Annotated in this window: 47 protein-coding genes and 1 tRNA gene (1 of these 48 cut by a window edge); 23 read left to right on the forward strand and 25 right to left on the reverse strand. The window is 47.0% G+C overall.

What is annotated here, in order from left to right; all coding sequences use genetic code 11:
* A protein-coding gene (locus ACYVGR_RS04315) for a hypothetical protein (protein ID WP_460954050.1) crosses the window boundary here: on the reverse strand, positions 1–310 show its 5' portion. 182 nt of this gene lie to the left of the window's left edge; only the first 310 of its 492 coding nucleotides appear in the window; the start codon lies at positions 308–310; its stop codon lies off the left edge, out of view.
* A gap of 116 nt (positions 311–426) precedes the next feature.
* Between ACYVGR_RS04315 and ACYVGR_RS04320 the strand changes: the two genes are divergently transcribed.
* The 3 genes from ACYVGR_RS04320 (at position 427) to ACYVGR_RS04330 (ending at position 1,954) form a co-directional block, all read left to right on the forward strand.
* Positions 427–735 carry a hypothetical protein gene (locus ACYVGR_RS04320; protein WP_460954051.1) on the forward strand — a complete coding sequence of 103 codons (309 nt, stop codon included), beginning with the start codon at positions 427–429 and terminating at the stop codon, positions 733–735.
* Positions 736–977: 242 nt separating this feature from the next.
* Entirely contained in the window at positions 978–1,436 is a 459-nt protein-coding gene (locus ACYVGR_RS04325; protein WP_460954052.1) for a glycerophosphodiester phosphodiesterase family protein, read from the forward strand.
* 134 nt (positions 1,437–1,570) lie between these two features.
* Positions 1,571–1,954 carry a VOC family protein gene (locus ACYVGR_RS04330; RefSeq protein ID WP_460954053.1) on the forward strand — a complete coding sequence of 128 codons (384 nt, stop codon included), beginning with the start codon at positions 1,571–1,573 and terminating at the stop codon, positions 1,952–1,954.
* Between the two features lie 72 nt (positions 1,955–2,026).
* Here the strand turns inward: ACYVGR_RS04330 and ACYVGR_RS04335 are convergent.
* Positions 2,027–2,100: transfer RNA gene (locus tag ACYVGR_RS04335), tRNA-Arg, on the reverse strand.
* A 171-nt stretch (positions 2,101–2,271) separates the two neighbouring features.
* Here ACYVGR_RS04335 and ACYVGR_RS04340 point away from each other — a divergent pair.
* Positions 2,272–2,607 carry a hypothetical protein gene (locus ACYVGR_RS04340; RefSeq protein WP_460954054.1) on the forward strand — a complete coding sequence of 112 codons (336 nt, stop codon included), beginning with the start codon at positions 2,272–2,274 and terminating at the stop codon, positions 2,605–2,607.
* 39 nt (positions 2,608–2,646) lie between these two features.
* Here ACYVGR_RS04340 and ACYVGR_RS04345 read toward each other — a convergent pair whose 3' ends face one another.
* On the reverse strand, positions 2,647–5,535 hold the full coding sequence (locus ACYVGR_RS04345; RefSeq protein WP_460954055.1) for a glycoside hydrolase family 9 protein: 2,889 nt from the start codon (positions 5,533–5,535) through the stop codon (positions 2,647–2,649).
* A 253-nt stretch (positions 5,536–5,788) separates the two neighbouring features.
* Between ACYVGR_RS04345 and ACYVGR_RS04350 the strand changes: the two genes are divergently transcribed.
* The gene (locus tag ACYVGR_RS04350) at positions 5,789–7,822 is read left to right on the forward strand and encodes a beta-L-arabinofuranosidase domain-containing protein (RefSeq protein WP_460954056.1); all 2,034 of its coding nucleotides are present in this window, start codon (positions 5,789–5,791) and stop codon (positions 7,820–7,822) included.
* Between the two features lie 343 nt (positions 7,823–8,165).
* Here the strand turns inward: ACYVGR_RS04350 and ACYVGR_RS04355 are convergent, their stop codons facing one another.
* A complete protein-coding gene (locus tag ACYVGR_RS04355; protein WP_460954057.1) occupies positions 8,166–8,522 on the reverse strand; it encodes a nuclear transport factor 2 family protein in 357 nt (118 codons plus the stop codon).
* 410 nt (positions 8,523–8,932) lie between these two features.
* Here ACYVGR_RS04355 and ACYVGR_RS04360 point away from each other — a divergent pair, with 410 nt between their 5' ends.
* On the forward strand, positions 8,933–11,377 hold the full coding sequence (locus tag ACYVGR_RS04360) for a TonB-dependent receptor (RefSeq protein ID WP_460954058.1): 2,445 nt from the start codon (positions 8,933–8,935) through the stop codon (positions 11,375–11,377).
* 143 nt (positions 11,378–11,520) lie between these two features.
* On the opposite strand, the gene ACYVGR_RS04365 is transcribed toward ACYVGR_RS04360, so the two are convergent.
* On the reverse strand, positions 11,521–12,192 hold the full coding sequence (locus ACYVGR_RS04365) for a TetR/AcrR family transcriptional regulator (RefSeq protein WP_460954059.1): 672 nt from the start codon (positions 12,190–12,192) through the stop codon (positions 11,521–11,523).
* Positions 12,193–12,945: 753 nt separating this feature from the next.
* The gene (locus tag ACYVGR_RS04370) at positions 12,946–13,284 is read right to left on the reverse strand and encodes a hypothetical protein (RefSeq protein ID WP_460954060.1); all 339 of its coding nucleotides are present in this window, start codon (positions 13,282–13,284) and stop codon (positions 12,946–12,948) included.
* A 646-nt stretch (positions 13,285–13,930) separates the two neighbouring features.
* Between ACYVGR_RS04370 and ACYVGR_RS04375 the strand changes: the two genes are divergently transcribed.
* A complete protein-coding gene (locus ACYVGR_RS04375; protein WP_460954061.1) occupies positions 13,931–14,443 on the forward strand; it encodes a hypothetical protein in 513 nt (170 codons plus the stop codon).
* 212 nt (positions 14,444–14,655) lie between these two features.
* Here ACYVGR_RS04375 and ACYVGR_RS04380 read toward each other — a convergent pair whose 3' ends face one another.
* A complete protein-coding gene (locus ACYVGR_RS04380) occupies positions 14,656–15,024 on the reverse strand; it encodes a hypothetical protein (protein ID WP_460954062.1) in 369 nt (122 codons plus the stop codon).
* A gap of 528 nt (positions 15,025–15,552) precedes the next feature.
* On the opposite strand from ACYVGR_RS04380, the gene ACYVGR_RS04385 reads away from it, so the two are divergent.
* Positions 15,553–15,732, forward strand: a complete 180-nt coding sequence (locus tag ACYVGR_RS04385; protein WP_460954063.1) for a hypothetical protein — start codon at positions 15,553–15,555, stop codon at positions 15,730–15,732.
* Between the two features lie 286 nt (positions 15,733–16,018).
* Complete coding sequence (locus ACYVGR_RS04390; RefSeq protein WP_460954064.1) at positions 16,019–16,186, forward strand: hypothetical protein; 168 nt, start codon at positions 16,019–16,021, stop codon at positions 16,184–16,186.
* 487 nt (positions 16,187–16,673) lie between these two features.
* On the opposite strand, the gene ACYVGR_RS04395 is transcribed toward ACYVGR_RS04390, so the two are convergent.
* Complete coding sequence (locus ACYVGR_RS04395) at positions 16,674–17,921, reverse strand: DUF819 family protein (protein ID WP_460954065.1); 1,248 nt, start codon at positions 17,919–17,921, stop codon at positions 16,674–16,676.
* A gap of 171 nt (positions 17,922–18,092) precedes the next feature.
* Here ACYVGR_RS04395 and ACYVGR_RS04400 point away from each other — a divergent pair, with 171 nt between their 5' ends.
* Complete coding sequence (locus ACYVGR_RS04400) at positions 18,093–19,121, forward strand: LacI family DNA-binding transcriptional regulator (protein ID WP_460954066.1); 1,029 nt, start codon at positions 18,093–18,095, stop codon at positions 19,119–19,121.
* Positions 19,122–19,719: 598 nt separating this feature from the next.
* A complete protein-coding gene (locus ACYVGR_RS04405; RefSeq protein ID WP_460954067.1) occupies positions 19,720–20,607 on the forward strand; it encodes an AraC family transcriptional regulator in 888 nt (295 codons plus the stop codon).
* A 72-nt stretch (positions 20,608–20,679) separates the two neighbouring features.
* Here ACYVGR_RS04405 and ACYVGR_RS04410 read toward each other — a convergent pair whose 3' ends face one another.
* From ACYVGR_RS04410 to ACYVGR_RS04420, 3 genes are all read right to left on the reverse strand, one after another.
* A complete protein-coding gene (locus tag ACYVGR_RS04410; RefSeq protein WP_460954068.1) occupies positions 20,680–21,609 on the reverse strand; it encodes a dihydrodipicolinate synthase family protein in 930 nt (309 codons plus the stop codon).
* Between the two features lie 69 nt (positions 21,610–21,678).
* Complete coding sequence (locus ACYVGR_RS04415; protein ID WP_460954069.1) at positions 21,679–23,268, reverse strand: sodium:solute symporter family protein; 1,590 nt, start codon at positions 23,266–23,268, stop codon at positions 21,679–21,681.
* A gap of 329 nt (positions 23,269–23,597) precedes the next feature.
* On the reverse strand, positions 23,598–24,110 hold the full coding sequence (locus ACYVGR_RS04420; RefSeq protein ID WP_460954070.1) for an RICIN domain-containing protein: 513 nt from the start codon (positions 24,108–24,110) through the stop codon (positions 23,598–23,600).
* A gap of 184 nt (positions 24,111–24,294) precedes the next feature.
* Here ACYVGR_RS04420 and ACYVGR_RS04425 point away from each other — a divergent pair, with 184 nt between their 5' ends.
* The 5 genes from ACYVGR_RS04425 (at position 24,295) to ACYVGR_RS04445 (ending at position 32,697) form a co-directional block, all read left to right on the forward strand.
* Entirely contained in the window at positions 24,295–24,687 is a 393-nt protein-coding gene (locus tag ACYVGR_RS04425) for a hypothetical protein (RefSeq protein ID WP_460954071.1), read from the forward strand.
* A gap of 183 nt (positions 24,688–24,870) precedes the next feature.
* Positions 24,871–29,205 (forward strand): CusA/CzcA family heavy metal efflux RND transporter, encoded by a 4,335-nt coding sequence (locus tag ACYVGR_RS04430; RefSeq protein WP_460954072.1) that lies wholly within the window; start codon positions 24,871–24,873, stop codon positions 29,203–29,205.
* Between the two features lie 14 nt (positions 29,206–29,219).
* Positions 29,220–30,395, forward strand: a complete 1,176-nt coding sequence (locus ACYVGR_RS04435) for an efflux RND transporter periplasmic adaptor subunit (RefSeq protein WP_460954073.1) — start codon at positions 29,220–29,222, stop codon at positions 30,393–30,395.
* Positions 30,396–30,506: 111 nt separating this feature from the next.
* Positions 30,507–31,391 (forward strand): cation diffusion facilitator family transporter, encoded by an 885-nt coding sequence (locus ACYVGR_RS04440; protein ID WP_460954074.1) that lies wholly within the window; start codon positions 30,507–30,509, stop codon positions 31,389–31,391.
* Between the two features lie 157 nt (positions 31,392–31,548).
* Complete coding sequence (locus ACYVGR_RS04445) at positions 31,549–32,697, forward strand: aldose epimerase family protein (protein WP_460954075.1); 1,149 nt, start codon at positions 31,549–31,551, stop codon at positions 32,695–32,697.
* Between the two features lie 96 nt (positions 32,698–32,793).
* Here the strand turns inward: ACYVGR_RS04445 and mtgA are convergent, their stop codons facing one another.
* Positions 32,794–33,657 carry a monofunctional biosynthetic peptidoglycan transglycosylase gene (gene mtgA, locus ACYVGR_RS04450; protein ID WP_460954076.1) on the reverse strand — a complete coding sequence of 288 codons (864 nt, stop codon included), beginning with the start codon at positions 33,655–33,657 and terminating at the stop codon, positions 32,794–32,796.
* 106 nt (positions 33,658–33,763) lie between these two features.
* Positions 33,764–34,900, reverse strand: coding sequence for a radical SAM family heme chaperone HemW (gene hemW / locus ACYVGR_RS04455; RefSeq protein ID WP_460954077.1), 1,137 nt, complete (start codon positions 34,898–34,900; stop codon positions 33,764–33,766).
* Positions 34,901–35,037: 137 nt separating this feature from the next.
* Here hemW and ACYVGR_RS04460 point away from each other — a divergent pair, with 137 nt between their 5' ends.
* Complete coding sequence (locus tag ACYVGR_RS04460; RefSeq protein WP_460954078.1) at positions 35,038–36,417, forward strand: hypothetical protein; 1,380 nt, start codon at positions 35,038–35,040, stop codon at positions 36,415–36,417.
* A gap of 337 nt (positions 36,418–36,754) precedes the next feature.
* Here ACYVGR_RS04460 and ACYVGR_RS04465 read toward each other — a convergent pair whose 3' ends face one another.
* Genes ACYVGR_RS04465 through ACYVGR_RS04480 form a run of 4 tightly spaced genes read right to left on the reverse strand, consistent with a single transcriptional unit; the run spans position 36,755 to position 38,862 of the window.
* Positions 36,755–37,585, reverse strand: a complete 831-nt coding sequence (locus ACYVGR_RS04465; RefSeq protein ID WP_460954079.1) for a PhzF family phenazine biosynthesis protein — start codon at positions 37,583–37,585, stop codon at positions 36,755–36,757.
* A gap of 31 nt (positions 37,586–37,616) precedes the next feature.
* Positions 37,617–38,306, reverse strand: coding sequence for a hexitol phosphatase HxpB (hxpB, locus tag ACYVGR_RS04470; RefSeq protein ID WP_460954080.1), 690 nt, complete (start codon positions 38,304–38,306; stop codon positions 37,617–37,619).
* Between the two features lie 27 nt (positions 38,307–38,333).
* Positions 38,334–38,546 (reverse strand): hypothetical protein, encoded by a 213-nt coding sequence (locus ACYVGR_RS04475; RefSeq protein ID WP_460954081.1) that lies wholly within the window; start codon positions 38,544–38,546, stop codon positions 38,334–38,336.
* Between the two features lie 28 nt (positions 38,547–38,574).
* Positions 38,575–38,862, reverse strand: a complete 288-nt coding sequence (locus tag ACYVGR_RS04480) for a YciI family protein (RefSeq protein ID WP_460954082.1) — start codon at positions 38,860–38,862, stop codon at positions 38,575–38,577.
* A gap of 235 nt (positions 38,863–39,097) precedes the next feature.
* On the opposite strand from ACYVGR_RS04480, the gene ACYVGR_RS04485 reads away from it, so the two are divergent.
* Complete coding sequence (locus ACYVGR_RS04485; protein ID WP_460954083.1) at positions 39,098–41,599, forward strand: alpha/beta fold hydrolase; 2,502 nt, start codon at positions 39,098–39,100, stop codon at positions 41,597–41,599.
* A 70-nt stretch (positions 41,600–41,669) separates the two neighbouring features.
* On the opposite strand, the gene ACYVGR_RS04490 is transcribed toward ACYVGR_RS04485, so the two are convergent.
* Together ACYVGR_RS04490 and ACYVGR_RS04495 are read right to left on the reverse strand one after the other, a co-directional pair.
* Complete coding sequence (locus ACYVGR_RS04490; protein WP_460954084.1) at positions 41,670–43,973, reverse strand: T9SS type A sorting domain-containing protein; 2,304 nt, start codon at positions 43,971–43,973, stop codon at positions 41,670–41,672.
* Positions 43,974–44,138: 165 nt separating this feature from the next.
* Positions 44,139–44,633: a hypothetical protein gene (locus tag ACYVGR_RS04495; RefSeq protein WP_182464247.1), complete on the reverse strand. Its 495-nt coding sequence runs from the start codon at positions 44,631–44,633 to the stop codon at positions 44,139–44,141.
* Between the two features lie 433 nt (positions 44,634–45,066).
* Here ACYVGR_RS04495 and ACYVGR_RS04500 point away from each other — a divergent pair, with 433 nt between their 5' ends.
* The 3 genes from ACYVGR_RS04500 to ACYVGR_RS04510 all read left to right on the forward strand — a co-directional run bounded on the left by ACYVGR_RS04500 (position 45,067) and on the right by ACYVGR_RS04510 (position 48,071).
* A complete protein-coding gene (locus tag ACYVGR_RS04500; RefSeq protein ID WP_182461774.1) occupies positions 45,067–45,807 on the forward strand; it encodes a peptidase in 741 nt (246 codons plus the stop codon).
* 234 nt (positions 45,808–46,041) lie between these two features.
* On the forward strand, positions 46,042–47,454 hold the full coding sequence (gene glmM / locus ACYVGR_RS04505; RefSeq protein WP_182461772.1) for a phosphoglucosamine mutase: 1,413 nt from the start codon (positions 46,042–46,044) through the stop codon (positions 47,452–47,454).
* 254 nt (positions 47,455–47,708) lie between these two features.
* The gene (locus ACYVGR_RS04510) at positions 47,709–48,071 is read left to right on the forward strand and encodes a YtxH domain-containing protein (protein ID WP_460954085.1); all 363 of its coding nucleotides are present in this window, start codon (positions 47,709–47,711) and stop codon (positions 48,069–48,071) included.
* Between the two features lie 127 nt (positions 48,072–48,198).
* On the opposite strand, the gene ACYVGR_RS04515 is transcribed toward ACYVGR_RS04510, so the two are convergent.
* The 3 genes from ACYVGR_RS04515 to ACYVGR_RS04525 all read right to left on the reverse strand — a co-directional run bounded on the left by ACYVGR_RS04515 (position 48,199) and on the right by ACYVGR_RS04525 (position 52,781).
* The gene (locus ACYVGR_RS04515; protein ID WP_460954086.1) at positions 48,199–48,747 is read right to left on the reverse strand and encodes a DUF2911 domain-containing protein; all 549 of its coding nucleotides are present in this window, start codon (positions 48,745–48,747) and stop codon (positions 48,199–48,201) included.
* Between the two features lie 184 nt (positions 48,748–48,931).
* Positions 48,932–50,464: a glutamine-hydrolyzing GMP synthase gene (guaA, locus tag ACYVGR_RS04520; protein WP_460954087.1), complete on the reverse strand. Its 1,533-nt coding sequence runs from the start codon at positions 50,462–50,464 to the stop codon at positions 48,932–48,934.
* Positions 50,465–50,564: 100 nt separating this feature from the next.
* Complete coding sequence (locus tag ACYVGR_RS04525) at positions 50,565–52,781, reverse strand: ATP-binding protein (RefSeq protein WP_460954088.1); 2,217 nt, start codon at positions 52,779–52,781, stop codon at positions 50,565–50,567.
* A gap of 129 nt (positions 52,782–52,910) precedes the next feature.
* Between ACYVGR_RS04525 and ACYVGR_RS04530 the strand changes: the two genes are divergently transcribed.
* The gene (locus tag ACYVGR_RS04530) at positions 52,911–54,137 is read left to right on the forward strand and encodes an ABC transporter permease (protein ID WP_460954089.1); all 1,227 of its coding nucleotides are present in this window, start codon (positions 52,911–52,913) and stop codon (positions 54,135–54,137) included.
* Between the two features lie 23 nt (positions 54,138–54,160).
* On the opposite strand, the gene bla is transcribed toward ACYVGR_RS04530, so the two are convergent.
* Together bla and ACYVGR_RS04540 are read right to left on the reverse strand one after the other, a co-directional pair.
* On the reverse strand, positions 54,161–55,057 hold the full coding sequence (gene bla / locus ACYVGR_RS04535; RefSeq protein WP_460954090.1) for a class A beta-lactamase, subclass A2: 897 nt from the start codon (positions 55,055–55,057) through the stop codon (positions 54,161–54,163).
* Positions 55,058–55,141: 84 nt separating this feature from the next.
* On the reverse strand, positions 55,142–55,975 hold the full coding sequence (locus tag ACYVGR_RS04540; RefSeq protein WP_460954091.1) for an SdiA-regulated domain-containing protein: 834 nt from the start codon (positions 55,973–55,975) through the stop codon (positions 55,142–55,144).
* A gap of 226 nt (positions 55,976–56,201) precedes the next feature.
* Here ACYVGR_RS04540 and ACYVGR_RS04545 point away from each other — a divergent pair, with 226 nt between their 5' ends.
* Complete coding sequence (locus ACYVGR_RS04545) at positions 56,202–56,963, forward strand: TssN family type VI secretion system protein (RefSeq protein WP_460954092.1); 762 nt, start codon at positions 56,202–56,204, stop codon at positions 56,961–56,963.
* Positions 56,964–57,027: 64 nt separating this feature from the next.
* Here ACYVGR_RS04545 and tnpA read toward each other — a convergent pair whose 3' ends face one another.
* Positions 57,028–57,489, reverse strand: a complete 462-nt coding sequence (gene tnpA, locus ACYVGR_RS04550) for an IS200/IS605 family transposase (RefSeq protein ID WP_460954093.1) — start codon at positions 57,487–57,489, stop codon at positions 57,028–57,030.
* Between the last annotated feature and the right edge of the window lie 182 nt (positions 57,490–57,671).

Here is a 57,671-nt window from a genome sequence, read left to right on the forward strand (position 1 = left end):
AAAAACTAAACGACAACAAGAAGGTTTCAGCATAACGAGCTCTGTTGTTTTCTCTAAGTCTAATAGAAAGAAAATAAGCCACTCCGACTAAAATCAAAATAAATAGGGAGAAAATATGCCCAGGATTAAAACCACCATTCTTAGAAATTCCTAATGCCGTTAATGAAGTAATGACTGTGCCGTAAAAATATAATTTACCGCTTAACTGTGTCAACTTAATTTTGCCATATCGCACAAATGATACAAGTGCAGCTACGATGGCAATAACACCAATGGCTGTATGAAAAATGCCTAAATTAGAGAGTCCCATAGTTTTTGTTTTTTGCAAACTTCTGAAGGAATACCCTACTAAAAATTCACTTAAGTTAATTTGGGTAAATCTTTTTTTAGCAGGGTGGTTATGTCGTATCAGTCAGTGGACCGAAAATGTACGACATTGGCTTACAGGATTGGATGGATCGGGCAGCCTCAAACACGCAACTCTACCAAACTGTAACCATTGATGGCGACAAGTTGACTTATCAATCCTATACGGTAACGGGGGAGAAATACGATTCATTTGAACTGCTCAAAGCCAGTAACGGCCAGAACACGTTGAACGATCAGGCACCTGTCTTATCAATCGAAAAACTGGAGTTGCCTGTGGATTATCAGAAGAAATACACGCCAGAACAGCTAAACGAGTACCAGAATCGTTTTCAGGAATTCAAAGCCCGTAAACAGGCGAAGAAGTAATATGGACCTCTAAGCCAGGAACAATCCACATATGAAACCAAGTCAACTTTCGGAACAACAGGTTCTGAAGAAGATTCAGAAAAGACTAAAGTAAGTCATTAAATCGTATGAGAAAGTGATTCTTCAATTGGAGGGGCAATTGGACAAAGAAGTTTGATGTAGGCAGCAAACCACATCCTCAATTTGCTCAGCAGCAGAAATTCAAGGCGTACAAACCACTCCTTTCCGAACTGATCGACTCGGTGGAAACCTATGCAAAAGCGAAGGGGTTGCCTCTGCCGATATATAATATTGAGATCAAATCAGCACCAAATGGGGACGGAATTTCTCATCCCGAACCAAAAGAATTTGTCGATCTGGTAGTAGCGGTATGCCAACAGAAGCAGTTAGGTAAGCGTCTGACTATCCAGTCGTTTGACGTTAGACCGTTGCAATTGATTCATCAGCAATTTCCGAACATCGCCCTTTCCTATCTGACAGCCAACGCCAAAACACTGGACGAAAACTTAGCTGCTCTTGGTTTTAAACCGCACACGTACAGTCCCTACTACAAAACAGTAACGCCCGATATGGTGAAAACCTGCCACCAGCAAGGCATGCTAATAATCCCCTGGACGGTCAACACTAAAGGTGAGATAGAAAGTCTTCAACAACTAGGTGTTGATGGTATCATTTCAGATTACCCTAATCTGTTCAAATAAGCTAAGAATCAACTGCGAAAAGTGCCCGATCAATGCTGAATCGGGCTTTTTTGTGTTCATCAAATGACTACTGACATAAGGCTGTCAGTGGAGCGTATTTGTTTTGCGACGATAAATAAACACGCTCCTACAACATGAATTTTTCTTCGATCCGGATTATTACCGCCGATATCAAGCGTCTGATTGATTTTTACCAACAAATTACGGGTAAATCCCTAACCCAATACACAGCTGATTTCGCCGAGTTGCGTACAGATTCGGTAACTTTGGCCATTGGAAGTACAAATACATTAGCCCTTTTTGGGGGTGACAACATTGCCAAAGCTGCCCAAAATCATTCCATTATTATTGAGTTCCGCGTTGATGACGTTGACGCCGAATATGACCGTCTAGCTACATTTATTGGTGACAGCATAGTTCAGCCACCAACAACTATGCCCTGGGGAAACCGTTCACTCCTCTTCCGGGACCCTGATGGGAATCTGGTTAATTTCTTTACACCAGGCGTAGTAATATGAGCATCTAAAATTTGTTGTCCCTAAAACAAAATCAGCTAGTTAGCTTTATTGCTGACTAGCTGATTTTTAGCGTGATCCCGATTGGATTCGAACCAATGACCGCCTTCTTAGAAGGAAGATGCTCTATCCAGCTGAGCTACGGGACCGTCTTTGAAGCCGCAAAACTACGCCGATTACGACTGTTTTGCAAAAAACAGTACATCAATGTTTGTCATATACCCCGATTTCTGCCACAAGAGTGTGATTACAGGCCAATAACATTTACTCTATTTTGACGGTTAGGTACACGTTAGCTCCCTTGATCTCACTGCATACACATGGCCAATCAATCCGAAAATCTGAAGATTATCTTTTTTGAATCCGCATCTGAAAGTAAACCGGGTAAGGTGGTAGCCGATGGCTATTTCAGCTTTGTTCCTACGTTTAAAGAAGGCGATACAATCAACATGACCTTGGCCCGACGGGAAGCCAGCAACACGACGGTCCATAATCCAATTGGCCATAAAACACACCGGGTCGATAAAATGGACTGGGTGATGATGGTTGACGAACGGTCGAAAAATGCACTGGCAACGCTCGTTGTGTCCATTTCGAAAATTGATCTTGTCGACAAAGTTGCCGATACGCCTGCCCTCACGGCTACGCACGGCTAATCGCCATCTGCTGCCTGTCCGTTAATTCAGCTGTGTTTGTCAGTTGCCGAAATTGAGTTTGCCTCCATTTATGTAGGTAAGCTGCCCCTTTAAATCCAGCATTTTGGCGTTTACGGTCGCATTGATCGTAACGGTGTGATTTTGTTGAATAACCACACGATCTGTACTCGACGGAATTCTCCCGCAGGTCCAAGTAAAGGGATCATTCCAGTTGCCGGATTTAACACTGGTGACCATATCGGTATAGCACATTGTTTGTGCAAGTAGTCGCAAATAGGCGCCCTGTGAGTAGATGGCTGGTTCATTCAGTTGCCAGGAATTTTCAGGATAACTGGTATTCCAGGCTTTGTACGATTTCTGAACCGGCTGATTTTGTGGGGGGCTGATGACTCCTCCAGTATAAGCGGCATCGGGCGCGTAGGTCGGATTGGCGCCCCCCATCAGGTAGGCAGGTGGCGGGTTAAAATCAAATACGGTTCCATCACCAAACCAGGAATGATACATTGTTGGTGCCGAAAATTCACCTCCGTAGGCGCTCATATTAGTAAGGTAACAATAGGCTGTTGGATTCACACCATGCAGGTAATGAATAAAACCCATACCTGCGTCCCGGTAATTAGTTTTGTTGACGGCATCCTGATTGTAGGTATTCATCGAGAAAAACATATTGCCCTGATGCGCTTTTGTTTCATTACTCCCCCAGGTGTAATTATCATTTTTCAGAAACGCCCTATACGCATCGGATTGATTCAGATAACTGGGCAAGTTATCACTGTTATTGGTTTTCAAACTAGCTGTGTAAGCCGACAAAATCGCGTTTTTGACACTAGTAGTGGCTTCCGGCGCACGAGCGTAATACAGCAACGCATCCTGATAGGTAGCTTCGAATGGATACGCAAACCCCCACTGTATTAAGTGAACCTGGTTGTAGTTCGCATCGAAAAAGGTCTTGTACGCATTATCGCTGGTGAGTACGTACAGGAAAGCGGCTGCCGCTACTCGTCGTGCCAGACGGTCATCATCGGTATAGGTAGCTGCTACACTTTCAAAACCTGTATTGTTAAAGAGAACAGCCGGGTTACTGTTCGCCCAGTTGAACGCATTGATCGCTGCCGTTTGTAGGGTACTACCATACGTTTGCATCTGTGGGCTGCTAAGCGACTTAAACTGAATGGCCGCCAGTGCAAATACAGCGGCCCCGGTAGCCGTGGCATCGGTACTGGCCGCTCCATACCGTCGAACGTTCGTATCGGCACTAGGCGGTGACGTTGCATTGAAGTTCGTTACCGAGACTTTATGCAGCAACGAACCATTCGGTTGTTGCATACGGCGCAGCCAGTCTAACTCCCATTTCACTTCGTCTAACAAATCAGGAATTCCGTTCCCCGATTCGGGTATATTAAAATCATCCGTCCAGGCAACAGGATTTTCCTGATAAGCTAGCAACATATCGACCAGCGGGCCGTAGGTAAAGGGCACATATTTGTTGTAATCACCCGCATCAAACCAGCCGCCCTGTAAATCCAGCGAGGTAGATGCAGCGGTGTTGGTCACCAGCCGACAATCCGTATCCTGTTGAGGCCCCAGAAAAGCAGCGCCATCCGTCCAGGGAGCCTGCGCATAAGGTGTTTGCTTCGCGAAACCACTCCGTTGATAAAAAAATACACGGGTTGCCTGTTTCAATATAGGCTGATAGACCGTGTTACTAATCTCAAAATCGTAGGAGCGCTTACGCTGAAGCGAATCGTACACGTAATACTGACCTGCCTCCTGAACCGCCGAGAAATCGAACCACCATGCTTTGTCGCCCGATTGTGTGTGGGTTGCTCCCCCACCCCAGGCCGTTGGCGCTCCCCGTAAAACAACCGCATTCGTACTTGATTTTCGGATTTGATAATAGCTCGATGGAGTAAAGGTTTCAGATGCATTGTACCCCGTTTGAGGGCCACTGATAACGGCAACTTTCTTAGCAAGAGGCAAATAGCCGAACTGATCGACTTTCAGGTGATTATCAAACTCAGGATAGCTGGTTAATTGGTATCCCTTTACGAAATTCCAGATCGTTTGGGCCACATTGAACAGTGAACTCCAGCCATGCGTAGCATCTTTCGTCATGAGCAAAACAACCTTCTTTCCCGACCCACAAAAAGTCAGCGAATCGACATTAGGGTTAAAGGCTGCCGTTGTATACGAACTCCAGTTGTTACAATTCAGACCCGAATAGTTCGACAGCGGCCAGACATAGGCGGGTGTCTTCGGATAGGGAACAATCGGCGGCTCGACCGTAGGGTCACCTTTGCTGTGGATATGCAGAATGGGAACAGGTGTATAGGTATTCGCCGAAAAATACGTGTTCAAATAGGCATCATTTCCCCACAAACTAGCAGCAACAGGCGCAAAGGCCGCGATTTTGGTAGGCAATGTCATACTCAAAAAGTAGCACATATAGCCGCCCCCTGAATGCCCGGTCACATACACCCGATTCCGGTTGATGCGATACTTTTGCGCGAAATAGTCGATCAGGTCGGAGGTAAACAGCACATCGTCGGGCGCAGTGGGGTCAGGTGGGTTGGGGCCGTTTGGATCGCCCGCTTTCCCAAATCCGGGAGCGGTATCGGCATATTTATTGAATTGAATACTGCCACCTACGGTTACGGCGTCGGGGTAGACAACAATAAAATTCTGGGTATTGGCCACGGCATCCAGCCCTGCATAGGCCTGAAAACCAGCGCCTGTTCCGCCATCGCCATGATACCCAATCACGAGGGCGAGGTTGTCTTTAGGAATATTGGTTGGTAAGTGGAACGAAAAGGTTCGGGTTCTACCACCTGAAGTAAGACTACCGGTACCATTAACCGGCGCTTGCGCCCATCCTGCATGAACAACTAAAACACTTATTACGCAAACGAGTATCCTGATCCCCCTCATACCTATAACTTATTTACATAAAAACAAAATCACAAACACTGATCATCTTTAAATAAGCAAATTGAAAAATCAGTCAACTTATTCAATTATTTTTCTTGTGAACGGTTATTAAAACGATCATGGATTACGAGTGCTCGTCCCATTAGGCATGCCCAATTTTCGGGTTCATTCAGTAGTATCGTCTGCTTATATCGCTTTACTGATTCTTGGTATACCTCTTAGTAGAAACAATTAACTCTGGTTTTACCCGCTTATGCGCCTATCTCTAATGTGTCTGACTGGCCTGATGATTGTCACCCACGTGAGTACTCAAGCTCAGCAGGTCAGTAAGGTAACTCCTTCTCGAACGTATCTTAACAACCGAAATCCGCTTCGCCCGAACCCATATATTGAACTACCCCTAGGGACCATTAAAGCGCAGGGCTGGCTGCACGAAATGCTTCTTCGGCAAAAAGAGGGTGCTTCGGGTCGTCTCGATGAGCTGTATCCGTCGGTTATGGGTAAGCGTAATGGCTGGCTCGGTGGCGATGGCGACCAATGGGAGCGCGGACCCTATTGGATTGACGGCCTGTTGCCTCTGGCCTATCTGCTGGACGACAAAGCGTTGATTGCCAAGACGAAACCCTGGGTAGAGTGGGCCATCAATAGCCAGCAGCCCAATGGCTACTTCGGTCCGTTAAAAGATTACCCGCACGAAGCCGGTTTACAACGCGATAATTGCCAGGACTGGTGGCCCAAAATGGTAATGCTCAAAATTCTGAAGCAGTACCACTCAGCTACCGGCGATCCTCGAGTTATAAAACTGATGACCAACTACTTCAAGTATCAGTTAGAGCAACTACCCAAGTTCCCACTCGATCACTGGACGTTTTGGGCACGTTACCGGGCTGGCGACAACCTGATGGTTGTTTACTGGCTCTACAACCAAACTGGCGATGCGTTCCTGCTCAAACTGGCGGATCTGCTTCACAAACAAACCTTCGATTATACGAATGGGTTTCTGCACACCGACATGCTCTCGCAGCCCGGAAGCATTCACTGTGTCAATCTGGCTCAGGGGATTAAGGAACCTTTGATTTATTACCAGCAACATACCGAGCCTAAATATGTAGAGGCCGTTACGAAAGGGCTAGCCGACATCCGTCATTACAACGGCATGGCGCATGGCTTGTACGGAGGAGACGAAGCACTTCATGGCAATAACCCCACACAAGGATCGGAGTTGTGTACGGCGGTGGAAATGATGTTTAGTCTGGAAAGCATGATAGGCATTACGGGTAATGTTTCGTTTGCCGATCAGTTAGAGAAAATTGCCTTCAATGCGTTACCGGCTCAGGTTAGCGACGATTTCATGGGGCGTCAGTATTTCCAGCAGGCGAATCAGGTGATGCTTACCCGGCATACCCGCAATTTCGATCAGAATCACGGCGGCACCGATGCCTGTATCGGTTTGCTGACGGGTTATCCCTGCTGCACGTCCAACATGCATCAGGGCTGGCCAAAGTTTACGCAGAGCCTTTGGTACGCTACCGCCGACCAGGGTCTAGCGGCTTTGGTTTATTCGCCCAGCCAGGTGAAAGCCTATGTTGCGGGAGGTAACGAAGTGACGTTCACCGAAGAAACAACCTACCCTTTCGATGAACGCATTCGGTTTATACTCACGACAGGAAAGGCCGTAAATCCGATCAAATTTCCTTTCCACTTGCGAATTCCGGCCTGGTGCAAACAGGCAACCATTTCGGTGAACGGCCAACTGTTTAAAACATCAGCTGGAAATCAGATTGTGGTTATCAATCGTACCTGGAAGTCAGGTGACGTGGTTGAATTACGTTTACCCATGCACGTTTTCAAAAATCAGTGGCACGAGAATTCGATTTCGGTGGAGCGTGGCCCGTTGACCTACGCGCTAAAAATGGGCGAGGAATGGAAAACGGTACAGAACGATAAAGACCCAATTGCCTATGGAAATCAGTATACCGAGGTGCGCCCGACTACGCCCTGGAACTATGGGTTGATCGATGTATCGGATACGAAACTGCCCCAAACGGCGAAGGTGACTAAGAAGGAATCCGTAGCGAGTTATCCCTGGAATCTTGACAATGCCCCCTCTGAAATTCGGCTGACAGCCAAGCGTATCCCATTCTGGCAGCTTTACAGCGAGATGACCGGCCCAATTCCCTTTAGTCCTATTTATACCCTGAAAACCGAACCGCAAGAGGAGATTATTTTAGTACCCTACGGTTGCACAACCCTCCGAATCGCTCAATTTCCAGTCATTCAAAACTAAACGAAAGGCAATAGTAGGCTCGGTATGGTCGCCATAGCAGCAAACGAGTGGTTCCATAACTTAGCATACAGTATAGACCTATTTTTTGAGCCTATTTGAAACTCCGTTAGGAGTGACCTGTTAATAGAAAACACAGGATTGGGCATAGCTGAAGCGCCGTAGGTGCGACCTAATTCTTGGTATATCGGTCGCACCTACGGCGCTAAGGGTTCCCAATAAGCAATATTAACTATTGACAGGACGCCCTTACAGGGCTGGTTAGACCATGTCAAAATCTGTATACACCGTAGATAACTTAGCCTGACGGCTCACCGAAGTGATACTTCGGTGTACAATCTCATTTTCAGACCTTCCGAATATCCATCCGGCGGATCAACCCATCGTCAAATTGGTAGATGTGTTGTATCATTTCATCGCCCAAAAGCGTTCCCGATAAATCTTTAATAACCTGATGGACATCAACGACAACCTGCCCTGTTGAATTGGTTTCGCAGTGAACCGGTTCGACCCGCGGGTTTATTTCTGCCCATTGACGGGTCCAGTAATCGCGCACAGCCTCGTGGCCAATTACGCGGCCTCCCTCCCAGCCATTTGGCCAATCTACATCGGGATGCATATTGGCCAGAACTTCATCAATAGCGCGCGCATTAAAAGCGGCATAGGTCGTCACTAATAGAATACGGGGATCAAATTGAGACATAAAAAAGGGGGTTATTTCGCCTGTAAAGGTCTTCGTCTCACTCGTTTATGCTTGTCAGTTTAAGTTGAGAATAAATCGGAATTAGGATACGGAACGACCTGTTCAACAGTCCTGAATAAAATTTACAAGAATTCTGTAACGCCGGGCGAGTTCAGTCGTCTTTGTCATAGAAGTACACTTAGGGAGCATGCTAGTCGTTACGATCGAGCCATCGTCTCAACAAAAAATAGAGAGGTTGGCAACTTATTTTAACGAAGGATGCAACATACGTAGGCGAACTTCCATCTTTAATTCAAAATTAACGGGACGGCGCAAAACCGGATTACGCTCTCCGTTACTTACCCCAATTTAACCTCTGCTTCTATAGCTGCTCAATTCTAACACGTTCCTCCTACTGACTTTACTTTTCAATGAAACATATTTTCACGCTGCTTCTGCTTGGCGTTGGGATGACTAGTGCCCTTGCTCAAGCGCTTAATTCCGGAAAGCTCACTGGCTCATTAACCGATTCAACAACAACAAAAGCCGTTCCTTTCGCCACAGTGGCCCTTATGGATGGCACTAAACTGATTACAGGTACTACCTCCGATGGTGCAGGAACTTTCCTATTATCTAATTTACCCTTGGGCAGTTACCGGGTTGTTGTATCGTTTGTAGGGTACCGAACCAAAAGCCTTCCGATTTCACTCACGACGGAGAACCCATCTGTACAACTGGGTTCTATCCTGATCGCTGCCGAGGGAAAAACATTGGGCGAAGTCACTGTAGCGGGTCAAAAAGCTATTGTTGAAGACAAAGGTGACCGATTGGTTTACAATGCCGAAAAAGACATTTCGAATGCAGGAGGCACAGCCGCCGATGTTCTCCGAAAAGTGCCAACCCTGAGCGTTGATTTAGACGGGAATGTTCAGATGCGCGGCAATGGCAATATTAAGGTGCTTATTAACGGAAAACCATCAGCAATGATGGCGAGAAATCTGGCCGACGCACTACGCCAGATGCCTGCGAATGTCATTAAATCCATTGAAGTGATTACCAGCCCAGGCGCTAAATATGATGCCGAAGGTTCGGCTGGTGTGATCAACATTATTACGAAGAAAGCGCTTCAGGGCTTCAATGGATCGGCATCGGTAACGGCTGGTAATTTAAACCGGGGCGTGGGGACCAATCTAAATTTGAGGAAAAAGAAATTCGGGCTGACGCTCTCGGCCAATGGCTATCAATTTCGCAATCAACGCGAAAGCCAATCTGTCCGAACAACGTTAATGCCCAGTAGCGACGGACCAAGCCAACCGCTGAGTATCCTCACCCAAAACAGTACAGCCGACAATACAGGAACAGGTGGTTACGGCGAAATGAGCGTTGATTACGACCCAGACTCCACTAATCACATCAACTTTGCCGCCAATGTATGGGGAGGCCGTTATCCGAATAACAGTAGCGTACAGAATCGGCTCACGAGCCCGACGGGGGTTGAACTGCAAGCGTTTCGGAACGACATCAAATTTGTGAATCCCTATGGCAATGGTCAGCTTGACCTGGGCTATACCAAATCGTTTAAAAAACCGGGACAGGAGTTTTCGCTGCTTACCCAATTCAGCCTGATGCCCGACAACTATTTTTACGACACCGATCGGTATTCAACTTCGGAGTCGCTGATTTATCGCCAGCATAGCAGCAATTATAGTCACAACAAAGAATACACGTTCCAAACTGATTATACCCATCCGTTTACGCTAAATGGGCGAAAGGATACCACCTCTATCAAGCTTGAAATCGGGGCTAAGAGCATCCTGCGCGACATTAGCAGTGAATATCGGCTTACACAGTCGATGGATGGGATAAGCCCGTTAGTTGTCGATTCCACCCAATCGAACGATTTTAATTATACGCAACGGATCTATTCAGGCTATACTGCCTTACGGATCGATACCAAGCGGAAGTGGAATCTGAATGCCGGAGCCCGTTTTGAACACACGGATATCAAGGGTGATTTTCTAACGACTCAAACCAAACTGGCCAGTCAATACACAAACCTGATTCCGAGCATTACGTTATCCAAAAGCATCAAGACGCACACCTTGAAGATCAGTTATACCCAACGGATACAGCGGCCGATGGTCTGGTATTTGAATCCCTGGCTCAATCAAAGTGATCCTAAAAATATCCAGACAGGTAACCCCTACCTTAATCCCGAACTAAGTCACGCCACCGAACTGTCGTACAATGTTAGTACCAAGCAGGGGCTTTCCCTGAATTCGGCGCTGTACTGGCGGCAAACCAACAACGCGATCGATTATATTTCAACGGTAGATGCCGCCGGAATTTCGACCAGTAAACCGCAAAACATTGCCCAACGTAAAGCCATGGGGCTAAATGTCAATCTAAGCAGTCAGCCAGTTAAAAACTGGAACCTGAATGGTGGTGGCGATATTCGCTACGTGGATCTGTTTAGTCCAGCCTTAAATCAGGGCAACAATGGTGTGGTCTGGAGTATCAATATGAATACTAGTTACAAGCTCGGTCAAAGTTACACCCTACAGGCAAATGGCAATTATAGCTCAGGCTGGATTAGCTTACAGGGCACCAATACTGGTTTTTACTGGCACAGTATATCTGCCAAACGGGAATTTATGAACAAGCAGGCTAGTCTGACATTAGGCCTCAATAATCCCTTCATTCGGGGCATAAGTCAAACCAGCCGACAATCAGCGCCAACCTTTGAATCGGAATCTAATTTTTACATGATTCGCCGTTCGGTGCGGCTCACCTTCGAATGGCGATTTGGGCAGATGAGTGCGAATGGCGGCAAGAAAGGCAAGAAAATCAGTAACGATGATAAAGATGGACGGTAGGCTTTTAATGCTTCATCCATTCTTAAATTGGCCTCAGGCGGCTCAACTCGACTGACAACAAGGGCGCTAACTTATCTAAAGTTAGCGCCCTTGTTGTCATATACCAATTGCGGTAAAAATCGGAAATTATCTCTTGATAAACCTTAGGCCCACTGATCTTCAACGGCATTCAGCATCTTGCTATCAAGCGTTATTTTATCCGAATCCATCGATAACTTGTTAATCGCGGTATAAAGCAGCTTAACAGCCTCTTCGATTCGATTCCAATCCTGTTCATTTCGTAGATCAAGGCCAATTACTGAGCTATTATTTTGAGCCATGATGGTTAAATAAGACATGCCAGCGAGCATGACTGCTGATATAGCCTGACTATCGGCTCCCTGCACAAAAGAAAGTTGGTCCACTAATCGCGTGAGTTCTTCATCCACCGTTTGGCTAATGACATCAGCCGTTGGGTTAGAGTCTGAAAGCGTAGCTTTGAGTAACTCCCGCGCTGGTCCAGAGGCCCGTAAAGAGCGATAAGTTTGAATGACCTGTCGATACCAAATCCGGGCTAGTTCTGATTTTTGACGCGGACGAATATGGTCAAGAACCTGGGGCGTAAATGTCGGAAAGAATTGATCCGTTTTCAGATAATGCACTATAAGGCCTTCTACGCTGCCAAAATAACGGTAAATGAGTGTTTTACTAACACCAGCTCGTTGAGCAATTCGATTCAGGACTACGCCTTGCCAGCCAAAGTCATTAATTTCATCTTCCAAAGCAATTACAATTCGTTGAATTGTTTGGGTACGGTTCTTGGGAGGGGTTTCCATACTTACTGAGTGAGTGTTTATGTGATTGGGAGGGGTAAATACATCTGAGATTCTGGTAAAGCATCGGCCAAACCGAACGTTGCGTGCACACTATGTTCCTCTGGCTTCCAGCGCTTCTTCTGTCAGTTCAGGCAATGAACACCGCTAGCCATTACTGATTAAAACAAACCTTGCCAGTGAAGAGATAGGTATCTTGCATTTGCCATTTGCTCCAGAACGTTTCTGAAGTTGAAGCGAATTGACTGATCAAGTAAATCACATTGATTGAATTGATCTGCTAATACAGCGAACTTAAGACAAAGAGAAGCCACTAGATGATAGGCAAGGTCCATAGTGGTACTTGGGGGATGAGAGCCACAAAAATCTACCGCTCACACTTGGTCTACCACGGGAAAAATACCCTTTTTTTAGGGGAAATTTCCCGTATTACAAGTTGAGCAACACGGAATGGCTCCTAAACGTAAGAGAAGATATATTCAGCGTGCGTAAAAAGAAATTGAGATAGCAAACCACTACAGTGATTTTGTCTGAATAGAGCATTTGTAAAAACGGCAAAAGCCTCTTCCTTACGGTCGAAGCTTTTGAGTAACAAAGAGGAAGGTCGTTTGAACTTTTTCAAAGCTACGAACCGATTCATAGCCTGCTGTTCAAATGTTGTGAATTCCCCTAATTGGATGGTGAGTAGCGTAAGTTTGTGTGTTAAGGCAACTGATGAACCCTAAGAAATGGGGAGCTTTTGCCGACAAGCGAGTATCAATTTAACGCATACTGAAGCGATGCTTTTCGAATAGGTGTATGCAATGGGCCTTTTACCAATAATGGCACAATGGTTTCCCAATGCCGATATAAGAACCAGTGTAGCTGCAAATCAGTTTTTTCAAATTGTTCTAATGCATCAACCAGTGCTATTGTGTTTTGCCGAATAAATCCAGTTTGAAGTACAAATTTTACGGTATACTGGATTGTCTGCAATTCAGGTCTGGTGAATTCATCCCCCCACTCGCGCGGTAAGGTTCCGGGTAGTACTACCTGAGGAGACATGAGTGTTCTAATGTACTCTTTCAGTAGATCAATGTTGATATGCCGTTCCATGTATAGTAGTAAATGGGTTAATCAACAAATGACCATAACCTTGCCAAAATCGTAGTTTGGTAGCTCAAAATCTATTATTCGGTCATATGAAATAAAAAGTCAGCTAAATAGTCAATATTTTCTTGTGAATAGAGTATTTTTACTCACGGAGTAGCGAGTTTTATTTACAAAGAATAAGATTGAAGTTAATATCCTCCAAGAAAAACTTGCCAGACACGTCATTTCCAGCAGCTGTGATTGTCATGAAAACATGCCTGATGATCGTTAGCAATACTTAATACAGTATTTTTCTGCAAATAGGCTATCACGATCAGTTATCGTACAATAACAGGATTAGGCCACTCACTGAAGCTTATAAAGCAAAATCAACCGGCGAAACCTGGTTTTCAAGCAATCGTGGATAAAATGAGGCCCTCTCCTTTCGGATCAATACCATTTTTTGTAAAGGATCTTAGGGGGAGTCCATAACTGAGTTAGGCAGGGAAAGATCGTGAACGACCGTTTAATTTAAACGATGAATAATCAGGCGGTTATGCCGTTTATTCGCTTATTTTTAGCAGGTATTTATCGTTCACTTTTTTAACGTTTCCTGTATCCATGAAAGCCTTCTTCTGGATCAAATAGCCGAGTAGCTGCCAGCAATGCGTTGATTCTGGGAAATCAAGTTAATGTGGGTATCGGCACTTCAGCGCCTACCGCCCGATTAGAAGTCGTTAGTGAAGCTATCGATGCCCGTGGGCTGCGATTAACCCACCTTACCAGTCAAAGTAAGCCTGTTCAGGCAACTGATCAGTTCCTAACGGTTAATGAGCAGGGTGATGTAATTAAAGCGCGTTATCAACTCCGGATTACTAACGTAAATGAATGGAGCGATAAGGTGTTTACGCCAAGTTATCAACTCCGTCCATTACCCTCAGTTGCGGATTACATCAGACTAAATGGCCATTTACCTGGTATTCCTTCGGCTGAGCAGGTAGTCAAGGCAGGTGTCGATTTAGCGAAAATGCATGCAATCCTGCTGGAGAAGGTCGAGGAGTTAACTCTCTATAGCATTCAACTAGAAAAGACGACCCAACAGCAAAACCAGGAATTACAAGCCATAAAGCAAGAACAGGCTCAGTTGAAGCAGTTGTTACAACAGCTATTGAAGCGTAACTGATCAGACGAGACCAGCGTTTGCTATTGCTACAGATCAAGTAACGTTTTCTCCCCTGAGAGTGCGTACCTTATAGCAGCGTCATTAGAAGATGACGACAAGGAAACTCAAAAGAAAAAGCCGCAACGGATGGAAGAAGCTTTTTCTTTTGAGTTTGTGTCAAACTTCGGGTACCGTAAGGCGAGTTCTTCAACCTTTCTGGCGCTCTGCAATTATTAGGCAGGCTGATACCAATGCCAACCCTGATAGGGTAGTTTAGTACTATAAGTAGTTAGATAACTGTCGCCTAAATCAGGATAGAGGTCCAGAATGAAAACTACTTCGCGCCAATAATCATACAAAAACCAGTGTAAATCCATTGGGACCGACTCATGGATTTCTTCGAAGGCTGAAATCATAGCTCTATCCTGAAGGGGATGAGCCTTTCGAATCACAAATTTTAGTCCCGAGTAAATAGCATTCAACTCGGATCGACTGAACTCAACACCCCATTTTCGGGGTGGAGTACCGGGAAAGACTACGTCCGTTGCAATGAACGTTTTGATGTATTCTTTCACTAAGTGTACATTTTTGGGAGAGGACATATTGAGAATTAGTTGGATTGTGCGAAATCGTACCAAAACCCTGCCAAAACCCCATTTTTCAGCACGAATGATCAAAAAAACACCATGAATTTATTTTACAACAAAATACTGTATATCTGATATTTACTCCTTTTAATCAATGATAAACAAAGGCTTATCATATATATTAGATCGACCACATATTATCATCTAAAGTAATGATTCTCGTTAGCGATTAAAGTCTGTCTATAAGCCGATTAATACCTTAAAAGATAACAGGACATTGTGACTGCCCATTGACATTAGGTTAAAAAATCAGGCTTATCTACATATGAATCCCGCTGAATTCCGGCTCAAAACCGTGTTACGATTCACCATGATGCCTTCTGTAACCGTGGTATGGCATTGAACCAGCGTTGAGCCAAAGTCCTACTAAAAGATTTTGAATTGCTTCAGTTGGTGTTTAGTCTGGATGTCGTTACTTTAACGCAATCGAGTACGACAAATGAACTCAGTAATCCATTTCAGAAAACCTTAAACTGCTGTTTTATGGACATCAACCAGGTCGAATTAACACTGAAATTTACCATTGAAGTTGATCAGGCTATATTGAGTAAACTGACCCAAGGTCTAGCCGAACAATATGCTCGGGTGATAGCTGAAGAGTTGATTAAGGACGGTGCTGACGTTGATCGTACCTCTTATAGAATCAGCTTTGGGAAAGGTTAAGAATAAACCCATGCTCTATGCTGCAGCTACCTTCCATAAGCAGCGAATAAGGCTTCAGCTAATAGTCATGTAGCCTCCGAACGATCTGTTTAGAGGCTACGCGACTATTAGCCCTCAATGGCCTTAAGCAGATTTAGTTGACGTTAACAGGCCAAGTGCTGTGCAGCTGAGCGAAGCGACAAAACTGCCACCACTAAAAAGAGGACTCTTATGCGTATAGAGCGAATAGACGCAAAAAATAATTAATGCGAGAGCGACAAGCAGAAAAAGCCCGCTCAAGATTCGAATGAATAGTTTCATGAAACGAGCGTTAGGTTTTTATCGGATCCGATGTGGTAAAAGCGCTTTCCGCAAGCAGTACAGTGATAAGCTCGATAAGGAAGGCGTCGGAGTATTTGGGGGCGCCGAGCACGATCAGGATGCGGATTGCCACATTTGGGACAATCACTTTTAAAACGAAATGTTTGGATGAGGTATTTACCTAAAAGCACGAAGCCGCCGATAGCCAGCAAGGCTAGTATTTTAAGTTTCATAAAGTAGGAGTTACGATGACAAAAAGTGCCTCTCCGCAATGGAAAAGCCATTTTCAGATCGCAAGTTAATATTAATAAAATTTAGTAAACATACTAAGCGTAATTTTAATAGGATAGTAACTAATCGGTAGGTAAACATAAAAAATCCCGGCTAGAGTCATAGCCGGGATTTGGCATCAAGAAGAATCTATTGCGTGGGCGTCGGATACGGAATGCTAGTGCAGGCCAATTTAGTCCTAGAGATTCTTCTGATTCTACTTGATGCTTAACTATTGATTATCAGTAGACTATCCGAAATAGAATCCGATAGAATCCGATAGAATCAACCGCGCGGGCGGCCCCGAGAATCTATTTTGGTAAAGTATTAGGAATCCACGGACAAACAAGCTACTGAATTAAATACATAGGCTACATCATCAAACGCATCAGCCAGCCCGTAATCAGCCCACCATATACGCCTAATACGTGGCTCAAAACGGCAAGCAATACGCCTACAGGGGCCAGTGCCGGATGGAAAACCGAGGCTACCGCTGGCGCGGTTGACACTCCACCAATATTGGCTTGACTTCCAACGGCCACAAAGAAATAAGGGGCTTTAATGATGCGGGCCGTCACTAACATAAACAGAACGTGAATAAGCATCCAGATGACTGCCACCAGGAACAAGCCCATATTCCCGCCCAGATTGGAAAGATCTAATCGCATGCCTATGGTCATAATCAGGAAATAGACAAATAACGTAGCCAGATCGGTGGTGCCGAGCTTTTCCAGTTTGCGAAGTGAAGTGAACGAAAGAATGATGCCAAGCGACGTTGATAGAATAACAACCCAAAGAAAATTGGATGTGAATGGGTCTAAACCGTAGACTGTTAACAAGGTTTTGTAGGGTTGAAGAGTAGTCGATATTCCATAGGCCAGCGCGTGCGCCAGTGCAGCCCCACCAAAGCCTAAAGCCAGAATCGTACTTAAATCCAGTAAGTTAGCAGGTCGGTCAGGTTCTTCTTTGTAGGCCATAATCCGCTGTTTTACTTCCTCAATGGAGCTGTTATCGGCGTGAAGCCATTCATCAATTGTGTCCCGATAAGCAGCTCCCCAAATCAGGCAGGCGGTCCAACTCGTCGATACAACTGCATCGACGACCAGAATGATGGCAAACAGTGCTTCGCTGCACCCATAAATCTCCTTCAAGGCCAGCTGACTGCTACTGCCGCCAATCCAACTCCCCGAAATTGTTACCAGGCCCTTCCAGTATTCGTTGGCAATGGCCTGCTCCCGAAATCCGGGTATCAGCCACATAACTATAACGAAAGCAATGGGGGCTCCTACGATGATTCCTACCGTGCCCGATAAAAACGTGATCAACGCTTTTTTGCCCAGCCGCATGATCGAGCGTAAATCGGCAGTGGAAGTGAGCAATACCAAAGCGGCAGGCAACAGGTAGTTTGTTGACACTTTATAAAGACTTGATTGATCGCCCGAAATAATGCCTAAGCTATTCATCGTGGCTGGAAAAATATAGCATAGGAGTAAGGCCGGAACATAGGTGTAGGCCCGAACCCAGAAGGGGTGTGCCGACTGCGATGTTTTGAAAATCAGTGTCAGTACAACCAGAAAAATGCCTAAAATAATTGCGTCGTTGGTGATGAGTGGCTGCATCAATATATTCGTAGCGATTAACTCAAAGGGTTGAATATAAATTATTTATAAACCCTTAACGACAGCTACTGATTTTTCCTGGCCGAAATAGTAGTATGGGTAGCCAGGTTGGCGCTTTGAAAATGTAGCCATTACGCTGTAATCGCTTGGGTAGGGATAATTATTGGGCGAATGAAAACCACAACCATAAAAGATATCGCACTAGCGTTAAATATCTCGACATCAACGGTATCGAGGGCGTTGCGAGACAGTTCGGAGATTGGTATTGAGACGAAAAGAAAAGTGTTAGAACTGGCTCATCAGCTGGATTATAACCCTAATCCGGTGGCCCTGAGCTTACTTAACAGCCAGAGTCACGATATTGGCGTGATTGTGCCAGAAATCTCCAATCCCTTCTTTGCTATCGCTATTGCAGGTATTGAAGATGTTGCCTTTGCGCAGGGCTATCACGTTGTGATTTACCAAAGTCATGAAGATTACGAGCGGGAGGTGTTGAATGTAAAACACATTGCCAATCGAAAAAAGGATGGACTTTTAGTATCAATTGCCACAGAAACGAAAGATTATTCACATTTCAAAAGCTTGCATGAGCGCGGGTTTCCTATCGTCTTTTTTGACCGGATCTGCGAAGAAATTGATACGCACAAAGTCTTGGTCGATGATTTTGAGGGCGCTTACATGGCTACCGAACACCTGATAAAACAGGGTTGTGAGCGTATTGCTCATTTATCGGGACCGGAACATCTGCTAATCAGCCGACGGCGATTGCATGGCTATCGGGCTGCTTTGCTGGATTATGGGAAACCTATTCACGATGACTGGGTAATTGCGTCGTCCTATAATGCCAATAATTCACTGGAAGTCGCCCGTACATTGTTGGCTAAACCGGACCGGCCTGATGGGATTTTTGCCTCCAGCGACAACATTGCCATTGGCTGTCATGCCGCTATTGTGGAAGCAGGCTTATCGATGCCCGACGAAATCGCCTTGATTGGGTTTTCGGATTTACCGATCTCAGCTCTGTTGAATCCACCCCTCAGTTCGGTCTCGCAGCCTGCGTTCGACATGGGCCGTTCTGCCGCCGAACTATTGATTAACCTGATCAAAAATCCGGGCAAATACACAACGCCAATCAGTAACGTCTTGAAGACGAGTCTGATGGCTCGAAAATCATCATTGCGCAAAGGAGCTGTAAAATAAAAGCAGCATTTACCCCGTCCGTTGCTACGAGGAAAACCGCCACTGGCATAATTCGGATTATCGGGTGTCCAGTGATCCGCCCAGAATACAGGCCGATTGGCTGTTGGTGTAGCCTGCGAACGAGCATCGCCTTCTACCATTGCCTACCCGCCAAATAATCCACCAATAACAGCAGCCACAGAGAACGTGCGGTCGGCTCCCCTTTTCTCCGTAAACTTCTTCGGTGATTCTCCCCAGCAGCAATGCACAGGCCAGTTTTACAGCACCGGTGATTTGTCAATTTATTACAAGAAATTATCGATAATAAATATGACTTATCTAATATAGTTAATTTAGGTTTGTGTAGTCATGGCTCAAATGCCTCTACAGGCCTAAATAGAAGATATTGGCCTGCTTGGAGTCAAAAGTATAGTCAGTAGGCAAAGCACTGGTTATACTTATATACTACACAAATCAAGTACGTACAACAAAACGACGGCAACTAGTTGAATCGATTATCCGACCGGATACGCTGCACTTGGCAGGTAGCAGACGTCCAGTCTGGTATTCGGCTACAACAATAAGCCGTTACCCTTCTTGAATTGATTAGCTCTTTGTCATGAAACCATTATTCCGAAAAGTCACGGCCAATCCGGAGAGTTCCTATACAGTGCGGCACAACATCTTGCCCCATCTTAAAAATATATGGCATTATCATCCGGAACTGGAGTTGCACTATATTCTAAAAGGGAAAGGTGTCCGGTTTATTGGCGATAAAATCAGCAACTTTTCGCCCGGTGAGATCGTGTTGGTTGGCGAGAATCTGCCCCATACCTGGCGCAGTAATGAAGAATATTTCCACAACGACCCCGACCTCAATATTGAGGTGATCGTCATTCAGTTTTTACCCGACTGCCTGGGCGATCATCTGCTGAAACTACCCGAAGCTTATCTGATTCCCAAGCTCTACGAAAAGGCCAAAAGTGGTATGGTTATCAATGGACAAACCAATACCAAACTGGCCGAATTAATGCGCAAAGCGATCGACGCCACAAACCTTGATAAATTAATCATCCTGCTATCTATTCTGAAGCTGCTCTCCGAAACAGATGAATTCGACATAATTGTGAATGGACGAGCGGTATTTTATCAGTCTAACGAAACGGATACCCTACGCCTGAACAATGTGTGCAGCTATACACTAGAGAATTACAAAAAGGAAATTACGCTGGAGGAGATCTCGGCCATCAGCAATCTGAGTGTTACGTCCTTTTGCCGATATTTCAAATTAATGACGAACAAGACGTACTATGATTTCCTGATTGAGATACGGATTAGTCACGCTTGTCGGGCGTTGATTGAAGATAAAACGCCCACCGAGATCATCTGCTTCGATTGTGGGTTCAACAACGTTTCCAATTTCTACCGCCACTTCAAGAAAGTGACGGGCCTCACTCCGCTGGAATACAAACGGTACTATTTGAAAAAAGGAAAAGTAGCTGCGTAATTTTAAAACACAGAGGCACAGAGCACACAGAGACTATAATTCAATAACTCTGGATGCTCTGTGCCTTAAAATCTACACGACACTCAATTCCAGTTCATTCTGCAATTGGGTATATTCGGCATAAAAACCCTCGACCTGCTTGGCAATTTCGGGAGTGAACGTACCAACATTGCGACGAGTAAAGGTGGTCATGTCGAAGCCGCGCAACTGTAAGAAGTATTTCGACACCGTCGGGTAGACGTTGTGAATAACATCCATCTTGTCAATCAGGAATTGCTGTACTTTCGCTACCTCTTCCTGCAAATCAGCGTTGTCATAATTCCGGCAAAGCCACACAATTAACTCCGGGAAAAAGTTACCCTGAATACAGGACAGGCCCGCCGAACCCGCTTTCAACGAATCCACCGCGTGAACCATGTAGGCATCATACAAACCAAAACCAGGACGCGATGCCAGTCGGATTTTTTCCTTAATCTGTCGCAAATCCAGCGATGTATCTTTATGATAAATCACCCGACCTGTGTTCACGAATAACTGAAGCTGCTCGGGCGAAATCAGGCGTTTGTAGGGAACGGGGCACTCGTAAAAACCAACCGGCACCGATTCGGTCTGGTCTAGCAACTGAAAAACTCGCTCATTGAAAACAGCATCAGACTCTGCTTCGTCGGCAAGCAAACCCGTAATCAGGATAACGGCCTGCGTACCTATGTTATGTACGCGTTTAACAAAATCGGCCTGTTGCGCAATCGGGCCACCAAATGTACCCGTAGCCACAACGGGAACGGCACCATTGACCACCTTGATTACGTGTTCGATAATTTGAATACGCTCAGACTCGCTCAATTCGAACATTTCACTCGACAGACAATTGGCAAACAAGCCAGCTGCTCCGGCTTGCAGGTAAAGTTCGGTCAGGCGGGTCAGGGCGTCGAAATCAATCGCGCCAGTGCTGGTAAAGGGGGTGAGCATCACGGGGATGAACCCCTTTTCAACTGTTTTCATACTATTCAACTTCAAGAGTTAACGGGTAATGAATAATGGCTTTTCAGTCAGCCTTTGCTTCATTATGCATTATTCATTTATAAATACTTCTTTTTTGATTTGTTCCGAGGATCGGCCTTTGCTTTTTGTGACGAGCAGGCCAACCAGAAAAATGGTGAGCGTACCAATCACAATAATCATGTTGCTGTGAAGCGGATTGCGCAGGTAGCTAAACTGATCGGGCAGGCTACCGGAAAATGTCATCCAGATAATAACCAATACGCCAATACACGTGGCCGTCAACGCTTCATGGCTATTCGTGCGCCGACTAATGAGGCCTAATAAGAACAGCCCAAGCATACCAGCTGCAAAAATACCCGAAAGTGTCCACCAGGTATCCAGAATACTTTTCACACCAATCATGGCCAAACCCGTTCCTAAACCTAGTAACCCAACAATTACAGTGGTCACGTGGAGCAGTCGCAGGAGTTTCTTATCTGATATGTCAGCGTTGATGTATCGTTTGTAAATGTCTTCCGTAAAAACCGTCGCCGATGCGTTCATCCCTGAACTGATCGTGCTCATAGCAGCTGATAGAATCGCTGAAATGATCAACCCCATCAGGCCAGCGGGTACTTTGGTCACCATAAAATGAGGCATTACTTTATCGCCATAATCGACAGGCTTCAATGTTGCCATAAGTTGAGAAACCTCCGCTGCCGAAGCCGTAGCTGGTAGTCGATCCATCGCCACTTTTTGCTTGATGGCTTCAATAAATTCGGGGTGGACCTGATAATAAGCAAACAGGCAGGAGCCAATCACAAAAAACAGCAACGACGCAGGTACATATAGCCAGACACACAACCAAAGGGAATTTGAGGCTTCTTTAGCCGAAGAAGTAGTGTGGTATCGTTGAATGTAGTTCTGGTCCATCCCGAAGTTATTCAGGTTTATAAAGAAGCCATACAGCAGCACGACCCAAAAGGATGATTGCACGAAATCAGGGGAGAAAGTACCCAGGCTGAATTTGTCGTGAGCAGCCCCAATGTCCACAATTTTCGAAACGCCCCCCGGCACCGAATCAACGATCAGGTATAGAATCAGCAAAGCTCCAAACGTTTTAATAAAAGCCTGCACTACTTCTGTCCAGATAACAGCCTCCATACCGCCCATAACGGTATAAATAATGATACAAATGCCCATGACGATCATGATCATTTGCATCGAATAACCCGTAAGTGCCTGTAAACTAATGGCAATTCCCAGAAAGATAGACCCCATCCGGGCCAGCTGCGTCAATAAAAAACAGGCCACTGCGTAGGTTCTGGCCCAGGGGCCAAAGCGATGTTCGAGGTGTGTGTACGCTGATATTTCGCCGGTTTGCCGATAGAATGGCACAAAAAAACGAGAGGCAACATAGGCTGCCAATGGCATGGACAGACTGAATACAAATGAGTTCCAGTTTCCCCCAAATGCTTTGCCTGGAACGCCTAGAAATGTATTACTGCTCAGGAACGTAGCATAGATAGACATTCCCAACGCCCAACCGGGAATCTTCCCAGATGCTTTGGTAAACTGGTCAGTATCATTATTTTTTCGGGCAAAGTAAACGCCTACCAACACCATTGCCACCAGGTAGGCAGCAATTACGGCAAGGTCAAACAAGGGTAGGTTTTTCATGGAATAGGAATAGGGTAAACAATAAGCGTTCTATCTAGCTGTACTCAACATGACCGGACAGTCAATGGAGCCAGCGTCTTATTCTGTATTACTCTCTTTCCATCAGAAAAGACTATGAAGCCCTTGCCTTTACCGTAATGTTTTCCGGTTTTATCATACAAAATGGTCAGCATTTTTCCATGATACAGCTACAGAATATGCTATTTTCACAAGCTATTGTAGGATGTCAGCTTGTTAAGGGAAACTGGGTAGAAAAGGTTTTGGACAGGATTTACAGGATGAACAGGATTAAAAATCAGAAGAAAAATCCTGTTTATCCTGTCGGAAAATTAAATCTCTGGGTCCTGCTCATAAATCGTCCACAATTGCGTCTGAGCGTCTGATTTCTTCGCCAGCGTTATGCGAGAGTTTACAGAACCTTTGCTATCGGCGGGTGTGATGTACAGGTTCGTCCCTTTCAACTTAATTCGATACGTCGCTTTCCCGGCGGGAATAAATTCATATTCCTGATTGGCTTGCGACGCCACTAATGGCTGTTGCTCCAGATTGATGCCGTCTGCGATTGTTCCGGCTTCTGGCTGTAAGGTTTTGCTCGTGAATAAATTCTGAAGTTGGTAGGTATCCCCTTCTATATGCTTAAAATCCCAGGTAACGCATTTCCAGTTGACGGGCGAATAGGCAACTATGGGCGTCCCATTCGTTTTCCGGGCATCCTGAACGCGTAAAAGCATACCTGTCTGGATATTTTTAATCGCATAATGGCCGCGAATGGTCTGGGCAAAACTCCCGGTTTGTACCAACCCCAAAACGATTAGTAAAGAAAATACGAGTCTGGTTTTCATCGCTATAGCGTTTTTCATACAAGGTAGTATCTGTTTCTACGCATTGCAAGACCTCAATAGAACGCAGATTTTTAGGATAGTTATGATTAACAAAGCATCTTCTATCCGATAAATCATAATCTAAACCATATAGATCCTAAAAATCTGCGTTCTATTGTCGACTAGTAAGCCCTATCTTTGCGACATGAAATCCGTCACAGCTCTCTTTTTAGGCATACTGCTCTTTGTGGGTAGTCTGTTTCCGCAGACAGATGTGGAGGAAGTCTATAAAATACCGGGGTTAATTGCCCATTATCAACTTCACAAGAAGGCAGCTGGAAGCGGCTTCGATATATGGCAGTTTCTGGAACTTCATTACAATGCGTCGTCGAAGCACGCGAAAACCCCACACAAGGGCGTCAAAATTCCCCTTTACAATCACCTCTCAACGGGTTTTGTGTTTGTACTGACCCAACCGCATCGGCTCCCTGCCGAACTAGCGGTACTGATTCCCTGGCCACAGGTTCATTTCTCCTACGAGAACCTGTATTCGTTTCTCACCGCTACCCTACTGTTTCAGCCTCCCCAAATCGGGTAACTCTGCTGTATGTATTGGCTAACTGACTGACCGTGTGCTTGTGGCACATAGGCAGGTCATTTGCTATTTATTCTCAACGAGTTATCAACAATAGAACGCAGATTCTATATGATTATCATGATCCACAATGATCATAACTAATCCTATAGATCATAAAAATCTGCGGGCTATTTTATCCATTTTATGATCGATAAAATCATTCAGTTCAGCATCCGCCAAAAGCTGATGGTGGGGCTGGGCGTGGTAGCATTGATTGCCTGGGGAACCTATGCACTCCGGCAATTACCCATCGACGCTATCCCCGATATTACCAATAATCAGGTTCAGGTGATTACGCAAGCGCCTTCGCTGGCGGCTCAGGAAACCGAACAGTTCATTACATTTCCGCTCGAAACGACCCTGCGTAATGTACCGGGCGTTACCGAAATCCGGTCGATTTCCCGCTTTGGGCTGTCGGTCATTACGGTTGTTTTCGAAGAATCGACCCCGACCTTTCTGGCCCGCCAGTTGGTGACCGAACAACTCAAAGCTGCCGAGGGCTCACTAACGGCGGGTTCGCCCCAACTGGCTCCCATTACAACGGGATTGGGCGAAATCTATCAGTACGTTATTCGACCCAAAGAGGGGTTTGAGCATCGGTATTCCGCTACAGATCTCCGCACCGTACAGGACTGGCTCGTGAAACGACAGCTGGCCGGAGTCCCAGGTGTGGTCGACATCAGCAGTCTGGGTGGATACCTGAAAGAGTATGAAGTTCGCATCAACCCAGAACGGTTGCACGGCATGAATACCACGTTGACCGAGGTGGTTCAGGCGCTGGCCGATAACAACGCCAACACAGGCGGGAGCTATATCGAAAAAGGGCCCGAAGCTTTCTTTATCCGGGGCGAAGGCATGGTAAAAACACCCGACGAGATTGGGCAGATTGTCGTAAAAAACGTTGGCCCTACCCCTATTCTCGTTCGCGATGTGGCGCAGGTGGGATTAGGACACGCTGTCCGGTATGGCGCGATGACCCGCAATGGTCGGGGCGAAGTTGTCGGCGGTATTGTTCTGATGCTCAAGGGAGCCAGTTCCGAAAAAACTATTGATGGCATAAAGGAACGAATTACCGAAGTCCAGAAAAGCCTTCCCCCCGGCCTGATTATCGAGCCATTTCAGGACCGTAAAGTCCTCATCGACAAAGCCATTCACACCGTCGCCAAAAACTTACTGGAGGGTGGCGTCATTGTGATGAGCGTACTGCTGATTTTACTAGGCAACTGGCGGGCTGGTCTTGTCGTCGCATCGGTGATTCCGCTCTGTATGCTGTTTGCGCTGGGGATGATGCACGTGTTTGGCGTATCGGCCAACCTGATGAGTTTGGGAGCCATTGACTTCGGACTGTTGGTTGATGGAGCGGTCATCATTGTTGAAAGCATGATTTTCAGTATCGTCCACACACAGGCCACCCGCTCGCAGTCGATGGATGAGATTGCGCTGGATTCGGCTAGTCGATTGATGCGGTCGGCTCTGTTTGGGCAATTGATTATCCTGATCGTTTACGTACCGATTCTGTCACTGACGGGCATTGAAGGGAAGATGTTTCGCCCGATGGCGCTAACCGTAGGCTTTGCCATCATAGGTGCTATGTTACTGTGTGTGACCTATGTACCAATGATGGCGGCCACTCTCCTGCGCAAAGACATCAAGGAAGAAGGTACATTGGCCGACCGCATCATGAAAGCACTCTATCGCGTCTACGCTCCCCTACTAAACGGCGCGTTACGTTGGCGAAAAACGGTTTTAGCAACCTCCGTTCTCCTGCTCGTTGGCGCGGTTGGTTTGTTTGGAACAATGGGTGGCGAATTTATTCCCAATCTCGACGAGGGCGACATTGCCATCAGTCTGACATTGAAACCAGGCTCGTCGTTGCGGCAAACCATCGAAACGACCGGGCGAATGGAAACGATTCTGAAAAATGGATTTCCAGAAGTAAAAGACGTGATTTCCAAGATCGGAACGGCCGAAATTCCGACCGATCCGATGCCCATCGAAGCGGCCGATGTGATCGTTGTGTTGAAGGAGCCGAGCGAATGGACATCCGCAAAAACGAAGGATGATCTAGTTCAGAAAATGGAACGGGCGCTGAGTGTGCTCCCCGGTTTAACGTACGAGTTTACGCAACCCATTCAACTGAGATTCAATGAGTTAATGACGGGCGTCAAGTCCGACATTGCCGTCAAGATTTACGGTGAAGACCTGAAAACGTTGTTCAGTAAGGCCAATCAGGCAGCGGCTAAGCTCAAAACCATTCCCGGCGTAGCAGACCTGAAAGTCGAACAAATCAGCGGTCTTCCTCAGATGCTGGTCACCTATAACCGCCCACGGTTGGCTCAATATGGCGTTTCGGTAGCGGGGTTGAACCGGATTCTGAAAGCCGCCTTTGCCGGTGAGACAGCGGGTGTGGTCTTTGAAGGCGAAAAGCGCTTTGATCTGGTTGTGCGGCTCGACAGTATGTATCGTCAGGACATCGACAACATTCGGCAACTCTACGTCGATTTGCCGAATGGACAGCAGGTTCCGCTCGACCAACTAGCGTCGATCCGTTACGAAAACGCACCCATGCAGATTTCCCGGGACAACGCCCGACGACGAATTACAATCGGCATCAATGTGCGGGGACGCGATGTAGAAAGTCTGGTGGGCGAAATGAAAGCCGTTCTGGAAAAAGACGTTCCGCTTCCGGCCGGATACAGTTATACCTACGGTGGCCAGTTTGAAAATCTGGTCAAAGCCAAAGAGCGATTGGCGGTGGCTGTTCCACTCGCGTTGGTACTGATTGGGTTGCTGCTATTTTTCACCTTTGGTTCCTTTGGACAAGCGATCCTGATTTTCACCGCTATTCCCCTGTCGGCCATCGGAGGTGTCTTGGCGTTGTGGCTCCGGGGTATGCCATTCAGCATATCGGCGGGCGTAGGTTTCATTGCGCTATTCGGGATTGCGGTGCTCAACGGCATTGTCCTCATTAGTTATTTTAACCAGCTTGAAGAGGAAGGCGTAACCAATGTGGTTCAACGCGTTAAAGAAGGAACGGCGGTTCGGTTCAGGCCAGTCATCATGACGGCAGCCGTAGCGTCGCTGGGCTTTTTGCCGATGGCCTTATCAAGCTCTGCCGGGGCTGAAGTGCAGAAACCGCTGGCCACAGTCGTTATCGGTGGGCTGGTTTCGGCAACGTTACTAACACTAATCGTTTTGCCGGTTCTCTATAGTTTGGTACCCTCTCGCAGAAAAGGAGCGATACAACCGACTGACGAAGAACGCCATAACCCCACAGTTGCTCATTGCATCGGAGGAATCTTCGTGTTGGCGTTCGGTACCTTATCTGTTTCTCAAGCGCAACCGCTTACCATAGACAAAGCCATCGAGCAAGGGTTGCGTCTGAACGGTGGATTGCAGGCTACGGCGATGGAAGTAAACGTCGGTCAGCGATTGCAGAAAACGGCCTGGGATATTCCCCGCACCACAGTCGATTATCAGCGCGGACAAATTCAATCGTACCCCATCGATCACAGCCTGACCATTATGCAGTCAATGGCGATGCCCTCTGTATATGGCGCTCAAAAACGGCTCTATCAGGCACAGCAGGGCATTGCCGAACGACAGGTGGCCGTTAGCCGAACAGAGCTGGTTCGCCAGATCAGGCTGGCCTTTTATCAGCTCCGAATTGATTACGAGCGAATTAAGTTGCTTCAGGCACAGGATAGCCTATATCGTCGGGCGGCTCATGCGGCAGCGGTACGGTATCGAACGGGGGCCACGAATCAACTGGAAAGCGTTACCGCCGAAACCCGGCAGCGCGACATCCAGAATCGACTGGCTGTTTTGCAAACCGACATTTCGGTAGGTCGTCAAACGTTGGCCATTCTGCTCCAGCAAACCGACCTGGTGAGCATCGATACAACCGGCAGTTTAAAAGCAGGTTCACCGCAAACTCCCCCAACGCTGGAGGCCAATCCACAACTGGCCGTATTGCGTCAGCAGGTCGAAACGACCCGTCGGCAAGTCGATCTGGAAAAGCAGCGATTCTGGCCCGATTTCCGGGTGGGCTATCTCTCCCAATCCATCGAACGGCAGGGCGGATTTGGCGTCTATCAAGTTGGTTTATCGCTACCGCTCATCATGGCTCCGTTGCGGGCCAGACTGGACATCGCTCGTATGCAGGGGCAGATTGCCGATCGCCAGCTAAACTATCAGCACCACCGGCTACAGGGCGAACTATCCATTCGAGGACAACAGTATGCTCAGTCGCTCAACACGCTGGCGTATTACGAAAACTCAGCGCTCCCGCAGGCCAATCTCATTCTTCGAACGGCGGAGCGCAGTTATCTAAGTGGCGACATCGAATACCTCGAATTTGTGCAGAGTACTACACAAGCCTGGCAGATTCGGGAGCAGTATTTAGATGCCATCAGCCAGTACAATCAATCGCTCATTGAACAGGAAGCGCTCGCTGGATTTACGCCCGTAGCCCCCTAACACATACGATACTTATGAAAAAACGACAAAATAGAAGCTGGCGAATCGTTGCCATTTGGCTAGGAATCAACAGCTTATTTAGCTGCTCTCATTCTGAAAACAAATCGATTGATCAGCCCAAAACAGATAAACCTGCCGGTGCACGCACAGTAACGATTACGGAGGCTCAGTTCCGGGAAACCGGGATTCAATTGGGCGGCCCCGATACGTTGACCTTAGGCGAAACGATTCAGGCGACGGGCAAACTGGAAGCGCCCCCTGATCATTGGGCCAGTGTACATGCACCCATGGGCGGCTTTGTCCGATCGACCCGATTGGTAGAGGGCGATTTTGTCAAAAAAGGGCAGATTCTGGCCGTTCTGGAACACCCCGATTATATCCGACTCCAGCAGGAATACTTGCAGGCCATCGCCAAAAGTCGGTTTGAACGACAGGAGTTGGACCGACAAACCGAACTCAATCGGGAAGAAGTCGGTGCCCGTCGGAAGCTTGAGCAATCGACTGCCGATTACGAAACAACCCGTGCGTTGTTAACGTCATTGGAAGCGCAGTTATCGCAACTGCACATTCCACTCGAAGCCCTGCGAAAAGGCCATATCAGCCGCACCATTCCGCTGCTGGCCCCTATAAACGGGTATGTCGATAAGGTAAATTTACGGCTAGGCCAATACGTGGGGACTACCGACGAACTGGTTGAGATCGTCAACAAAGAGCATCTATATCTCGAATTGCGCGTGTTTGAAAACGACATCCGACAGGTTCAGGAAGGGCAACAAGTCCGGTTTACGATCGCCCAGCAATCGGGTGAGTTACAGGCGAAGGTGTATCGAGTAGGGCAATCGTTTGATCCACAGACCAAAACCGTACCGGTGCACGCCAACCTGCTTACGAAAGATGTCGGACGATTGTTTGCCGGTTCCTACGTACGGGCCACCATTCTGGCTGATCCGCATCAGGTAATTGCCCTCCCCGAAGATGCGCTGATAAAAGAAGGCAATCAATCCTTTGTGTATGTTCGTCAGCCAACTGACAGCTCCAAGGCCTATCGATTTGAGTTAGTCGCAGTCAAGACAGGCATTACCCAAAACCATCGGACCGAAGTCGTGTTACCCAAAGGACTGAATCAATCAGCCATTGTTCGTCAAGGCGCGTATTTTATTAGCGCCGAACGCGCTAAACTGGCTGGTTAGTTATAATCTTTTTTTTGTCATCCCGACGCAGGAGGGATCTTCGGAATAGTATGCTTTAGGATCCCTCCTGCGTCGGGATGACAAAATTCACTCAATTTTGAATTTTCCTACATGGAACAACCAATAAAACCTCACCAGGCCGAACGGGGCCAACAAACAACGCTGGTTGGTATCGCTGTTAACATCGGGCTGGTACTAGTTAAAGGGCTAGCCGGATGGCTGGGTCACTCCTACGCGCTGATTGCCGATGCGATGGAATCGGGCACCGACATTGTAACCTCAATTTTCGTCTGGTTTGGCCTCCGTACAGCCTCGAAAGCCCCCGACCAGAATCACCCATTCGGACACGGTAAAGCCGAACCCTTGGCCGCTATTCTGGTAGCAATGGCTCTGGTTGGCGCGGCAATTCTGATTGCCGTGCAAAGTATCCACAATATTCAGGTACCGCACGAAATTCCGGCCCCATTTACGCTGGCCGTATTAGCCGGTGTCGTGATCGTAAAGGAGGTGCTGTTTCGGCGCATTGCGAAGGTTGGCGACGAAACGGAAAGCAGTGCCGTAAAAGCTGATGCCTGGCACCATCGCAGCGATGCCATTACATCGCTAACTGCGTTTGTGGGCATCAGTATTGCCCTGATTGGTGGCCCCGGCTACGAAAGTGCTGACGACTGGGCCGCACTGCTGGCTTCAGTCGTTATTGTGTACAATGCCTACCACATTTTCCGACCATCGTTCGGTGAAATCATGGACGAAACGCCCGCTGGCGACTGGCAAAATGAGCTTCGAGCGATTGCTTTAAGTGTACCTCAAGTGAAAGGAATTGATAAATTTCGGGTTCGAAAAACTGGCTTCGAGTACTTCATTGATTTACACGTGCTGGTGCCGGGGGAACTAACAGTCGCACAAGGACATGCTATTGCCCATGCCGTTAAAGCCGCCATTCTCAAAGAGAAACCGGCCGTATATGACGTGCTGGTACATATTGAGCCAGTTTAGATTAATTTCTTTATAACTCTGTGTTCATTAAACAACTATAGCTATGATTATGAGCGATTTGCTGATGCCTGATTGAAAATTGGGGTAAAATAGGGTCTTTTTCAGCTTACTGGTATGGATAAAGTACCTTTACTCCGTGCCTAAATCGGTTCATAGCATGAAACTTCTTACTCTTTCCCTATTCGGGTTGCTTTTATTGACTAGCATGACACACGCATCGATCAACGACCAACCAACCGCTGACGCTAAAGCAGGCATTACCAAAACAAAGTTTGGCGACTTTCCAGATGGCCGCGTGGCAGACTTATTCACGCTCCGAAATGCGAAAGGGATGGTGGTTCAGATTACAAACTACGGAGGTTACATCGTCTCATGGACTGCCGCCGACAAAACAGGCAAACAGGAAGAAATCATCCTTGGCGTCCCCACCTTTGCTGATTATCTGAAAGGTACACCCAGCTTAGGGCCAATCATCGGACGTTTTGGGAACCGGATTGCAAAAGGGAAATTTACCATTGATGGGCAGGAATATACATTAGCCCAGAATACCAACGGAAACCACATTCATGGTGGACCCATCGGCTTCGATAAGCAACTTTGGGAAGCCACCACTAAAGATGGTAACGAACCTGCTCTAGTCTTAAAATACCTCTCAAAGGATGGAGATCAGGGCTTTCCCGGCAATTTATCCGTCGAGGTGACATACACGCTTCAGAAAGATAACGCGCTCCGCATCGACTACAAAGCCACAACCGACAAGCCAACCATCATTAACCTGACTAACCACACGTACTTCAATCTGAGTGGCTTGAAGCAAGACGTTCTGAATCAGGAATTAATGGTGGCTGCGAGCCAGTTCTTACCAACCGATCCGAAACAAATTCCAACGGGCGAATTGAAACCTGTAGTGGGTACTCCTTTCGACTTCACGAAGCCAACGGTCATCGGCAAGAACATTAATGACACCACCGATACCCAAATCAAATACGGCAAAGGATACGACCACTGCTGGGTATTCACGAATCCAGCCAAAACATTGAAGTTAGGTGCTACGGTCTATGAACCAACGAGCGGGCGTTTTATGGAAATGTTCACGACCGAGCCTGCGGTACAGGTGTACACAGCCAATAATCTAAACGGTAGCTTCAAAAGTAAGGATGGGGTGGCGTTCACGAAACGTTTTGGACTTTGCCTGGAAACCGAGCACTTCCCCGATTCGCCTAATCACCCCAACTTTCCCACAACCGTTTTACGCCCGAACGAAACGTACAAAAGCACAACGGTTTATAAGCTTTCGGTGAAGTAGGAAATTAGTATACGGTTTGTGGTTTACGGTGGGCTGGCGTCTCCAAGAGCTTTGCGTCAGCCCACCGTAAACCACAAACCGTATACTGTAAACCTTTTATAAATTCCGTATATACTTCTGCCCACCTAAGTACCGCATTTGACGGGAGATTTGGGTCGTACGTCGTTGAATGTAATTCGAAGGATTTTTGATAGAAAACTGGCGCGGATTAGGTAGTACAGCCGCTATCCGAGCCGCTTCACTACGAGAGAGCGTAGCCGCCGAGTGACCGTAATAGCGTTCCGATGCAGCTTCCACACCGAATGTCATCGGTCCCGTTTCGGCCACGTTCAGGTAGACTTCCAGAATACGCTTTTTTCCCCAGATCAATTCGATCAACATTGTAAAGTAGGCTTCCAGACCTTTTCGAATGTAGCTACGTCCATTCCAGAGAAAGACGTTCTTAGCAACCTGTTGCGAAATCGTACTGGCGCCACGAGGGCGTTTACGCGTCTGGTTCTCTTTCATGGCGTCTTTAATCTCATCGAAATCAAAGCCCCAGTGCGTTGGGAAATTCTGATCTTCCGACGAAACAACTGCCAGGGCAGCCTCCTTGCTAACATCATCGTAGGAGATCCATTTTTTATAGACATGACTGCTCTCGTCGGTGCCGAACGTATCCATCCAACGGGAAATAATTAGCGGAGTAACGGGCACAGGTACGTATTTCAGCACAATCACATAGCCCAGTGAGCCGAAAAACAGCCACAGAAAAACGCGTACGCAGAACCCATACACGGTTTCCAGCAAGGGCTGCTCTCGCATAAACTGCCGGATTTGCTGCCAGCGCGTTGAACGTGGCCGATAGCCCGAATTACGTTCCGACGCCCGGCCTCGCTGTGGAGCAGGCTGCGTTATTTTCGGACGTGGTTGCTGAGGAGGAGCCGTACGAAATGTATTGACTGGTCGTTGCGGATTCATAGGTGTAGGGGCATTCCGCGAAAATAATAGGATGGTCGATGTAAACCCGTTTTTTTACTAAAATCCCCGAAAAAAGCGGGGCCCTACGGCAGCGCAAACTAATCCCCTACTCGACAAACAACGTTGCCGCGACACGATCCGCAAACAGTTTTCCCGCATTTGTTAACCGCAGCCTGTCACCTTCTTGTGTAAGCCAACCCGATGCGTACATGGCCTTGAGGTCAGAAGCTTGATGCTGCGTAAAATCAGCACCTAACAACGCACTCAATTCGGGGAGCGAACACCCCCACTGCGTTCGTAATCCGGTCAGTAAATAGTCATTTACCTGATCGGCAACCGTTAGTTCTTCTATTTCTGACGGTATTGTATTCTTCTGAATGTCTGCGATATAACGTGCATTGTTCGCAATATTGTATTGTCGCGAATGACCATTATACGAATGGGCGCTTGGGCCAATACCCAGGTACGATTTGCGTTGCCAATAGGCTGTATTGTGCCGGGCATACTGGACTAAACCCGTGTGATTTTTTTTGGCAAAATTCGAGATTTCGTAATGTTCATAACCAGCCTGACTTAACGCTTGCGTTAGTTCCTCAAACTGGTCAGCCGCCAACGATTCATCAGCGGGTGGTAGTTTCCCTTTCTGCTGCCATCGTCCAAAAGCGGTGTCGGGTTCAATGGTTAGTGCATATGCCGAGAGATGCGGCACGTCAAGTGTTAACACCTTCTGCAAATCAAGTTGCCAGAGCGCTGGATCACGATTCGGAATCCCATAAATCAAATCGACACTCATATTCTCAAATCCAGCTTCGCGGGCTAACCAGACACAGGTCTCGGCTTCGGTAGCTGTGTGAGCGCGATTCATCCAACGGAGCGTGGCTTCGTCGAACGTTTGAATCCCGATGCTTAAGCGATTCACGTATTGGCGCAACATCCGAAGCTTTTCCGCACTCAGATCATCCGGGTTGGCTTCAAGGGTAATTTCAGCCGTCGGAGCAACGGTAAAATGGGTATGAATCGTCTCAAAAATCTGTCCTAGCTCACGTTCAGTCAATATCGAAGGTGTTCCTCCTCCAAAATAAACAGTCTCTAACGTTGAGGTAGACAAGTAATCTTTCTGCAAACGAATTTCGGTACAGAGCGCATCAACCAACGCTGCCTTCTGTCCCAAACTGGTACTGAAGTGAAAGTCGCAGTAATGACAGGCCTGCTTACAGAACGGTATGTGTAAATAAAGATGCATTCGACCTATTGACAACAAAATAGACGGATAGGTTTAACACTCGAAAAAAGAAAAGTGGAAAGGCTAAAAATGAACTAAACCAATGCCGTATACGAACAGAAAACCTTATTTTGCGACTATTCTCCAATGCAAGTAACATGTATCCACCAGAATTAGAGCCTGAAGAAACGCCTACACCCGCTACTACAGAAGCTCAGGATAAACTTATTGAGCTAACCAGCCAGAGCTGGAATCTGGAATTGGTTATTTCGGGAGCCGCTTTATTTGCTACCCTCAGTCTGCCCGAGTTTCTGGATAGTGCACTCAACTACTACCGGTATAACCTGATGGCGGATATTGATTATATCCACGATACCGGCCCAACACAGGTTATAGGCTTACTAAAGGGCGTGTCGTATTCGTTGTTTGGCGCTTTTCTTGCCCATTTTATCATGCGGGCCTTCTGGGTAGGGCTGCTCGGGCTGCTGGCCGTTTATCCAAGCGGAATTAAATATGATCAAATTTATAACCTAAGCCAATATGCTCGTCAGCAATTTGCCCAGCGAATGGGTTCATTACCCGATTACATCATTCGATTGGATAAACGCTGCAATGTAGTGTTTGCGCTGGCATTCAGTCTGGCCTTGCTTCTCTTCGGTGTAGCAATGACGTTTGGCCTGTTTAGCCTTATAGAAACGATTCTCCAACTGCTTATTCCTGACCATCTATACAAAATTGTCCGCGAAACAATAAATTCAGTACTGTTGATTGGTGTTGGTGGACTATGGCTTATTTATGTTGTTCTGAACCTGACCAAATTTCGCGATAACCCCCGGTTCGCCCCGATAGCTTTCCAACTGAGTCAGGTCTTTTCAGTCTTATTTATGGGACTTTATAAGCCGGGACTTTATATTCTCTATACGTTCTACAGCCAGATACCTAAAGAGGTGCTGAAAAAGCGGTTAGTGTGGGCCTTTGCTGTCTTTATTCTAGTCGAGCTGGTATTTATGTCTGGGCAGTTAGTACAAACGATGGGAGCGTCGGATGCTTTAGATAGTCGGTCATATATCACCCTGCGGGCTCCTAATCAGCTAGTGGACGCCAATTCATTTGATAATTTACGTAAGCCAGATGACCTGATCAGTAAAGCGAGTATTCAAAGCGATGTGATTCGGGAACCATATATACGGTTGTTTGTGAGTTATCCGAAATCATTGGATGCAGAATTGGCAAAGCGATTTAAAGAGCCTACATGGCCCGATAGCCTTTCGCGGAAAGATCGGCGGGAACGAAAAGCCACCTGGTATCTGAAATCGTTTGAAAGCTATTTTGGCGTTTACCTGAACGACTCACTCTACCAGTCGCCGGGATTTTTGTTTACTCAACGCGCCGAAACGGGTCAGCGGGGCCTAACAACGGTGTTATTAACTGCCAATCTTAAACTAGGCAAGAATCTGCTAAAACTGACCATACCCGATTCGACCAATAAGCCAGAGCCTTATTGCCAGATTCCGTTCTGGTATGTACCTGAAAATTAGCGAATCAATCGGGACACTTCTTACAGCGTTTGCCTTTTTTATACTTCTTGCAGCACTTTTTCAGGACACACTCATGACCCATAAATGGGTTAGACTGAATGAGTTGCTTATCCTCGCTCGAAGGAACAGAAAAATCAGAAGTGAAAAATTCGGTAGTCATCAATACCTTTTATTTACTTCTGCAAAGTTATTTCTTGTTTAGATTAATTACAAACTAATACAATGAAATAATTTTCATTTGTATTAACCTAAACAGCTAACTTTAAGTCGTACAAACAGAAAAAGTAGTCAGGAAGGCGTTTATACGCCTTCCTGACTACTTAACTACTTAAAAAGCTTACAACTTAACGTCGCCAGTCAGATAGAGTTGTACTTGGCCTGAAATATCGACACGGGCCGGATTTACGCCATCGTCGTTCAATTTGCACTTGAGGAAGCCTCCCCGTTTCGACAGTTGGCGGGCGGTGAGTTCCGTTTTGCCAAGCTTCTCGGCCCAATAAGGCACCAATGTTGTGTGGGCCGATCCTGTTACAGGGTCTTCATCAATACCGGCCTGGGGTCCAAAAAAACGGGATACAAAATCAACCGAACCGTCGCCTGCATTACCTGGTGCGGTTACGATAACGCCCCGAGCCGGTACCGTATTCATTTCCCGAAAATCCGGCGCTAATGCTTCGATTTGTGCCTGTGTTTCATACACCAGCATATAATCCGTTTTCCCTTTAAAAATGGCGGAAGGTTTTTCGCCGACACTTGCCAACAAAGCCGGGGGCTGTAGATTGGACTTGTTTACGATATCGGCCGGAAAATCGAGGGTTAGCCAGCCATTTTCGCCCCGACAAACTTTTAATAAACCACTACGAGAATTGAAGAAAATCTCGTCGGGAATGGTCTCTTCAGTCTGGTCCGATTCCAGGAAAAATACCACATAACCAGTGGCTAAGGTTGCGTGACCGCACAAATCCACCTCAATCGTAGGTGTAAACCAACGAATATGATAGGTATTCTCTCCGTCGGTCTTTGTATAAAATGCCGTTTCGGCCAGGTTATTTTCGGACGCGATCTGTTGCATTTGTTCGTCTGACAGCCATTCCGTTAATGGAATTACTGCCGCCGGATTACCCGCAAATAATCGATCCGTAAACGCATCGAGTTGATAAATACGCATGAGGTTTAGGGTGCGCAGAGCGCTTAAGTTATTAGGAATAGTGTTCTGTTATCTGCAATGTATCGAATGTATCCGATGAAAATTCAGTCAGCGAAGGCAAAATAACATCAGCAATAGCAAATTTTGGATCGTTGTACTCAAAAGCACCCGGTACGGCCACCGTTTGCATGCCCGCATCATGGGCCGATCGTAGACCGCTCCCCGAATCTTCAAACGCCACGCAATTAGCGGGCAAAACGCCTAGTTTACGAGCTGTGCCCCAGTAAACATCCGGAGCGGGTTTATTTCGAGCCTCCAAAGTAGCTGAATGCCAAAGCGTTAATGAATCACGAATACCGATCCGATCAATAACAACTTCAATCAAACTCATCGGCGAAGCCGACGCAATAGCCGTTGGAATGCCTCTCGAAACAAAAAAGGCAATGGTATCGAGTGCGCCGGGCATCGGTTCGGCCAGGTGAGCAATGCGCTCGTGAACACCATGTGTAATAGCATCGGCAAGATCTTCCAGCGTACGACCTTGTGCTGCCTGATCCGTCCAGGGAGCCCGGGCAAACCAATACCGTACCACTTCCAGAATTGGCATACCTGTCGTTTGTTTACATTCTTCGTCAGTTAAGTGTAAGCCCACTGTGTCAAATACTTCTCGTTCCATTGCCCGCCAGTGGGGTTCTGAGTCCACGAGAAGACCATCCATATCAAATATTGCTGCGTGTATCAAGGTGTATTCTATTGATTTTGAATTGAGTCAACGAGCATGTTCCGTTTCAACGGCACGCTCAGTCTTTTTTAGTTTGGCGGCATTACCAACCTCAAGCGTATCATCGTCGAAAACAGTCGTATCAACGGGAACAGTGGCCGTTTTTGTCTTTGTACTTGGCCCACAGGCCGAGAGCAAACCCAGAAAAATCAGTAAACAAGCCCCAATAAACCTCCTGAAATGGGCTAAATGTGTACTCATCTTAAGCTGGCTTACTACCACGTTAAGGTCAAACATTGGCCTGGCGAAATGGTTTAACGTCAATTTTTTCCCAAACGCCCTGTACAATATACGGATCGGTTTCCAGATACGTACTTAGCTCGTCTTCAGTTTCCATCTCCAGCATGAGCATCGAACCAATCATTTTCCCGTCGGGGTCTAGCAAGGCTCCGCCTAGCAGAAATTGGCCTTTTTCTTTTAACTGACTAACATAGGCAAAGTGAGCAGGCCGGGCTGCCATTCGCCGGCCGAGAGCATCGGGACCGGTATGATCATACGCATGAACAACGTATTGCATGAATCTGGGGTAGAGGATTTTTTCTATTCCGAAAAGTAAGCGTTTCAGCCTTTTCTTCCTAATTTCAGATTTTTACCTCTTTCAAACACGTAAATAGAACGCTGATTTTTATGATCGTACTGATTTTAAAATGATTTAAAGAAAAAACATTGTTTTTAACTTATGATCAGGCTGTTAGCTAAAAGCCATAATCAGTCTTAAAGAAATGCGCTTCTTATTGTCACTTCATTCCTCTATGAACTACATTTCCTGTTGGCCGCTTGCTCTGATTACAGCATCGGTTCTCGCCCAGCCTGTGCCCAAACCTGCTGGCTCCGTGGCTCGCCCACAACTCACTGTTGAGACCATTATGCAGGACCCTAAAGTATGGGTTGGCACATCGCCCTCTAACCCATTCTGGTCCGACGATTCGCAAACGCTTTATTTTAGCTGGAATCCAGAGCGGGCACTGGGCGATTCGCTCTATAAAGTAACCTTCACCCGTCCGGCAAAAGGGAAATTGCTCACCGCTTCTCAGCCGGTAAAAGTAAGTCCGGTTGAGCGTCGGGCACTGGCTACGCCCCCCGTTGCCGCTTACAACCGGGCCTATACACAACGACTCTTCGATCGGCAGGGTGATCTATTTCTGCTGGATGTAAAGTCGGGCAAAGTCCGACAACTCACCAATACGGTGGACGTTGAGGCAGATCCTGTTTTTTCGGGAGATGAAAAGAAGGTCGTATTTCGGCGGACGGGTGCCGGTGCCAATTTATTTAGCATTGATCTTCAGTCTGGCGAACTCACTCAACTCACCGATTTCAAGACCGGCTCAAAAAAGCCCGATCCTAAGCTAACGGATGCCGAAAAGTTTCTGAAACAGGATCAATTACGCTTGTCGTCGGTGCTGAAAGAGCGTAAAGAGAAAAAAGACGAAAGCGAACGCATCACCAAAGCCGACAAGCCCAAACGACCGAAAGAGATTTACCTCGATGACAAGCAATTACTTGCTCCGCAACTTAGCCCCGATGGCCGCTATGTGACCTATCGGTTGAGCAAAAGCGCCACCAATGCCAAAACAGCGCAAGTACCCAATTATGTAACAGAATCGGGTTACACCGAAGAACTAGCGGCCCGCACCAAAGTAGGCTCGCCGACGGCTACGCAGGAGTTTTTTGTGTATGACAAACTTAAGGATACCGTTCGGGCCGTCAGTACGAAAAGCATTCCGGGTATTACTGATCAACCGGCTTACCTGAAATCGACGGCCAGCACAAAACCCGATACAGCAAAAAAAACGCGTCCTGTTGTCATCAATGGCCCTGTCTGGTCTGACGATGGCAAGTTGTGTGTTGTAGTAGTTCGGTCGCTCGATAACAAAGACCGCTGGATTATGCGGCTCGACCCGGAAACACTGAAACTATCGCTTCTCGACCGTCAGCATGACGATGCCTGGATTGCCGGACCTGGCATCAACTGGCAGGGTATGGGGTCATCGTCGGGCAACATGAACTTCCTGACTGATAATCAAACACTTTGGTTTCAGTCAGAGGCCGATGGGTATTCGCATATTTACACGGTGAATGTCTTAACTGGCGAGAAAAAGCAATTGACTTCAGGCAAGTTCGAAGTGCAACAGGTGCAACTATCGAAGGATAAAAAATTCTTCTTTCTGCAAACGAATGAGGTCCACCCTGGCGAACAGCATTTTTATCGGATGGCCGTTACAGGCGGTGAACGTGTTCGGCTAACCAATATGACAGGTGCCAACGACGTAACCCTCTCTCCCGACGAAACCCGGATGGCGATCCGCTATTCGTCCAGTAATCAGCCCTGGGAGATGTATGTAGCCGATGTTAGTCCACAGTCGACAGTTGCCAGTAAAGCTGGGGCACCTCCTCGGTCTGTATCCTCACAGACCGCTGGCACCGCTCCCCTTAAACTCACGGAATCACAGACCGATAACTTCAAAAGTTACCCCTGGCGCGAACCAACGATGGTTACGATTCCTGCCCGCGATGGACAAACGATTTACGCGCGCCTATATAAACCAGCCAAGTCGGACGCGACCCCGGCCACGGGAAAAGCGGTTGTTTTCGTTCACGGGGCTGGTTATTTACAGAATGCCCACAAGTGGTGGAGTTCGTATTTCCGTGAATACATGTTCAATAACCTCCTGGTCGACAAAGGCTACACAGTACTCGACATCGACTACCGGGCCAGCGCGGGCTACGGTCGCGATTGGCGCACGGGTATTTATCGGCACATGGGTGGCAAAGATTTAGAGGACCATGTCGATGCCGCAAAGTGGCTGGTGCAAACGCAGGGTGTAGACGAAAAACGGATCGGTATTTACGGCGGGTCTTACGGTGGATTTATTACACTGATGGCTCTTTTTACAACCCCCGATGTGTTCAAAGCTGGGGCGGCTCTACGGCCCGTAACCGACTGGGCGGCCTACAATCATCCGTACACGGCCAATATCCTGAACGAACCTCAATCCGATTCACTAGCTTACCGTCGTTCATCGCCAATTTACTTTGCCGAAGGCCTCAAGAATTATTTGCTCATCTGCCACGGTATGGTCGACGTGAATGTCCATTATCAGGACACGGTACGGTTGATGCAACGACTGATCGAACTCAAGAAAGACAACTGGGAAGTGGCGGCCTACCCAATGGAAGACCACGGTTTTGTTGAGCCATCCAGCTGGACCGACGAATACAAACGGATTTTGAAGCTGTTTGAAGAAAGGCTTTAGGATGTATGATATAGGGTGTATGATGTATAGCGTTTATACATCATACACCCTATATCATACATCATTTATCTTATTCCACCGCCACCCGTAACACCGATTGCCGTGAGTCGGCGGCTACTTTTAGTAAATAAGCTCCCGTCGAAATCCCTTCTACTGGCCATTCGACTTGTTTTTTCCCTGTGAAGATTGGTATCTGATAAGACTTAATCAATCGGCCCGATACGTCCAGCAAATGTACTTGCACCGCCGATCGCTCGGGTTGCTCGATCTCCAACCGTAGTCGGTCTATAACTGGATTGGGTACTACACGCACCGACAAAGGAGACACTGGTTCATTCAATGCGGTGAGGACAAAATTTATCGCATCCGAAGGCGCCGAAGGACACCCATTAACTGTCACAACCACATAATACAATCCGCTGGCGAAGGGTACCAACGCAGGCCCTGTTGCATTCGGCACCGCTGTACCGGCTGCATTACCCGTACTAAGATACCATTGTATACCTGCTGTTTGGTTGACAGTTAGAGTGCTGTTAGCTATCTGTGTAACGGTTGGTTTTGCTGGAGTAGGGTTTACCGCCGTTAGAGACACGAATACGGTACTCGTAGTGCAGCGATTACTATCCCGAACACTCACCGTATACGTTCCTTCGGGTAGTGCAGTTTGCGTAGCGGTGTACGTTTTGAGAGTATCCTTTTGCGCAGTTTGCCAGTAAACCGTAAATGGTTTGGCTCCCCCGGCAATTTGAACCGTCGCTTCGCCATCTTTCCCACCCGAACAGGAAACATTTTTAACAGTCCCTTGTGAGAGCGTCAGCGCATTCATGTTCGTTATAACCGCTACGGTCGAGTCAGTACACCCTCCATTATCTACCACACGCAGACGATAGGTATTGGGAGGCAGTTTACTAATCTGACTTGCAGCCTGATAGGCCTGCCCAATAATCTGGTATTGCAACCCTGTTCCTGTTCCTCCTGTACTTGTTAACGTAACGGAACCCGTGGGGCAATTACAACAGGTTGCGGGAAGAGCTGTGGCCTGAACTTTGAGCGGAGCTGCCTGATTAACAACTACTGACGCAAGGCCCGTGCACCCATTGGCATCTGTTCCAACAACGGTGTAATTACCAACTGGAATTCCACCAATTACGCTGCTACTTTGCGGAGCTGTACCAGCAGAAACCTGATAGGTAATGGCTCCTGTACCTCCTGTAGAGGTGACCAGGATGGAACCACTATTCGGATTAACACAACCAACAGGTTTCGACACCGCCGTTAGCGAAAGGGGGGCGGGTTGCACAACGGTTGCGCTTTGTGTCCCTAAGCAACCATACCCATCCTGAACGGTAATCTGGTAAGTCGTTGCGGCTAAGCCTGTAAACTGTGTTCCTGTCTGATAAGAGCCATTACCCAATTTGTATTGGTAAGAACCCGTTCCGCCCGACGCCTGAACGGTTATACTACCATCTGCCGTACCAACACAACGAGTTGGCGCGGACGTCAGTTTAATAACCAGTGGTGTGGCCTGTCCTATCGTTACAGGAGTATAGACCACACAACTATTCTTGTCAGAAACAATCAGGGTATAAGTCGTATTGGCAACCAGATTATTGAATATACCTACTGTTCGCGGCTCTGTAAGGTCCTGGATAAAATAGCGAAAATCACCAACTCCTCCTGTAGCAGAAGCTACTAACGCGCCATCCCCCCCGCCTACACACTTGGTGTTGTAGATCGTAGTGCTGACAATAATTGCTGGAGGCTGTTTTACCTCAACCGAGGTTTGCGCGATACAACCTTTCGTATCTTTTACTGTAATGGGATAGGTACCTGCCTTTAAATTACCAAAAATGTTGATGACCTTAAATGGTTCGTTGTTAATTTGGTATTGTAAAACCCCTTCTCCCCCAGTGCTGTTAATATAGATTACCCCATCGTTCCCGCCATTACATAATAGCGTTTGCGTATCAGAGGTTAGCACAATAGGCGAATACACCTGAACAGTAGCCGTAGCAGTTGTTGTCGTTACCGTTGTTGTCACAACAGTCGAGCTGGTTGCGGTTGTGCTTGTCGTCACGTCACAGAAAGCGGTGTAGCTTGTTGGCTGCTTCGGAGTAACGGCAATCACGCTCCCAGTTTGTGCCGTAGACCAGCGAACAACACCAGTAGCAGGACACCCCGCAGCCGTTAGGCTAGCACTGGCACCCGCGCAAACAGTTGCCGAACTTACAGTAAGCGTTAGAGCTGTTGGTGCGGTAGGGCTAATACCTTGAGTTGCCCAGGCAGGACTTAAAAAGCCCATAAAGCCTAGCAGAAGAAAACCAAAGCCTAGGCGTCCTAAAAACCAGAAATTCATTTGTATATACTTTTGCATATCCAGGTGATTATAGCCGACAAACAAATATAGTTTTATAAGCTACGAAATCTATCCCGCTGGCAAAGTATAATAGGTAAGCGAAGTACAATTTATCCTATGGATAAGTACAACTGTCGGCCGGGCAACCCAATAGTTGGGCAGAATGATGCCTATTGGGCTTACTTAATAAAACAGGCCCCAATCGTCTGGAGCATCGTTATCTTTATCAAATCCATTTACCCACTCAACAAATAAGACTCTAAACTGCTCGATCTCTTCACGAAGTACATTTAGATAGGCCGTAGCCGCTAGTTTTTCGGCTTTGCAGTAGGACGTCTGGGCCAACAGTTCGCGGGCGTGCATTTTAATAATCACGGCATTTTCCATACGCAGGGTGTATAAATCTCCCCCTTCGGCCCCAACAATTTTGGGAGCCAGCATCATGGCATTGGCCAACATTTGTTCGTGCATCATCAGCACGTCTTCTTCTTTATTGATGGTTTCGACAATGGCCTGTGTCAGCTCCATCAATTCATTCGCTTTCCGCAGGATGGGCAGATTCTTAATACGGCGATTTTCTGCCTCCATTTCGGCACGCGCTTCTTCAGGATCGTAGTCTTCATCAAAGCCATCCCAGTCCAGGAAGCTATCGTCGTCGTCTTCGTCGTCAAAATTCATCGCAAAACGGGCAAAGGGCATGATCACCTTCTACATGCCAAAGTAACATAAACCTTTCCCAAAAACAAACCTTTCGTATCCAAAAAGCTGCGCATTGTTTCCAGATTAGTCCGGGAAGACGCTTCATTTTCCACCCCCACACAATCGACTTTCCTCGCCCAATTTATCCGATGAATTCGGGGTACTCCCATCCAGCAAAAGCGAGAAAATGGTATCGCCAACCTACTTGAGAGCTAGTTTATATTTAATCTAAAAATGCCTTTCTAGCGTTAATTAAGGCCATTTTAGTATGGAAATTTGTTAACACCCCACAGCATTTTTTTAAGAAAAGGCTCCTTTTAATCGAACAAAAAACGGGGGCAACCTGTATATTTGTCTGGTTTAGTACCCAGACGTATCCCGACTTGGATGCCCTGATTTCCCACTGTATCGAATGACATATTGTTTAGGCGTAAAAGTTGCATCAGGCTTAGTGGCCATCGCCGACAGACGGTTGACTTCCGGCTCAGAAGTATCATCGAACCGAAAAATTTCGGTTCATGAAGTTGAGAATCACTCGTTGTTTATCATGACCTCGGGCCTGCGCTCCGTTCGCGATAAAGCCATCACTTATTTTAGTGAGGTGCTTACCGATCAGGATCGCTCGTTCAACAAGCTCTATAAAGCGGTCAATGCGTTTGGCGAGCAAGTAAAGCGAGTGGCACAGGAAGATAAAGCCTCGATTATTGCCAATGGCCTTAACTTTAACCTGAACGCAATTGTGGGCGGTCAACTAGAAGACGACGCCGAACACAAACTCTATATGCTCTACCCTGAAGGCAACTGGGTTGAAGTTGATCAGGGATCTCCATTCAAGATTATTGGCAACTCGGGTTATGGTAAGCCGCTCCTATTCCGCAACTTATCATATGAATCCAGTTTGCAGGATGCCCTCAAAATCGGCTTTCTGGCGTTCGATGCTACTCGTGTCAGCGCCAACGATGTGGATTATCCGTTAGATGTGGTCATCTATCCGAAAAACAGTTTCCACATGACGGAATATCGGCTTGAAAAAGAAGATATGGACGAAGTATCGCACCAATGGAGTGCCTTACTAAGTAACTCCGTTCGGAAACTTCCCTCCTATTGGATGGACCCCATTTTTGAAAAGGTTCGGGCTACAAAAAATGTATGATGTGTTATGTATGATATAGAATGTATGCTTACGGCACAAATACATCACACATCTTATATCATACATACTCCTCCCCCTCTATCCAACGGCCAGAATTGTGATTGGTGCAAACTAGTTGCCAGTCAATAAACGTTAGTTGATTATATAGCCCCACTAACCCTGACGGCAACGACAGAGTGCTGTCTATTGACTATCTTTACAACCCTAACCAAAAACATTTATCCAACCCATCAAGTGGCATTAATTAAGTCTATTTCCGGTATTCGAGGAACGATTGGGGGGCGCAGTGGAGACGGACTCACCCCTTTAGATGTAGTCAAATTTACCGCTGCCTTTGGGCAATGGCTTCGGAAACGGAGTCCCGAACGGCAAACCGTTGTTATTGGACGTGATGGCCGGTTGTCGGGCGAAATGGTTTCCAAATTAGTATCCGCTACGTTGCAGGGCCTCGGCCTGAATGTACTCGATCTTGGTCTGTCAACTACGCCTACTGTCGAAATGGCGGTCCCAGCAGAGCAAGCGGCAGGCGGAATTATTCTGACAGCCAGTCATAACCCTATCCAGTGGAATGCCCTTAAACTTCTGAACGAAACAGGCGAGTTTATTTCGGGGCAGGATGGTGCCGAGGTACTAGCCATTGCCGAAGCCGAATCGTTTGATTTTGCGGAAGTCCGTAAATTAGGTCAATACCAGGCAGATACTACCTGGCTTCAAAAGCACATCGACCAGATTCTGGCGTTACCGTTAGTTGATCGGGATGCCATTGCCAACCGAAACTTCCGGCTCGTTGTTGACGCGGTCAATTCGACGGGGGGACTTGCTGTACCTATGTTGCTTGAAGCGCTTGGCGTTGAGCAAATTACCAAGCTTCACTGCGAACCAACGGGCAATTTTGCCCATAATCCAGAGCCCCTGCCTGAAAATCTCCGCGACATTATCAAAGAGATGAATAAAGGCAAGGCTGATCTTGGTATTGTTGTTGACCCTGATGTCGATCGATTGGCGTTGATTTGCGAAGATGGTTCTCCCTTTGGCGAAGAATACACCCTGGTGGCAGTAGCCGACTACGTTCTAAAAAATAATACCGCTGAGAGTGGTTGGGCTAACAACACCGTATCGAACATGTCGAGCACAGTTGCCCTCCGCGATGTGACCCAGAAGTACGGTGGGCAGCATTCAGCATCAGCGGTGGGCGAGGTGAATGTGGTTGAGATGATGAAAGAAACCAATGCCGTTATTGGTGGCGAAGGAAACGGAGGCATTATTTATCCTGAACTTCATTACGGCCGCGACGCATTGGCAGGTATTGCTTTGTTTCTGACTCATTTGGCCAAATCGGGAAAATCGGCATCGATGCTGCGCCGAACGTATCCCAACTATTATATCTCTAAAAATAAAATAGAACTCACCCCTGACATTAATGTCGATGCGGTATTGGATCGGATTCAGGCAAAATATGCCCGCAATCCAATCAATACGATTGATGGTGTTAAAATCGAGTTCGATAAAGAATGGGTACACCTGCGCAAGTCGAACACAGAGCCTATTATCCGAATCTATTCGGAATCAGATACCCTGGCAACAGCTGATTACCTAGCCGGAAAAATCATCGACGATATCCGTGAGGTGATTTCAGAGAACCGATAAACAACTTAGTTTAAGCCAACTTATTTCACTGAGCCACTACAGACGTAGCGGCTCTTTTTGTTTACCAGCGACCAGCAACAGCCACTAAGTTGTAGAATAAAATACTCATAACCCATTTCAAGTCTTAGCTAAAAAAAACTAAAGAAAACATCAAAATATTGACTATCAAATAGTTAATTCAAAAATAAACTATATGGCATGCTTTTTACACTGATCAAAGAAATCCCAGAACGAATTCAAAACAAAATAAGACTATGAGCTTTATTAGAGGAGTACTAGCAGGTTTAGCCATCGGTTATTTAACAGCCCCCCGGAGCGGTAAAGAGACCCGCGAAAAACTGACGCAGGGCGCTACCGATTTACAGAATCAATGGGAAGAAGGAGTTGATCAGGTGAAAGCGCAAATTGATCGCCTAACGGGTAAAGCTGAAGCAAAAGCAGATCAATATGCAGGTAAGGCAGAAGAGATATTCGATAAGTACAAAAACGAAACGAAGTCTACGATCAACGAGAAACAAGATCGGGCTAAAACAGCCTACAATGATAAAGTTAACGAGGCAGCCTCTTCTGCTAAGGCAGGAATCAACCACGCCGAAGATGCGCTCAAGCTTAACTAAACACTGAAGAAAACCAAAGTTGGTTCTATTCACCCATTAACAGATCGAGCCAGTCAATTGACTGGCTCGATCTGTTAATGGGCTATTTTTTGTCATCCCTCCTGCGTCGGGATGGCAAAAATTCATGTTACTTGATGGCAATAGGCACTTCTACATTCTCCCATTTTAATACCACCGCTTTTTTCGTTACCTCATACACCAGCTTCTCGTTCATTGACGACGATTTAGCAGGCTTTGCAGACACTGTCAACACATCGTTGGCTGGATCGCGATTGGCTTCTCCTCCCCGCTTGATACCCCATTGCCCGGTTTGCGAATTGAAGATAAACTTCCATTCTGTTTCCCCCGGAATAGCAAATAAGCTATATTTTCCGGCTGGTAATGGCTTTCCGTCAACTTTAATTTCTTTATCGGTTTCGAAGATGGTCGCTTCATTGGCACCGGCACGCCAAACTTTTCCGTAGGGAGCAAGCGTACCGGCTGGGTCCCAGACTTGCCGGCCTTTCACCGATGGACTACTGTAGTTAATGGTAATGGTAGCACCATTGATTTTTCCGCTGGCGGTTGCCGGTGGGCTGGGTCGGCTTGCTTTGTCTCCCTGGGCGAAGCTCATCATTGTCATGAATACACCGGCCAGCGTCATTGCCAGAATCCGGTTAAGCTGTGTAGGTTTCATAGTAAATAAAAAGTTAGGCATTAGCCGCTAAAAGTAGGCAATTGCTTTTAAAACCTTGATTATCTAACTTTTTTTTTAGCGAACGACAACCCTGCCTAGTTCTGCCTTTTACAAACAAAACGCCCGGCACTGTTTCCAACACCGGGCGTTTTGTAAAATCGTATTTCAAAAATCGAAAATCCGTTTACTCCCACTCAATGGTAGCGGGTGGTTTCGACGAAATATCGTAGACAACGCGGTTAACTCCTTTCACACGGTTGATGATTTCGTTAGAAACATCAGCCAGAAATTCATACGGTAAATGAGCCCAGTCGGCAGTCATGCCGTCTACACTCGTTACGGCACGGAGAGCAACAACACGTTCGTAGGTACGTTCGTCGCCCATAACCCCCACCGATTGCACGGGCAACAGCATAGCACCGGCTTGCCAAACTTTGTCGTATAGACCTTCCCGCTTCAGACCATCGATGAAAAGCGCATCAACTTGTTGCAGAATGTCCACTTTCTCAGGGGTAACATCGCCCAGAATCCGAATGGCCAAGCCTGGACCAGGAAATGGGTGACGGCCCAGAATAGCATCGGGCAACCCCAAACTTTTCCCTACCAACCGGACTTCATCTTTGAAGAGCGTATTGAGCGGCTCCACGATCTTCAATTTCATAAAATCGGGCAAACCACCCACGTTGTGGTGCGATTTGATCGTTGCCGAAGGGCCTTTTACCGAAACAGACTCAATGACATCGGGGTAGATTGTCCCCTGTCCCAGCCACGATACCCCTTCAATCAGGTGCGCTTCGTGATCGAACACGTCGATAAACGTTTTGCCAATGGCTTTCCGTTTGGCTTCAGGATCGCTGAGGCCAGCTAGGGCCGTATAGAATCGCTCTTTGGCGTCAACGCCTTTTACGTTCAAACCCAACGTTTTGTAGGATTCCAGTACGCCCGAAAATTCATCTTTCCGGAGCACACCGTTATCGACAAAAATGCAATACAGGTTCTTGCCGATAGCTCGGTGAATGAGCATAGCGGCTACCGATGAATCGACTCCGCCCGATAGCCCCAGCACCACTTTGTCGTCGCCAATTTTTTGCTTTAACTGCTCAACAGTCGTTTCCACAAACGACTCGGCGGTCCAGTCCTGAGCGCATCCGCAAATATCGACAACGAAGTTATGGAGTACCGTTTTACCCTGGAGCGAGTGCGTTACTTCGGGGTGAAACTGAATGCCATACGTTTGTTCGCCATCAACCTGGAAAGCTGCTACCCGAACGGTATCGGTCGAAGCAATAATCTTGAAATTGTCGGGAACGCTCGTAATCGTATCGGCGTGCGACATCCACACTTGTGAGTGTTGGTCGATACCTTTCAGCAGTGGACTCTCGATATTCACAGTGCCCAGCTTAGCCCGGCCATATTCGCGGATGGCCGACGCTTTTACCTCTCCCCCACTGGTATGAGCCAGCAATTGCGCACCATAGCAAACCCCCAAAATGGGTAGTTTATGCCGAAAAGCAGCCAGGTGAACCTCAGGCGCATCGGCGTCACGAACAGACGAAGGACTACCTGAGAGAATGATGCCCTTCACATCGGACGTAATGGTGGGCAGGTGATTATACGGATGGATTTCGCAATAAACGTTCAGTTCGCGTACCCGGCGGGCAATGAGTTGGGTATACTGCGAACCGAAATCCAGAATCAGAATTTGTTCGGTGGCCATGTATAGGTCTCTAAAATGCAAAGTTAGCCCATTTTTACACGTGCCACAAACAATGAGTGAATGAGCGAATGGACGAATGAGCGAAAACCGTATGCGGTTTTCAATTGAATTTCTGAGAAACAGGCAACCGAACCAGAAATATGGTGCCTTCTTCGGACGTCGTTTCGATCATAAATTCACCTCCGTGCCCTTTCGTAATTATGTCGTAACTAAGCGAAAGTCCAAGGCCAGTGCCCTGCCCGGTTGGCTTCGTCGTAAAAAACGGCTGGAAAACTTTTTGTTGAATGGCCGCTGGAATACCCGTTCCGTTATCGCCTATCCGAATTTCGACAACCTTCTCCAACAGTCGCGTGCTCACCGTAATTGTCGGTTGGTAGCCAGCAGGAGCTGTCCGCTGGCGCTCCTGTACGGCGTAAAAGGCATTGTTGAACAGGTTGAGTAGGACGCGCCCAATATCCTGCGCCACAACCGTCACGGTGCCAATGCCCGGTTCGAACTGGGTAATGAGGTTGGCGTTGAAATTTTTCTCTTTTGCCCGCAGTCCGTGATACGACAATCGTAGGTATTCGTCGGTTAATGCGTTAATATCTGTAGGCTCTCGCTGGCCAGTGCTCACGCGACTATGATCGAGCATAGCCCGAACAATGGAAGACGCACGACTACCGTGATGACTGATTTTCTCTAAATTCTGCTCCAGATCAGCTAAGATTTCTGCCTCCAGTTCCTCGTCGCGGGGGGCTTTTTCACGCTCTTCCTTTAATTCCTGAATTAACTCACCCGATACGTCAGCGAAGTTATTGACAAAGTTTAGGGGGTTTTGAATTTCGTGAGCAATGCCCGCTGTCAACTCGCCCAGACTAGCCATCTTTTCGCGCTGGATTAGCTGCTGCTGGGTTTCCCGCAGATCGGTAAGCGACTGGCTAAGTTCGGCAGTTCGTTCTTTTACTTGGTGCTCCAGAGTTTCGTTTTGCTGGGTCAAAATACCTTCCTTCTCGGCCGAAAGCTGTTCTACTTCAGCGAGTCGATCTTCCAGATTACGATTCGTTTGAGCATGTTCACGAGCCAGAATAATGGCAAAGCTAAAGGGTAATGTCAGGAAAAAGAGCAGATTAGTAATCTCATTGGCATAACCTGCATAGGCAACATACTCACCAGATAACCACCAACTTACAAATGCCCCCAGAACCAAAATTAGTATCATCGCCAGAATACTGATCAACATGAACCGGGCATTCGTTTTGTGCGATCGTATGGCATCAATGCTAACGCGAATGCCATCGGCAAACAAGCCAATAACCGACGCGATCGACAATAGCCCAACCAAGTTCGATGATTCGAGAATAAAGGGAATAAGCCTCGAAACGATGAGTAGAAAAGCAATAATCCGCAAAAACCAGGAAGTTGGCTGGCCCAGGTACTGATAGTAGGTTATCAGCAACATGAACATGAATATTGAGATCGACAACGCCTGCCCCAACACAACCCATTCTCGCACAGTAGTATTCGTGATAAGCTCCAGCGATTCGATTAATGTAACACTGAGCGCACCAAACAACAAGGTTAATCCGAATACCAGATTAACCCGTTTCCGACGATAGGCGTAATACATAAAGTGAATGACGCTCAGCATCAAAAAGATACCAATCAGCAGATAGTTACCGGGAGCCTGTATATAGAGTTGCTTAATCACCCCATCCATAACCGACTGAGCCGGAAACAAGCTGATTCGAAACACCGACCGCTCAAAGTACTGAATCTTAGGCATGTACCAGGGTGGACGCTGCTGCGACAACCGGACGGCCAATAGATGCCGCCCTCCTGTTAATTGAGGAAGCAGAAAAACATGCTGGTCGGTTGGTGTGTAGGCTTCCTGCTGCTCATAGGTCGTACCAACCTGGCCCAACCGCTGCCAAAGCACCCCATCAATATAAATTTCCGATGCGCCCACCTGCCCAATTATAGCAGCAAGCATCGGTTGTGTACGCACCGAATCCAGAACAAACGCCAGCCGAAACCAACCTATCGATTCGGCCCTAAAACGATCCAGATAAAGTATATCCCGACTCGGCCGAATGGTATCCCAGCTACTGTCATCGAACGAAGGAGTAGCCCAGGCCGAATTGTCGCCCGGATGCCAGCGCCAGCCAGTACGCAGTGGCAGTCCATCTGCTGGAAGGCTATCGGCTTTGATGTGGACCTGAGCGTATCCTGAATGACCGGAGGCCGTTAGTAAACCAACGATGAAGAGTAGTCGTATCAGGGGCAGTGGTTGCCAGAGAACAGAACGAAACGGCCAATGCACACGATGTGGAGTCATTTATTGACAAGTTAATCCCTGTAAAACTCTTACTTTTACGTTGTAGAACAAAATCGTTATCAATAGCCGAACTGGATACGCTAACTTGCCTATCAAAGAGACCTATTGACCACCGACAATCGACTCATTTTGAACGTTCCTGTTTTTCTGGCCCGAAAAGTTCGCCACGCACCCGAAGGTAGTTTTTCGGCCACTGTCACGCGCATCGGCATCGCCAGCATCGCCCTCGGCTTAGCCATCCTGATTGTTGCCTTCTCGGTACTATTTGGTTTTAAGGATACCATTCAGCAGAAGATTTTTCTGTTTGGAGCCCATTTGCAGGTGAGCAAATTCACGAATAATATGTCGTACGAAGCGCCTGCTCTCTCACTGAAAACCAATTTATACCGGGATAGCACACAACTACCAGGCATAAAGCATATTCAGGCAACTGCGCTAAAAGCGGGTATTCTAAAAACCGCCGACGAACTAACGGGCGTTGTGGTGAAGGGAGTAGGAAAAGATTACGATTGGAGTTTGTTTCGTGGATCGTTGGTAGCAGGAACGGTTCCGGTCGTTGGTGCCGATACGGGCTTAGGATCGACCCAGCTGCTTTTGAGTCAGTATATGGCGAATCAGTTGCAGGTCAAGGTTGGGCAAAGTATCCCGCTTTATTTTCTGGGCAATCCACCCCGCGCCCGCAAAATGACCGTGGTCGGCATTTACGAAACGGGACTGGAAGAGGTGGACAAAACCATTGCCCTGGGCGACATTCGGCTCATTCAGCGTCTGAATCGCTGGGGCCCCGATTCGGTAGCCAACTACGAGATTTTTATCAAGGACTTCACCAAACTAGAGTCAACGGCCCGTAATCTGACTAACTTTTTAGACCCAGACATGCGCCTAACGCGTGTAACGGATCAGTACCGGCCACTGTTCGACTGGATGGTTTTGCTTGATCGAAACATGGTTATTTTGTTGGCGCTGATTGTCTTCGTAGCTTCATTCAACATGGTATCGGTTCTGCTGGTGCTGATGATGGAACGCACACCCATGATTGGTTTGCTGAAAGCACTTGGCGGCCGTAACTCCCTCATCAGGCGCATGTTTGTGTTCGTAGGATTGAACATGGTAATTTGGGGATTAGTCATTGGGAACGCTGTTGGACTGGGCATTTGCTTCATCCAGGACAAATTCAAACTAATTCCGCTCGACCCTAAAAACTACTTCATGAACTACGTCCCTATCGTCTGGGACTGGCCAACCATTCTGGCGTTGAATGGCGCGACCATTTTACTGATTGCGCTCGTGTTGTGGATACCCACCATTATTATCAATCGGATTCAGCCCGTGAAGGCATTGGCATTTAAGAAGTAAACGTTGGCGTACCACCACACCGATCAATTGGGTTTGGTAAAGTGATCGTACGTTACTTTAGCGATATCGGCGATGATCCGTTCATTTGGCCCGATGCCTTCGGTTGTGTTACTAACAAACACGCTAATGGCTAGGTGTTTTCCGTTTGGCAATGTAATGAAACCCACGTCGTTGACAGCGCCCATCAGGCCATCTTTATTCGTTCCCGACGTACCTGTCTTGTGGGCAACTATCGTACCAGCGGGTAGCAATTTCTTGAGTCGATCCGGTCCCGTTGTCGTCCCAACCATCACTTTCCACAGGAAATCGTGGCTACTGGCCGACAAAATTTTACGCTGATAAAATAGCTTCAGTAAACTGAGCATGGCTGTCGGTGTTGTCCAGTTGGTGTACTGAATATCCCAATTTCCCTTTGCCTGCATTACTGCTTCGGTTTCCCGTATTGCCACATCCCGAATACCCAACTGATGGATGAATGCGTCCACCTGTTTTGGCCCACCGAGCAATCGAAAAAGATAATCGCACGCACTGCCATCGCTCTCGGCAACCATATACCGGATAAGATCAGCCAGTGGTAGATCTACGTCGCCATTCGGATAGTCTTCACCCATCGGGCTGTGCAGCCCTGGCACAATATCGCTTTTTTTCACGTGCATCTTCTGGGTGAGTTTCAAATGGCCTTTATCCACTTCGTTCAACACCGCTAGGGCAACGTGAAACTTATATACACTTTGCATGGGCATGTGCTTATCGCCATTGATGATCAGCGTCTGTCGGCTACCAAAATCGTATATACCTACGCCCACAGTTGCTTTCTTCCCTTTAATGAGCTGGTCAATTTTTGTCTGTAACGGCTCAATCTGAGCATAAATTGGAGAAAGAATAAGGAGTAGCCCAACAAGCAGCAAAGCGGTTCTCATAATTGTCGCAAATGGCAAATTCAGTTGCAAGATAGAACGGGTAAACGTAAGCAATGAAAAACAGGTGAGTTCATAAATGTTGCCTTACTTACGATAGGCAAACTTCATAATGTATCCCTTTTTCCCAGCCCCCTCACTGGAGATGTACATATCGCCATTGGGTGCGAAGCAAATGCCTTCGGGCTGACGAAATTGCTTGGGATCGAGCGGTTCCGAATAGATGATTTTCGCCTGTCGACTCGTGATTAGCAGGCGCTTTCCGGCCGAGGTCAGGATGTACCACTCGCCCGTTATGGGATGCACAGCAATGCCCGAGGGCTTATAGGTTTTTGGGTCAATACCAGCGCCTTCGAGTTGTTCGTCGTTCAGGTTCATGTCTCGAAAAACAGCCTTGTTTAACAAATCGAACGAGTAAACAGCTTTATCACTTGAGCCTTTTCCGTCTTTAACCGCAATTAATAGCCGCTTGGTTTTCGGATCGTAACCCAACCCCTCTACTTCCGTTTTCTTGGGCAAATCGGTTTTGGTTTTGCCAATCTGTTTCGACTCTGGTTTGAATCGGAACAGGTTGCCATTGCTTTCGAGCACATACACCTCGTCGTTCACATACTCAATTCCTTCGAAATCGCCATAACCGCCAAACCCAAAATCCTTCACCACCTTGCCTTTCTTAGTATCAAACACGTAGACCACAGCCTCTTCATCCTGAACACACAATAGCTGGTCGTTCTTGAAGTAAGTCAGGCCCGAGATTTCGGTCAACTCCTTCGGAAGTTTATATTCCTCTATAGGAGCACTCAGTTGGTAAGGGAGCTTAAACGGTGGGACGATGGTTCCGGCTTCGGGCTTCTCATTTTTTTGCGACGATGTTCCGCAACCAGTAAGGATAAGCAGGATACCCAGGAAAAGACGATTCATATACGCAGCATGAGGTTTGCGCTAAAAGTAGGCGTTGGTTTTGGCATATCGCACAAATTTGTCGATTTTTTCTCAGTCATTACTCGGTGAATAAGTGAAGGCCCGACGCCGATTTGGCAGTTTTCTTGACCCTTCGTTGACTTTTTGGTGCGATCTTTTAATTTTTCGACCATATTGCACTACGAACAAAAAGAACTCCTCTTCGGTCAATAATTATTCGCCAATAATGCCCAATCTATCCTTCGTAAAACGAGTTCCGGGGCTTCTTTACGGTGTTGTGGTCGGTCTGCTGCTGGGCGCAGCAGGTTTTGCGGGCACACTCGATAGCGCCAATTTTCAATGGTATTATTTTCTGGTGCAAGTACTAGCCCTGGGCATAGGAATTCTTCACCTGTGGCTTAGTCCTCGCTTTGTTCCGGCAGTATTTGCGGCATTTGGCATGGGGCTCTTAGGTACTTTACTCGTACTGCTGCTAGGGATGGCCTTTACCCTGATTCTTTATCAGCAAATGGGTTTTCTGGCTGGTCGCTGGCCTTTTGTGACAAGTCTGCTTCCCTTTCTGATTCCATTTTTAGTCGTGCAGGCTTATCGCTATTACCGGGATATTCCGCCAGCCAATTATCGGAAGTGGTATTACCCGGTTAATGGAGATATGCCGGATGTTGACTTGCTCGACCTATCGAAGATTCTAGTGATTCAGTTTGAGTTTCTGAAAACGCCGAGTGATCCAAACTTTACGAATTTCAAGGCAAAAGCACCCGTTGCTATGGCGCTGGGCGATCTCTTTTTAGTCTTTATCAACGATTACAACGAGCGTACACCTGCCAGCCCAATTCATTTCGCCGATCCATCCGGGCGGCCCTATGGCTGGGTATTCACGAAAAAAGCGGCCTGGTGGCAACGCCGTGTTTATCTGGACCCTGCGCTCGATTTCAATCAGAATAACTTAGTTGACAACGCTACTATTGTAGCCATGCGAGCGGAATAAAGAGCATTAATATAGGCGAACAAGAGTAGAGATAGGCAATCTTATGCCCTCTCAGGAGAGGTTTTTAGATCAATTCTTCGAAAATATATTGTTCGTCATAGGGCACGGCAAATTTTCGCAAAAAGTTTATATACTCCTCTCGAAACGTCTGTTTTCGGTGATGCTCTGCCTGGTTTTCGATATACCTGTACACGTTGTCAATATGTGAGCGGCTATAGGAAAAGGCCCCATAACCTCCCTGCCACTCAAATCGCGAAGGCGTCAAAGCGGTTTCATTTATCCACTTTGATGATTTGGCTTTGACAGCTTTCATTAACTCCGAAATAGCCACCGTTGGCTTTAGGCCAATAAAACAATGGACGTGGTCCGCAACACCATTGACGATAATGGTTTGACAGCCCGTTTCATTGATCAAATTGCCAATCACAGCAAAGAGATCGTTTTGCCAGGTTCTGTCAATGATGGCGGCCCGATACTTAACGGCAAAAACGGTTTGAATGTAAACTTGATGATAGGTGTTTGCCATAGTTTATATCGGTCATCCCTACGGGATTGTTGGGTTACGGTGTCTGCTACGTCTCACCACTGACGTAGTGGAGTTATCGCTATGTCCCACCACTAAAGTGATGGGTTACAATATCGATCATCCCTACGGGATTTTCAAATAATCCTGTAAGGATAACCGATATTGTAACCCACTACTTTAGT

It is taken from the genome of Spirosoma litoris (assembly GCF_054776755.1).

What these genes read in the sequence shown, in the direction of transcription:
- ACYVGR_RS04400 (WP_460954066.1), top strand. Translation starts at nt 18,093, where the DNA reads ATGAAAACCACAACCATAAAAGATATCGCACTAGCGTTAAATATCTCG.
- ACYVGR_RS04330 (WP_460954053.1), top strand. Translation starts at nt 1,571, where the DNA reads ATGAATTTTTCTTCGATCCGGATTATTACCGCCGATATCAAGCGTCTG.
- ACYVGR_RS04340 (WP_460954054.1), top strand. Translation starts at nt 2,272, where the DNA reads ATGGCCAATCAATCCGAAAATCTGAAGATTATCTTTTTTGAATCCGCA.
- hemW (WP_460954077.1), bottom strand. Translation starts at nt 34,900, where the DNA reads ATGCATCTTTATTTACACATACCGTTCTGTAAGCAGGCCTGTCATTAC.
- ACYVGR_RS04365 (WP_460954059.1), bottom strand. Translation starts at nt 12,192, where the DNA reads ATGGAAACCCCTCCCAAGAACCGTACCCAAACAATTCAACGAATTGTA.
- ACYVGR_RS04545 (WP_460954092.1), top strand. Translation starts at nt 56,202, where the DNA reads ATGCCCAATCTATCCTTCGTAAAACGAGTTCCGGGGCTTCTTTACGGT.
- ACYVGR_RS04490 (WP_460954084.1), bottom strand. Translation starts at nt 43,973, where the DNA reads ATGCAAAAGTATATACAAATGAATTTCTGGTTTTTAGGACGCCTAGGC.
- bla (WP_460954090.1), bottom strand. Translation starts at nt 55,057, where the DNA reads ATGAGAACCGCTTTGCTGCTTGTTGGGCTACTCCTTATTCTTTCTCCA.
- ACYVGR_RS04320 (WP_460954051.1), top strand. Translation starts at nt 427, where the DNA reads ATGTACGACATTGGCTTACAGGATTGGATGGATCGGGCAGCCTCAAAC.
- ACYVGR_RS04510 (WP_460954085.1), top strand. Translation starts at nt 47,709, where the DNA reads ATGAGCTTTATTAGAGGAGTACTAGCAGGTTTAGCCATCGGTTATTTA.
- ACYVGR_RS04385 (WP_460954063.1), top strand. Translation starts at nt 15,553, where the DNA reads ATGGACATCAACCAGGTCGAATTAACACTGAAATTTACCATTGAAGTT.
- ACYVGR_RS04445 (WP_460954075.1), top strand. Translation starts at nt 31,549, where the DNA reads ATGAAACTTCTTACTCTTTCCCTATTCGGGTTGCTTTTATTGACTAGC.
- ACYVGR_RS04350 (WP_460954056.1), top strand. Translation starts at nt 5,789, where the DNA reads ATGCGCCTATCTCTAATGTGTCTGACTGGCCTGATGATTGTCACCCAC.
- ACYVGR_RS04440 (WP_460954074.1), top strand. Translation starts at nt 30,507, where the DNA reads ATGGAACAACCAATAAAACCTCACCAGGCCGAACGGGGCCAACAAACA.
- ACYVGR_RS04435 (WP_460954073.1), top strand. Translation starts at nt 29,220, where the DNA reads ATGAAAAAACGACAAAATAGAAGCTGGCGAATCGTTGCCATTTGGCTA.
- mtgA (WP_460954076.1), bottom strand. Translation starts at nt 33,657, where the DNA reads ATGAATCCGCAACGACCAGTCAATACATTTCGTACGGCTCCTCCTCAG.
- ACYVGR_RS04425 (WP_460954071.1), top strand. Translation starts at nt 24,295, where the DNA reads ATGAAATCCGTCACAGCTCTCTTTTTAGGCATACTGCTCTTTGTGGGT.
- ACYVGR_RS04485 (WP_460954083.1), top strand. Translation starts at nt 39,098, where the DNA reads ATGAACTACATTTCCTGTTGGCCGCTTGCTCTGATTACAGCATCGGTT.
- ACYVGR_RS04370 (WP_460954060.1), bottom strand. Translation starts at nt 13,284, where the DNA reads ATGGAACGGCATATCAACATTGATCTACTGAAAGAGTACATTAGAACA.
- ACYVGR_RS04410 (WP_460954068.1), bottom strand. Translation starts at nt 21,609, where the DNA reads ATGAAAACAGTTGAAAAGGGGTTCATCCCCGTGATGCTCACCCCCTTT.
- ACYVGR_RS04515 (WP_460954086.1), bottom strand. Translation starts at nt 48,747, where the DNA reads ATGAAACCTACACAGCTTAACCGGATTCTGGCAATGACGCTGGCCGGT.
- ACYVGR_RS04495 (WP_182464247.1), bottom strand. Translation starts at nt 44,633, where the DNA reads ATGAATTTTGACGACGAAGACGACGACGATAGCTTCCTGGACTGGGAT.
- ACYVGR_RS04420 (WP_460954070.1), bottom strand. Translation starts at nt 24,110, where the DNA reads ATGAAAACCAGACTCGTATTTTCTTTACTAATCGTTTTGGGGTTGGTA.
- ACYVGR_RS04360 (WP_460954058.1), top strand. Translation starts at nt 8,933, where the DNA reads ATGAAACATATTTTCACGCTGCTTCTGCTTGGCGTTGGGATGACTAGT.
- ACYVGR_RS04430 (WP_460954072.1), top strand. Translation starts at nt 24,871, where the DNA reads ATGATCGATAAAATCATTCAGTTCAGCATCCGCCAAAAGCTGATGGTG.
- ACYVGR_RS04345 (WP_460954055.1), bottom strand. Translation starts at nt 5,535, where the DNA reads ATGAGGGGGATCAGGATACTCGTTTGCGTAATAAGTGTTTTAGTTGTT.
- ACYVGR_RS04475 (WP_460954081.1), bottom strand. Translation starts at nt 38,546, where the DNA reads ATGAGTACACATTTAGCCCATTTCAGGAGGTTTATTGGGGCTTGTTTA.
- ACYVGR_RS04480 (WP_460954082.1), bottom strand. Translation starts at nt 38,862, where the DNA reads ATGCAATACGTTGTTCATGCGTATGATCATACCGGTCCCGATGCTCTC.
- ACYVGR_RS04465 (WP_460954079.1), bottom strand. Translation starts at nt 37,585, where the DNA reads ATGCGTATTTATCAACTCGATGCGTTTACGGATCGATTATTTGCGGGT.
- ACYVGR_RS04355 (WP_460954057.1), bottom strand. Translation starts at nt 8,522, where the DNA reads ATGTCTCAATTTGATCCCCGTATTCTATTAGTGACGACCTATGCCGCT.
- ACYVGR_RS04405 (WP_460954067.1), top strand. Translation starts at nt 19,720, where the DNA reads ATGAAACCATTATTCCGAAAAGTCACGGCCAATCCGGAGAGTTCCTAT.
- ACYVGR_RS04540 (WP_460954091.1), bottom strand. Translation starts at nt 55,975, where the DNA reads ATGAATCGTCTTTTCCTGGGTATCCTGCTTATCCTTACTGGTTGCGGA.
- ACYVGR_RS04460 (WP_460954078.1), top strand. Translation starts at nt 35,038, where the DNA reads ATGTATCCACCAGAATTAGAGCCTGAAGAAACGCCTACACCCGCTACT.
- ACYVGR_RS04380 (WP_460954062.1), bottom strand. Translation starts at nt 15,024, where the DNA reads ATGTCCTCTCCCAAAAATGTACACTTAGTGAAAGAATACATCAAAACG.
- ACYVGR_RS04390 (WP_460954064.1), top strand. Translation starts at nt 16,019, where the DNA reads ATGAATAGTTTCATGAAACGAGCGTTAGGTTTTTATCGGATCCGATGT.
- ACYVGR_RS04525 (WP_460954088.1), bottom strand. Translation starts at nt 52,781, where the DNA reads ATGACTCCACATCGTGTGCATTGGCCGTTTCGTTCTGTTCTCTGGCAA.
- tnpA (WP_460954093.1), bottom strand. Translation starts at nt 57,489, where the DNA reads ATGGCAAACACCTATCATCAAGTTTACATTCAAACCGTTTTTGCCGTT.
- ACYVGR_RS04395 (WP_460954065.1), bottom strand. Translation starts at nt 17,921, where the DNA reads ATGCAGCCACTCATCACCAACGACGCAATTATTTTAGGCATTTTTCTG.
- guaA (WP_460954087.1), bottom strand. Translation starts at nt 50,464, where the DNA reads ATGGCCACCGAACAAATTCTGATTCTGGATTTCGGTTCGCAGTATACC.
- ACYVGR_RS04500 (WP_182461774.1), top strand. Translation starts at nt 45,067, where the DNA reads ATGACATATTGTTTAGGCGTAAAAGTTGCATCAGGCTTAGTGGCCATC.
- ACYVGR_RS04415 (WP_460954069.1), bottom strand. Translation starts at nt 23,268, where the DNA reads ATGAAAAACCTACCCTTGTTTGACCTTGCCGTAATTGCTGCCTACCTG.